Origin of the sequence: Paenibacillus sp. CF384 (genome assembly GCF_900106745.1) — a bacterium.
Classification (GTDB): Bacteria; Bacillota; Bacilli; order Paenibacillales; family Paenibacillaceae; genus Paenibacillus_Z.
This window is the reverse complement of record NZ_FNNV01000003.1, coordinates 1-57,671: the sequence shown is the minus strand read 5'-3', so window position 1 is coordinate 57,671 and position 57,671 is coordinate 1. Positions and strand designations below refer to the sequence as shown.

General features: G+C 49.2%; 56 protein-coding genes (1 of these 56 running past the window's edge). 8 read left to right on the top strand and 48 right to left on the bottom strand.

The window, feature by feature from the left end; all coding sequences use genetic code 11:
* From BLW29_RS07740 to BLW29_RS07690, 11 genes are all read right to left on the bottom strand, one after another.
* Positions 1-3,959, bottom strand: the 5' portion of a protein-coding gene (locus tag BLW29_RS07740) for a prolipoprotein diacylglyceryl transferase (RefSeq protein WP_090977945.1). The gene continues 304 nt to the left of window position 1, outside the view; the window shows 3,959 of its 4,263 coding nt (coding positions 1-3,959); its start codon is at positions 3,957-3,959; its stop codon lies off the left edge, out of view.
* Positions 3,960-4,008: 49 nt separating this feature from the next.
* Positions 4,009-4,458 carry a phage tail protein gene (locus tag BLW29_RS07735; RefSeq protein ID WP_090977943.1) on the bottom strand — a complete coding sequence of 150 codons (450 nt, stop codon included), beginning with the start codon at positions 4,456-4,458 and terminating at the stop codon, positions 4,009-4,011.
* 9 nt (positions 4,459-4,467) lie between these two features.
* Positions 4,468-4,641 (bottom strand): DUF6760 family protein, encoded by a 174-nt coding sequence (locus BLW29_RS32085; protein ID WP_256256138.1) that lies wholly within the window; start codon positions 4,639-4,641, stop codon positions 4,468-4,470.
* A gap of 20 nt (positions 4,642-4,661) precedes the next feature.
* On the bottom strand, positions 4,662-5,039 hold the full coding sequence (locus tag BLW29_RS07725) for a hypothetical protein (protein ID WP_090977939.1): 378 nt from the start codon (positions 5,037-5,039) through the stop codon (positions 4,662-4,664).
* Positions 5,040-5,191: 152 nt separating this feature from the next.
* Positions 5,192-5,626 carry a phage tail protein gene (locus tag BLW29_RS07720; RefSeq protein WP_090977937.1) on the bottom strand — a complete coding sequence of 145 codons (435 nt, stop codon included), beginning with the start codon at positions 5,624-5,626 and terminating at the stop codon, positions 5,192-5,194.
* 71 nt (positions 5,627-5,697) lie between these two features.
* A complete protein-coding gene (locus BLW29_RS07715; RefSeq protein WP_090977935.1) occupies positions 5,698-7,440 on the bottom strand; it encodes a phage tail sheath family protein in 1,743 nt (580 codons plus the stop codon).
* A 101-nt stretch (positions 7,441-7,541) separates the two neighbouring features.
* Positions 7,542-8,336 (bottom strand): hypothetical protein, encoded by a 795-nt coding sequence (locus tag BLW29_RS07710; protein WP_090977933.1) that lies wholly within the window; start codon positions 8,334-8,336, stop codon positions 7,542-7,544.
* 16 nt (positions 8,337-8,352) lie between these two features.
* Entirely contained in the window at positions 8,353-8,886 is a 534-nt protein-coding gene (locus BLW29_RS07705; RefSeq protein WP_256208467.1) for a Pvc16 family protein, read from the bottom strand.
* A 185-nt stretch (positions 8,887-9,071) separates the two neighbouring features.
* Positions 9,072-11,288, bottom strand: a complete 2,217-nt coding sequence (locus BLW29_RS07700) for an ATP-binding protein (RefSeq protein ID WP_090977929.1) — start codon at positions 11,286-11,288, stop codon at positions 9,072-9,074.
* A 115-nt stretch (positions 11,289-11,403) separates the two neighbouring features.
* A complete protein-coding gene (locus BLW29_RS07695) occupies positions 11,404-13,095 on the bottom strand; it encodes a methyl-accepting chemotaxis protein (protein WP_090977927.1) in 1,692 nt (563 codons plus the stop codon).
* A 13-nt stretch (positions 13,096-13,108) separates the two neighbouring features.
* Positions 13,109-16,312 carry a PAS domain-containing hybrid sensor histidine kinase/response regulator gene (locus BLW29_RS07690; RefSeq protein ID WP_090977924.1) on the bottom strand — a complete coding sequence of 1,068 codons (3,204 nt, stop codon included), beginning with the start codon at positions 16,310-16,312 and terminating at the stop codon, positions 13,109-13,111.
* Between the two features lie 134 nt (positions 16,313-16,446).
* Between BLW29_RS07690 and BLW29_RS07685 the strand changes: the two genes are divergently transcribed.
* The gene (locus tag BLW29_RS07685) at positions 16,447-17,139 is read left to right on the top strand and encodes a response regulator transcription factor (protein WP_090977922.1); all 693 of its coding nucleotides are present in this window, start codon (positions 16,447-16,449) and stop codon (positions 17,137-17,139) included.
* 92 nt (positions 17,140-17,231) lie between these two features.
* Here BLW29_RS07685 and BLW29_RS07680 read toward each other — a convergent pair whose 3' ends face one another.
* The 19 genes from BLW29_RS07680 to BLW29_RS07590 form a co-directional block, all read right to left on the bottom strand.
* The gene (locus BLW29_RS07680) at positions 17,232-19,403 is read right to left on the bottom strand and encodes an EAL domain-containing protein (RefSeq protein WP_090977920.1); all 2,172 of its coding nucleotides are present in this window, start codon (positions 19,401-19,403) and stop codon (positions 17,232-17,234) included.
* Complete coding sequence (locus BLW29_RS07675) at positions 19,396-21,972, bottom strand: chemotaxis protein CheW (RefSeq protein ID WP_090977918.1); 2,577 nt, start codon at positions 21,970-21,972, stop codon at positions 19,396-19,398. The genes BLW29_RS07680 and BLW29_RS07675 overlap by 8 nt, the downstream gene beginning before the upstream one ends.
* A complete protein-coding gene (locus BLW29_RS07670; protein ID WP_090977916.1) occupies positions 21,969-22,397 on the bottom strand; it encodes a chemotaxis protein CheW in 429 nt (142 codons plus the stop codon). Before BLW29_RS07670 ends, BLW29_RS07675 begins: the two co-directional genes overlap by 4 nt.
* Before the next feature lie 33 nt (positions 22,398-22,430).
* Positions 22,431-22,865 carry a hypothetical protein gene (locus BLW29_RS07665; RefSeq protein WP_090977914.1) on the bottom strand — a complete coding sequence of 145 codons (435 nt, stop codon included), beginning with the start codon at positions 22,863-22,865 and terminating at the stop codon, positions 22,431-22,433.
* A 237-nt stretch (positions 22,866-23,102) separates the two neighbouring features.
* Positions 23,103-23,504, bottom strand: coding sequence for a DUF2500 domain-containing protein (locus BLW29_RS07660; RefSeq protein WP_090977912.1), 402 nt, complete (start codon positions 23,502-23,504; stop codon positions 23,103-23,105).
* Between the two features lie 38 nt (positions 23,505-23,542).
* Positions 23,543-24,304 (bottom strand): phosphoribosylformimino-5-aminoimidazole carboxamide ribotide isomerase, encoded by a 762-nt coding sequence (gene hisA / locus BLW29_RS07655; RefSeq protein ID WP_090977910.1) that lies wholly within the window; start codon positions 24,302-24,304, stop codon positions 23,543-23,545.
* Positions 24,305-24,388: 84 nt separating this feature from the next.
* Positions 24,389-24,832 carry a VanZ family protein gene (locus BLW29_RS07650; RefSeq protein WP_090977908.1) on the bottom strand — a complete coding sequence of 148 codons (444 nt, stop codon included), beginning with the start codon at positions 24,830-24,832 and terminating at the stop codon, positions 24,389-24,391.
* Positions 24,822-25,397 carry a hypothetical protein gene (locus BLW29_RS07645; protein WP_090977906.1) on the bottom strand — a complete coding sequence of 192 codons (576 nt, stop codon included), beginning with the start codon at positions 25,395-25,397 and terminating at the stop codon, positions 24,822-24,824. The genes BLW29_RS07650 and BLW29_RS07645 overlap by 11 nt, the downstream gene beginning before the upstream one ends.
* A 39-nt stretch (positions 25,398-25,436) precedes the next feature.
* On the bottom strand, positions 25,437-25,934 hold the full coding sequence (locus BLW29_RS07640; protein WP_177186530.1) for a GNAT family N-acetyltransferase: 498 nt from the start codon (positions 25,932-25,934) through the stop codon (positions 25,437-25,439).
* Between the two features lie 98 nt (positions 25,935-26,032).
* Positions 26,033-26,512 (bottom strand): TcaA NTF2-like domain-containing protein, encoded by a 480-nt coding sequence (locus BLW29_RS07635; RefSeq protein WP_090977899.1) that lies wholly within the window; start codon positions 26,510-26,512, stop codon positions 26,033-26,035.
* 42 nt (positions 26,513-26,554) lie between these two features.
* Positions 26,555-27,016, bottom strand: coding sequence for a GNAT family N-acetyltransferase (locus BLW29_RS07630; RefSeq protein ID WP_177186529.1), 462 nt, complete (start codon positions 27,014-27,016; stop codon positions 26,555-26,557).
* Between the two features lie 119 nt (positions 27,017-27,135).
* A complete protein-coding gene (locus BLW29_RS07625; RefSeq protein ID WP_090977895.1) occupies positions 27,136-27,708 on the bottom strand; it encodes a GNAT family N-acetyltransferase in 573 nt (190 codons plus the stop codon).
* A gap of 54 nt (positions 27,709-27,762) precedes the next feature.
* Positions 27,763-28,374 carry a LysE family translocator gene (locus BLW29_RS07620; protein ID WP_090977892.1) on the bottom strand — a complete coding sequence of 204 codons (612 nt, stop codon included), beginning with the start codon at positions 28,372-28,374 and terminating at the stop codon, positions 27,763-27,765.
* A 99-nt stretch (positions 28,375-28,473) separates the two neighbouring features.
* A complete protein-coding gene (locus BLW29_RS07615) occupies positions 28,474-29,091 on the bottom strand; it encodes a nucleotidyltransferase family protein (RefSeq protein WP_090977890.1) in 618 nt (205 codons plus the stop codon).
* Positions 29,081-29,644 carry a pyridoxamine 5'-phosphate oxidase family protein gene (locus BLW29_RS07610; RefSeq protein ID WP_090977888.1) on the bottom strand — a complete coding sequence of 188 codons (564 nt, stop codon included), beginning with the start codon at positions 29,642-29,644 and terminating at the stop codon, positions 29,081-29,083. The genes BLW29_RS07615 and BLW29_RS07610 overlap by 11 nt, the downstream gene beginning before the upstream one ends.
* 200 nt (positions 29,645-29,844) lie before the next feature.
* Positions 29,845-30,261 carry a GNAT family N-acetyltransferase gene (locus BLW29_RS07605; RefSeq protein WP_090977886.1) on the bottom strand — a complete coding sequence of 139 codons (417 nt, stop codon included), beginning with the start codon at positions 30,259-30,261 and terminating at the stop codon, positions 29,845-29,847.
* Between the two features lie 6 nt (positions 30,262-30,267).
* Positions 30,268-31,002, bottom strand: a complete 735-nt coding sequence (locus tag BLW29_RS07600) for an alpha/beta fold hydrolase (protein WP_177186528.1) — start codon at positions 31,000-31,002, stop codon at positions 30,268-30,270.
* 5 nt (positions 31,003-31,007) lie between these two features.
* Positions 31,008-31,469 (bottom strand): SRPBCC family protein, encoded by a 462-nt coding sequence (locus tag BLW29_RS07595; protein ID WP_090977883.1) that lies wholly within the window; start codon positions 31,467-31,469, stop codon positions 31,008-31,010.
* A gap of 36 nt (positions 31,470-31,505) precedes the next feature.
* On the bottom strand, positions 31,506-32,030 hold the full coding sequence (locus tag BLW29_RS07590; RefSeq protein WP_256208437.1) for a GNAT family N-acetyltransferase: 525 nt from the start codon (positions 32,028-32,030) through the stop codon (positions 31,506-31,508).
* A gap of 313 nt (positions 32,031-32,343) precedes the next feature.
* On the opposite strand from BLW29_RS07590, the gene BLW29_RS07585 reads away from it, so the two are divergent.
* A complete protein-coding gene (locus BLW29_RS07585; RefSeq protein ID WP_090977881.1) occupies positions 32,344-32,436 on the top strand; it encodes a sporulation protein YjcZ in 93 nt (30 codons plus the stop codon).
* A 75-nt stretch (positions 32,437-32,511) separates the two neighbouring features.
* Here the strand turns inward: BLW29_RS07585 and BLW29_RS07580 are convergent, their stop codons facing one another.
* The 8 genes from BLW29_RS07580 to BLW29_RS07545 form a co-directional block, all read right to left on the bottom strand.
* Positions 32,512-33,312, bottom strand: coding sequence for a Cof-type HAD-IIB family hydrolase (locus BLW29_RS07580; protein WP_177186527.1), 801 nt, complete (start codon positions 33,310-33,312; stop codon positions 32,512-32,514).
* A gap of 27 nt (positions 33,313-33,339) precedes the next feature.
* Positions 33,340-34,104, bottom strand: a complete 765-nt coding sequence (locus BLW29_RS07575) for a pseudouridine synthase (protein WP_090977879.1) — start codon at positions 34,102-34,104, stop codon at positions 33,340-33,342.
* 138 nt (positions 34,105-34,242) lie between these two features.
* Positions 34,243-35,031, bottom strand: a complete 789-nt coding sequence (locus tag BLW29_RS07570; protein WP_090977877.1) for an ABC transporter permease — start codon at positions 35,029-35,031, stop codon at positions 34,243-34,245.
* Between the two features lie 7 nt (positions 35,032-35,038).
* Positions 35,039-35,857, bottom strand: a complete 819-nt coding sequence (locus BLW29_RS07565) for an ABC transporter permease (RefSeq protein WP_090977875.1) — start codon at positions 35,855-35,857, stop codon at positions 35,039-35,041.
* Positions 35,854-36,888 carry an ABC transporter ATP-binding protein gene (locus BLW29_RS07560; protein ID WP_090977874.1) on the bottom strand — a complete coding sequence of 345 codons (1,035 nt, stop codon included), beginning with the start codon at positions 36,886-36,888 and terminating at the stop codon, positions 35,854-35,856. Before BLW29_RS07560 ends, BLW29_RS07565 begins: the two co-directional genes overlap by 4 nt.
* 3 nt (positions 36,889-36,891) lie before the next feature.
* Positions 36,892-37,350 carry a DUF309 domain-containing protein gene (locus BLW29_RS07555; RefSeq protein WP_256208436.1) on the bottom strand — a complete coding sequence of 153 codons (459 nt, stop codon included), beginning with the start codon at positions 37,348-37,350 and terminating at the stop codon, positions 36,892-36,894.
* Positions 37,351-38,154: a GTP diphosphokinase gene (locus BLW29_RS07550; protein WP_090977872.1), complete on the bottom strand. Its 804-nt coding sequence runs from the start codon at positions 38,152-38,154 to the stop codon at positions 37,351-37,353.
* Positions 38,155-38,169: 15 nt separating this feature from the next.
* On the bottom strand, positions 38,170-39,270 hold the full coding sequence (locus tag BLW29_RS07545; protein ID WP_090977870.1) for a quinone-dependent dihydroorotate dehydrogenase: 1,101 nt from the start codon (positions 39,268-39,270) through the stop codon (positions 38,170-38,172).
* Between BLW29_RS07545 and BLW29_RS07540 the strand changes: the two genes are divergently transcribed.
* Positions 39,248-39,607 (top strand): hypothetical protein, encoded by a 360-nt coding sequence (locus tag BLW29_RS07540; RefSeq protein WP_143044364.1) that lies wholly within the window; start codon positions 39,248-39,250, stop codon positions 39,605-39,607. The two genes, BLW29_RS07545 and BLW29_RS07540, sit on opposite strands and share 23 nt — an antisense overlap.
* Here the strand turns inward: BLW29_RS07540 and BLW29_RS07535 are convergent.
* From BLW29_RS07535 to BLW29_RS07510, 6 genes are all read right to left on the bottom strand, one after another.
* Complete coding sequence (locus BLW29_RS07535) at positions 39,604-41,016, bottom strand: L,D-transpeptidase (protein WP_090977866.1); 1,413 nt, start codon at positions 41,014-41,016, stop codon at positions 39,604-39,606. The two genes, BLW29_RS07540 and BLW29_RS07535, sit on opposite strands and share 4 nt — an antisense overlap.
* 106 nt (positions 41,017-41,122) lie before the next feature.
* Positions 41,123-42,718 (bottom strand): stalk domain-containing protein, encoded by a 1,596-nt coding sequence (locus BLW29_RS07530; RefSeq protein WP_090977864.1) that lies wholly within the window; start codon positions 42,716-42,718, stop codon positions 41,123-41,125.
* 20 nt (positions 42,719-42,738) lie between these two features.
* A complete protein-coding gene (locus tag BLW29_RS07525) occupies positions 42,739-44,625 on the bottom strand; it encodes a FecR family protein (protein WP_090977862.1) in 1,887 nt (628 codons plus the stop codon).
* Positions 44,622-46,547: an adenylate/guanylate cyclase domain-containing protein gene (locus tag BLW29_RS07520; protein ID WP_090977860.1), complete on the bottom strand. Its 1,926-nt coding sequence runs from the start codon at positions 46,545-46,547 to the stop codon at positions 44,622-44,624. The genes BLW29_RS07525 and BLW29_RS07520 overlap by 4 nt, the downstream gene beginning before the upstream one ends.
* Positions 46,548-46,716: 169 nt before the next feature.
* Positions 46,717-46,953: a ferredoxin gene (locus BLW29_RS07515; protein WP_090977858.1), complete on the bottom strand. Its 237-nt coding sequence runs from the start codon at positions 46,951-46,953 to the stop codon at positions 46,717-46,719.
* A gap of 66 nt (positions 46,954-47,019) precedes the next feature.
* Entirely contained in the window at positions 47,020-48,306 is a 1,287-nt protein-coding gene (locus BLW29_RS07510; protein WP_090977856.1) for a DNA polymerase IV, read from the bottom strand.
* Between the two features lie 181 nt (positions 48,307-48,487).
* Between BLW29_RS07510 and cimA the strand changes: the two genes are divergently transcribed.
* Positions 48,488-50,104, top strand: coding sequence for a citramalate synthase (cimA, locus tag BLW29_RS07505; RefSeq protein ID WP_090978430.1), 1,617 nt, complete (start codon positions 48,488-48,490; stop codon positions 50,102-50,104).
* Positions 50,105-50,172: 68 nt separating this feature from the next.
* Here the strand turns inward: cimA and BLW29_RS07500 are convergent, their stop codons facing one another.
* Entirely contained in the window at positions 50,173-50,733 is a 561-nt protein-coding gene (locus BLW29_RS07500; RefSeq protein ID WP_090977854.1) for a TlpA family protein disulfide reductase, read from the bottom strand.
* Positions 50,734-50,869: 136 nt separating this feature from the next.
* On the opposite strand from BLW29_RS07500, the gene BLW29_RS07495 reads away from it, so the two are divergent.
* Entirely contained in the window at positions 50,870-52,177 is a 1,308-nt protein-coding gene (locus tag BLW29_RS07495; protein ID WP_090977852.1) for an MFS transporter, read from the top strand.
* Positions 52,178-52,222: 45 nt separating this feature from the next.
* Positions 52,223-52,669: a M67 family metallopeptidase gene (locus tag BLW29_RS07490; RefSeq protein WP_177186526.1), complete on the top strand. Its 447-nt coding sequence runs from the start codon at positions 52,223-52,225 to the stop codon at positions 52,667-52,669.
* Here the strand turns inward: BLW29_RS07490 and BLW29_RS07485 are convergent.
* From BLW29_RS07485 to BLW29_RS07475, 3 genes are read right to left on the bottom strand one after another with little or no spacing between them, the layout of a single operon-like run.
* Positions 52,643-53,377 carry an exonuclease domain-containing protein gene (locus BLW29_RS07485; RefSeq protein ID WP_090977848.1) on the bottom strand — a complete coding sequence of 245 codons (735 nt, stop codon included), beginning with the start codon at positions 53,375-53,377 and terminating at the stop codon, positions 52,643-52,645. The two genes, BLW29_RS07490 and BLW29_RS07485, sit on opposite strands and share 27 nt — an antisense overlap.
* Positions 53,378-53,395: 18 nt before the next feature.
* Positions 53,396-54,466 carry a DUF294 nucleotidyltransferase-like domain-containing protein gene (locus BLW29_RS07480; RefSeq protein WP_090977846.1) on the bottom strand — a complete coding sequence of 357 codons (1,071 nt, stop codon included), beginning with the start codon at positions 54,464-54,466 and terminating at the stop codon, positions 53,396-53,398.
* A 57-nt stretch (positions 54,467-54,523) separates the two neighbouring features.
* Positions 54,524-55,894: an ammonium transporter gene (locus tag BLW29_RS07475; RefSeq protein ID WP_371264687.1), complete on the bottom strand. Its 1,371-nt coding sequence runs from the start codon at positions 55,892-55,894 to the stop codon at positions 54,524-54,526.
* Between the two features lie 403 nt (positions 55,895-56,297).
* Here BLW29_RS07475 and BLW29_RS07470 point away from each other — a divergent pair, with 403 nt between their 5' ends.
* Together BLW29_RS07470 and BLW29_RS07465 are read left to right on the top strand one after the other, a co-directional pair.
* Positions 56,298-56,738 carry a MerR family transcriptional regulator gene (locus tag BLW29_RS07470; protein WP_090977845.1) on the top strand — a complete coding sequence of 147 codons (441 nt, stop codon included), beginning with the start codon at positions 56,298-56,300 and terminating at the stop codon, positions 56,736-56,738.
* Between the two features lie 28 nt (positions 56,739-56,766).
* Positions 56,767-57,447, top strand: a complete 681-nt coding sequence (locus BLW29_RS07465) for a zinc metallopeptidase (RefSeq protein ID WP_090977843.1) — start codon at positions 56,767-56,769, stop codon at positions 57,445-57,447.
* Positions 57,448-57,671 lie beyond the last annotated feature (224 nt).

Genomic DNA, 57,671 nt, shown 5'->3' with positions numbered 1-57,671 from the left:
TGAGCCGGCAGATTCGCAGTCTTCGATTGTGAGTCCATTTGTCGCTGGACTAACGGAGCTTGCGTTGAGGTCATCATTTGCTTCGGCACGGATTGATGATTCACTAGTAAGCTAGCAGGTTTGAACGGTGTCATAGCTGTCTCCGCTCGTGCAGCCGTTTGGCGCTGAATCAGTGCTCCAGCTTGTCTGGCAGCTGTTGCTGCTGTTGCTGCTGCTGCTGGGACTGCCGGCGTCGCGGCAGCCGCTGGCGGGTTCGTTGAAGCTGCGTTCCGCTCTGAAGCTGGAATCCGTGACGGCGCGGAAGACCTCGTTCCGATCACGCCTGGTGCTTGCGCAATCATGCGATGCTGGAGCATTCTCCCCGTTGTTGGTAAGATCGATCGCTGCAACGGTGCAGAAGAGGCCCGTTGGTTCGGCATGGTTTGCTGCGCGGCCTGACCGGCACTGGTTGGTGATGCAGTTCGGTCGCGAATTATTGCAGCGCTATCTCCTTCAGATTGCGTAGTCGCGCGCCGTTGTACCAACTGATCGCCGCTTGTCCGCGAAACGTCTCTTCGCGTCGTACCTGTCCTCGATTGATAGACAACCTGCGATGCTATGCTCGCTGCAGCCGCTTTATGGGCACGTCGTTGAACGAGCGGCACGGCTGGGTTCGAAATCGATAGATTCGAATCCACAGTGGGCATTGCTGTATCATTCGTTCGCCCGTCGATTCTTTGCCGATCCTGCGCTTGATACCCCGAAAGAGATGCTTGTGTAGTGCCTGTCGGTTGAACAATACGACTGTGTTGATCTGAACCACCATCAGAATGCCGTTGCTTCGCCACAATAACAGCTGTGTTCGTACCTGTTTGAGTGATCATACGACGCTGTACGAGTACCAATCCTTTGTTTCCGGCGTTGCGAGCGCGCTCAACCAGTGATCCCCTTGCAGATGCTGCTTTTATCTCTCTTCCATCATTGAATTGCTTATTGTTTATAGTAGTTCTACTAGTCGTTGATGGTCGCTTCAATTCCGTCTTGTCTGCACTGCTGCCAGTTTGGATTCTCGCTTCCAGCTGCCTAAGATCACTTGAAGTCGGTGAAGCTAGGATGCTGGATCTCTGTGCTTGAACTTGCTCATTAGACGTTTCGGCAGCATTTCTCCGTTGAACCAGGATCAATCCCTGATCACCGGCTTTGCTTACTCTTTCGGCCAGTGTGCCGCGGGCTCGATTCAGCACGTTATCCCATTCTGAGAGATCATTTTGAGCTTCAACTTCCGGTCGATTCGGCACCTTTCTACTTTCCTTATTGCCTGTAAATTCTATGGAAGGCGCATCCACAACCTGCTGTTTGTCTCTACGATCGAACATCTTTGTTTTGTTCTGCTTCTTCTCTAAATCTGAGAGAGCCGAATCTATATGTGATGATTTCGGTTTCGTAGTGTTCGCTGATCGACGATTGACAATCCGTTCCGTACGAACGCCCCCCGGCGTTGTTGGAGTTGTCACGGTCAATAAGCGAAGGCGATTGACAAACAGGATCGTGCCCCATTTTGCCCCATCCGTTAATGCGCCTTTCGCCGAAGGCCCTATGTATGTTTCATTGGAAGGTGTCTCATCGGCAGTAAGAGCGCTGGATATTTGTCGTTTGTTGTTGTTCGGCAGATGCAATCTGACTGAATCAGTTGCTCGGCTTGATTTAGCTTTAATCATTTGGCTAGAAGGTTTAGCTTCAGTACCGTTTGTCGAAATACTACTCGTCGTCTGTTCAAGCGGTTCGGCTTTCGCAGCCGGTAACACTGCATGATCTCGATTTACCGGGAAGGAAGCGCTAGGCCGTTCACGATGAAGAATATGCGCTGGAGCAATTCTTCTCATTTGTGAAACGATAAGTTTTCCATGAACCGTCTGAAGCTCTCGAAGAACAGCGTCTGGAATTTCTGAATTCGTTCTTATTGCATTTGTTCTTATTGCATTTGTCTTTATTGGTTCCGCTCTTAGTGAATCCGCTCTTAGTGAATCCGCTCTGGCCGCTGCAGTTTGTTTAACAAAAATTTTCTTCCCGGACAGAGGCAGCGATACAGGGCTATCGAAACCGGTTGCTATTCTTCGCTGTAGCACTGCAGACGCAGGATGAACCCTTCTATCAACTGATGGACTGCTTATTGATAGTTGATCGGGAGTACCATGTAACTGCCTCACAGACCTGCGAACCTTAGACAGCCTCTCTACCATCAAGGTTGTGTCGGTAGAAAGAGTTTCCCCCAGCCTTCTGCGGAGTGTCATCGTTACCGGATTGCGATTGAAACGCTGCTCGCGCTTCGCAGCAGCGGAATCTATCGGTCGCCGCTGAAGTGTTTCGGAAGGGACTATTCCGTCATTCGTCAGCGTCCTGTTGGTATCCGTAGATACTTGTCTCGTACCAGCTGGTAGACTGGCAAACGTGTTCTCTACTTGAGGCAATTCCGAAAATTGTTGCGCATCTTGATGTCGTATAGCCGATGAACGCGTAGTTCTAGAAGCAGCTTCCCTACGATCTTGCACGATAGGTTGTGCTTGCTTGACTTTCTCATCACGTGCAGCCAGCGCAGCAGCCAAAGGCAATCCTGCGTCTCCGATGCGACCAAGCAAGACGCGAACTGCGCCTTCCATCCAATTGGGCTGTTGATGGTGATCGCGGGTAGAGGTCATCCGCCAGACCATGCCGCTGGCATCACGCTGCCATAACGGCTTCTGCGTCTGCCAATTCAACTTCCCTCGAACTTTACCGGTCTCCAGCTCGAATTGATCTTCGGATTTCACTGTAGGTCTCGAGTTTCCGATGACGTGGTTGATAGGCACAATTGACTTTCGTGTTCCTGCATATCGGTTAAGCAGTGATCCAATTTGAAGCAATAGAACAGCTGCCTTCCCCTCGTCCTCCTGTGCCAAACGCTGACCGATTACAGGTGAAGCAACTAATGCTCGGAGTCTGCCTGCCATTCGCTTCGTTTCCGTCCAGTCCAGCACATCACCGAACAAATCAGCTACGCGATGGTCCTGATCCAGCGAAGCCTGCTCAGCCAACGCAAGGCCGCGAACGTCACCTCTTGCTCGATCTGAATCTGGAAGCTCAGCCTTCGCTGACCCAGCACGCGCTGAAGGGGTCGTTTCTAGTCGCGATTGCTCCGTCCGTCCCGCTTCCCCATGCGTCTGCTCCGAACCCGCTTTATCCAGCTTCACCAGTCCAGACCGTACCGCATCCGCGCGGGACGGCTCCGTTCGGGATACCTCCACTTGCGCTTGGTCCTTTCGAGCTAAACCCGGCTGCGCTTGGTCCTTTCGAGCTACATTCTCCTGCGCTTGCTCCGTTCTTGCCTCATCCGCTCGTATCGATTTAACTCGCGCCTCTTCCGGCCTCGCTTGCGCCTTCCGTGCCGCGTCCTCCCTCGACCAATCGCCCTGTTGCTTCGCTCCCTTAGCGCTATCCGCAACCGTCCGCTCTGTTCCGGCTTGTTCTACTTTCGCAGCAGCAGCACCATCGGGACTGGCTTCCTTCCGCGCTCGCTCAGAGCTTCGATCCAGAGTTCGAACATCTATTCTTGTCCCGTTCGAACCTATAATCAGCCGTTCGTTCGCTTCATGATTGGCGATCGCCTTTCGCTCTGACTCCTGCCTAACTTGCATAGCAGCCTGGCGGATAATCTTCTGCGCCAGCGTCAGCCATTCGCGCTCTTTCGCTTCCCATTGCACGTTAAGCGGCATGAGCAGCTGTAGTTTTATAGCAATTTGCTGTAGAATCGTCGGTGGCAATTGAGGAAGGACCTCTCCTCCGGAATCAGGCTCTCGCAGCGTTAACGGTAATCGTCCCCACTGGTCACGGCGCACGAAACGATACTTATCACGGATGGAAGCTCCGAAAGCCTGATGCGCCTCTGCCCCATCCTGTCGCAATTGCAGCGGCTTCCCTATTTCCCCGTGTTGTCCTCGTCTCATTCGCTCGCCCCCTTCCGACCTGTATGCACGGACTCTCTTTCATTACGAATTACTTCTTATAGATGGTTTTCAACCCGTTATGAACCAGCTCCAACGTTTCAATCGCGACATCGCTCTGCGATGCATTCAATGTAGGTCCGCTCCATTTCACCGGATAGGCATCGAAGAAATTCCATCTGCAAAGCTCTTCACCCGACAAATGCTGCAATATAATGGAGCCGCTCTTGCGAACCACTTTGCCCGCCATGACGCCCGCATACCAATCCCATAAACTGCTGGAGCTTGTAATGCCTCGTCGCAGCATAATAGGCGAGAATCGGGTCGATTTAGGCAGCTTATGAACAAACCCGTTCTGACCGCCTTCACGGAACTCTTCAATTTCAACCTCAGCTTCCAAACCGCTGACTTCGGTGAAACCGCCTGCAAGAATTCCATCCAGCTCTACCCAGAAACGAAACACGCCTCCGACGACATTAACTCCATGCGCTGCAGCACTCAACCGCTATCGTCACCTCTTCTTAAACACATCAAATACGTTCGGTTTCTCGGAATCGTCATTCAGCTTCCGGTTAATCCGCGAAATTTCCTCACACCATCGCCGCCGCTCCCGATGCTCCATATTCATGATGTCATCATGCGGCCAGTGAAAGTAATACGCGATAAAACCGGATTCCTCATACAACTTCTCGATCGGATAGCCCGTTAGAGGCTTTCCGTTACGGACAAAAAATCCACGTCCACCTCAAAATCATGCTCGCATTTCGGGCAAGCGGTATGCACCTTCGGTGCTTCCATGTCATTGATTTGACGGTATACATGCTGTAAGTAAGCGAGATCAGCCGTGAACAGCCGCTCGATAATTTTCGTATCAATATGCTTCAAATCACCTAATCGCGTGATGACGCGAGCAAGTAAAATGACAGTCAAATAACCCGGGTTTTGTTGAACGCGCGGATCGCGCATCGGTAAAATTTCATCTGCTGCAGTAGCAAGCCGAATGACGCCGCGCTTGTGCAGCGTGCCATTATCGTCTACGTAGCCCCGAGGGAGCTCAAATTCATATTCCGTTTGAAACGCCATACTTGGTTCCCTCCGTTATCTTTCATCAAATTGCAAATTACCAAGATACACCATGAACGAGGCAGAAGCGGAAAACAAGAGATGAGCGGAGCTTGTATACGCCCGCATCCATCCCTTGTTCTCGTCAAAAAGCTTCTGTATGATCGTTGCTGTTACGCTGTGCGTGTCATGCCTTCATGCGCCAATTCCACGAATTCAATCGCTACTTCAGCGCCGGTACCGTTAAAGCTTGGAGCGGAATATTTCACCGGCCATGCTTCAATAACCTGCCAAGTAGCAACGTCGCCGCCTTCTTCATCGATGGCGATAATCGTTACGGTTTTGCGCTCAATCGTTCCTTCGATGCACTCCTGCATCCAATCGTACAGATCCATGGAATCTGTCGAGCCCCATTTAAGAGAAATATTGCCGTACTTCGCAAGGCCCGGAAGTTTGCGCGGAGTGATGACTTCATTGCCTTCACGGTATTCGATAACGTCAAGAGACGCTTCAAATCCGGATACTTCGCTGAAGCCGGCTTGTTGAATGCCTTCGATTTCAATTCGGAATCTAAAATTGCGGTATGGATCATTACGTTCGCCTGGCATGGTTATCCCCTTCCATCAAAATGATCTGAACTGCTCTCACTCAAAGTGATGCCGTGGTGCTATAACTGACTCTATTCGGAGCCTGTCTTCTGAGTGATGCGGAAAATAACGAACTCTGCCGGTTTCACAGGTGCGACACCGATTACGCAAACAAGTCGGCCGTTGTCGATATCATCCTGCGTCATCGTTTCGCGGCCAATGTTAATGTAGAACGCTTCCGATGCACTGTTCCCAAGCAAAGCGCCATCACGCCAAACGCGTGTCAAGAAGGCGTCAATCGTCCGTTGTACACGTGCCCACAGCTGATCATTGTTCGGTTCAAAGACGACCCAGTTCGTGCCGTTCTTGATGGATTCCTCCAAGAAAATAAACAAGCGGCGTACGTTGACATATTTCCATAAGCCATTGGACGAACAGGTGCGTGCACCCCATACGCGCGTGCCTTGACCTGTGAAATGACGGATCAAGTTAACGCCAGCCGGGTTCAGAATGTCCTGTTCCCCTTTGTTGTATTGCACTTCCAAGCCCACTACGCCGCGAAGCACTTCGTTGGCCGGAGCTTTCTGGACGCCGCGCGTCTGATCGGAACGGGAGTAAATCCCTGCAACCGTACCGGATGGCGGAATGAAGATATTGCGCTTATCCAGCGGATCAAACACTTGCAGCCAAGGATTGTACATCGCACAATAGCTGGAATCGAAGATATTCCGGTGCGTCATAACGTCCGCTACTTTGGTTTTCTCGCGCGGGATATCAAGAATGGCAAAGCGGCTGCCAAGATTCTCGCAATGGGCTACGAGTGCCAATTGTACGTTAGGATCTGTTACACCGGGTACAGCCATGATGCTGACAACGTCGTTATCGATGAATGCCTGAATACCCGTTCTCTTACCAGGACCGCGGTCTTCACCCATAAAGTCGCCTGCACTAAGATTTGCAAGGGAGCCGTCGCTGCCACCGCCGAAGATGACATCGTATTTGCCCGCTTCTTCAGGCAATCCGCTGATGACAGTAAAAGGCGCAATTGCTTCTCCTGCAGTACCTTGGCTCAAATCTTGCGCCGTTACGAGACCGGAACGGGCCAGAATTTTGTCTACATGGTTAGCTGCGGAAACGTTCAGCGACAGCTTCTCGAAAGTCTCGATTTCGTCGCCGGAGAAAATATGAATCGTAAACTCGCTTGTCGTTAGCACTTTAGTCGGAAGCAGTTGGTTGTCTACTACGTCTGCTTCGCCGGAAAGCGGTGACTCAAGCTCGATTAGGTTGTCTTGTGAGGAGAGGATCCGATTGTATTGCTTGCCTTTGCCGTCATCGAATGCAACAACATCGCCGGGGTTAAAGCCAGCATTGTTCTTGACGCGGTAACGCTTCGACTCGCCCGGCGTACCGAGCACTTCAAAAATTTGTGTCTTTGCTTTGCTTGACGGAACGATTCCGACGCGAATCTGATTGCCCCACGCACCCGGGTTCTTAGCCGTAAGCGCAAGAACTGCCGATTCCGGTGTAGAGTTTCTGGCTGGCTTAGCATCCGAAGGTGCTACGCGCATGACATAACAACGTGAGCCCCCGTTCGTAAAGAACTGATCCACTGCGTAAGCTAGAAAACGATACGATCCGAAAGCATTCTCGGACAAGTAAGAGCCGAACACACGCTGGAATTCAGCGATACTTGTTACGAGCTGCGGCAAGCCTTCCACGGCACCGCGTTGCGCAAGACCAATAAACCCGGCCGTGCTTGTGCTTGCCCCTTCAAGCGGCTGAGCACCACTCTCAAACTCTTCGACATACACTCCAGGCGACAAATATTCTGCCATATGCCCCTCCCGCTTACTTTACTTTATTTAAGATAAACTGATGCCCCGCACCTAAGGTACTGGACGGCATCAATGAACCTACACACAGGTCAGATGTTGCTCTATGTAAGAATGATTGGATCTTGAATTGAATTACGTCCTGCTTGTAGGATGTGTACGCTCTCATGCTTGACCTGCCCGCTGTTTACGCTAACCTCAACCTTAAGCGTTGAACTAGCTAGTGGAGGACGAAACACGATTCGGAACTCACCTGAAGCATCACAGATTGCGGTTATGATCGGCAGCAGCAAGCTTCCTCTTGGGACGGCGGATTGAATAGGATTGGATACCTTAACTTTACGTCGATCGGTACCAAAGCCTGCAATTTCACATTCCTCTAGTACTTGCCCATCTCTGCTGCGAATCTCATAACGATCGCCTTCGGAAATTCTTCCGAGTATCGGTGCCGTTTCAAATTCGGTTGAACCGGGTAATGCATCAGTAGTAAGTCTGGCCTTCGCGCCGCGCTCGTCACAGAGAGCGGCCCGCACCGCGATGCCCTCAAGGGACTTCCCTGCCGCACTTTGCAATCGCCCTGTCAATACAGTGGCATCAGGAGGCAGTGGGTATGAACGTCCGGGAAGCAATGCGACCGTAACGAGCGGATCAAGCGGATTAAGCTCTGCCAGATTAATGGTGAGTACCTGCTTGCTATAGATTGGCGAGTTGATCGTGATAATTGCCGGATCCCGGGCCAAATCGGTAAATACCCAAAGCCCATCTCCCGTCTTCACAATCGGTTTGGTCACGTGAGCGCCTTCCACTTGAAGAGAAACAGAAGAAGGAGCAGGCTTCAAACCTGTGTAAGCATCCCGCAGCAGAAGCACTACAGAGCAGCGCGTCTTGTGTATTCCCAAAGAAACGCCCTCCTTACTATTTCTCTTCGAGCTTGATATGACGTTCCACGACACGTGTAGTCGATTTCAATCTGGTGGAGTCCACGTTCACCGGTCCTACCCGAATCGGCAGTGACATCTTATAAGGCATATCGCCGAAGTTCCAAAGCCCTGTCAGAATATCGACGGGAAGCGATTCCACGACAACCCTTAATTCTTCATTGCTTTCTGCCAGCGACCCTTGCAAGTAGCCCCCGCGAACGATCGAGTTATCATGCAGCACCTGCATGGCACGTCCGATGATAACATGTTCGTCAAGCGTCCTAGACTGCAAATCCGCGCTGGAATAGGGAGTCAGGATATAGTGCAAATCTACTGCCATAGGCGGGAATTGCAGCATACCGCTTCCCCGAGCTTGCATTTCGTTACGCCTAGCCTCGCTGTTCTCCGTAATTCGATAGAGATAGAGCGATAGAACAAGATCGCCTTTATCTGCAGGCGATGCCATTCCGATCAGTTCGGATTGCGCGACAGGTTCCGGTGTCATATTCTCTCGCAGCAGCTTAAGCAGTGACGCGCCGGCATCTGCGATCGCGGAATAAGTCCCGATAACAATCCCTCCGTAGCCGCCCTATTAGGCCATATGTAATTCGTCATGATTCAACAAAGTTCATCAAAATATACCAAACTATTTTCCTATTATATCGCTTAAAATGTCGGATGACCACGGAAATTTACTAGAATGCTGGGCAATAATTAAAAAAAACTGTCCCATTCGCTGTTCACAAGAATTTTTCCTGTTTTTTTCAGTTCCTGGCGTGCAGATGCAACCAATTCTCGCATGCCGACAGGGCGTCCCGCCGCTGCCGCCATGAATGCTGCCGTAAGCACAATATTCTTGATATTTCCGCCTGCGACCTCGATTCTGGCAGCTAAGGCAGCGAAATCAACATCGCTCGCAAGCGGCGTCGCTGCTGGGAACATCGTACGCCATAGCTTCTCACGATGCTCGGCGTCCGGAAACGGAAACTTAACGACGATGTTGATTCTTCTCAGGAAAGCATCATCTATGTTTTGCTGAAAATTAGTTGCCAGTATGGAGACTCCCTCGTATTCTTCCATCTTCTGAAGCAGGTAGGCGGTTTCCACGTTGGCGTATTTGTCATGTGCGTCTTTTACCTCAGATCGTTTGCCAAACAGGGCGTCGGACTCATCGAAGAATAGGATAGCATTCGTTCTCTGGGCCTCCTTGAAAATTTCATGCAGGTTCTTCTCGGTCTCCCCGATATATTTGCTAATCACTTGAGAGAGGTCGATTTTGTATGCCTCAAGTCGCAGTTCGTTGGCCGCTACCTCGGCAGCCATCGTTTTACCTGTTCCGGGCGGTCCCGCGAACATCATGCTGAGTCCTTTGCCATAGGACAGCTTCCGGTCAAATCCCCAAGTTCCATACACGTCACGCCTGTACTTCATCATATTGCAAGCCTGACGCAACAAATCGAGATGCTCGTGCGGGAGGATCAGATCCTCGAACGTATAACGCGGATTCAGCTTCTTCGCTTTCTTCTCGAGTTCATGGTTCAACTGCACAGCAGCCCCCCGCTCGAAATGCATCTCTTCCGTATAATCCGCACCTTCATGCTCGGCAAGCCGCTTCGCCTCATGAACAGCACGATTAATTTGCCCCGGAGAGAGTCTGAATTTATCAGCCATCGCTTCCGCTGATTCGGATGCAGCAGCGCTTTCCTCTCCCCAGATCCGCCACAGCATTCGCTGCTCTTCAATCGTTGGCGGCGTCAGCTCTACTTGGTAGATAACGGACTGTCTCGGCACCGGCAATTCGCTGTAATGAGCACGTTCCCGCGAAAGCCACAACAACAGTCCACCGCTTCGGCGGATCCATTGCTCGATTACAGTACGATACATCGCCAGCTTGCCATCCGGAGCCATGAAGTGATCGCCTCCGGCAATGCCGACAATGGCATCTGTCAGCTTCGCCTCACGAAACAACTGATGCAGTACTATGGACGGCTTGAGGCGCTCGGCTTCCAAGTTATCCCCATGCAGCAACAGCAACGGACGATTCAATGCTGCGGCCAAATGCTTGGCATGCAATTGCTTCCCTGATCCGCCGGCACCATACAGATGCAGTACGGCCGGTTTGCCTGCCTCAAGATGCAGCTCCGCAAAGCGGCGCATCTCACCTTGCTTGGATGCACCGATAAGAAGCGGTTGAAGCTCTTCGGCTTCACCATCACCATCCCTTTCGCGGGCAGCATCACCATCAAAACGATTGACCCACCCCTCGAGCCGTCCGTCACATGACTCAGCCTCAAGCAAGAATGAAACCACTCGTCCATCCAGCCGCAGCGGCCGCGCAAGCGTTGATGTTCCATCGCCCTCATCGGCCGTAAGCAGCCAGCGCAGCAGCGGCTGATCCGCTTGGAAAGATGACCTTGCGGAATAACGCTCCGTTTCACTGTCACATAACAGCCGGAGTGCCAAATCAACCGTCGGCAGCTTATTTGTCACATCATCCTGCAAATAACCGTACAGCTTCTCATATTTGCGGCTATACTCCGGCGCAAGGGCCATCACGACAACTGCTTGCTCGAATCGATTGAGGTTAAACCGCCTCACAAGCAGCACCAAAGCAGGCAGCCAGCCATCAGCCGATTCTTCGGCTAAGCGCAGCCGTTCAGCTATGATCTCGCTAAGCTCAGTAATTTCGTCTTGCATCCCTGCAAGTGACGACGGCAGCTCCCCCGTAACCTCTGCTTCACCATTGCCATTCGTCCGGAGCAAACGCTGCACTTCATCATCCGTAATGAGCAGCCCTCGCATCGGATCCAGCGGATTCTCATCGCCCTCCAGCTCTATCTTGCATTGCAGCTTGAATGCAATCATGAGATCGAGCTTACGAAGCTCGTCGCTCCAATGCTCCAAGCCGCTTGTATAAGGTTGTAGCTTCATCGCTCTTTATCGACTCCATTCGTGCGGTTTCGTCAACATTCTGCTTCTATCTTACACTGAAAGAGAGCTCTCTACGAGAGCTCTCTTTCATTCGTTTATTCCATTGTGCCGGGCATTAGCTAAGCTTAAATCCGTTTAGAACGGCATGCAGATCGTCAGCCAGCTTCGTCAGTTCCAAGGAAGCCGATGAAATCTCCTCCATCGTAGCCAGCTGCTCCTCAGTTGCTGCCGAATTGTTCTGACAGGACGCTGCTACTTCATTGCTGGCTGCAGCAACGGTCTCCGCCATTCGAACAATGCTGCGGCTCGATTCCGCCAGTTCACTGGTTGTCTCAGACGTATTCTGAACACGCGCAGACACTGCTTCTATGCTGATCTCGATCGATTGGAACAACCGGTCAACCTGTGTTGTTTTGACAAGCCCGCTGCTTGCTTTCTTCGATACGTTGTTCATGCTCACGACAGCCTGATTCACACGGCTTAATATCTCTTGGATCAGTTCAGTAATCTGCTGTGCTGACACTTTCGACTGCTCGGCCAACTTTCGGATCTCCAGTGCGACAACTGCAAATCCTCTGCCATGCTCCCCGGCGCGCGACGCCTCAATCGATGCGTTAAGCGCGAGCAGGTTCGTCCGGTTAGCCACTTCAGAGATCATGCTCGTTATCCCGCCAATCTCCTGGGACTGCTTCTCCAGCGACTCGATCACACCGGAAGCATCCTGTACATGCTCATGGATTTCTTTCATTTCATGAAGCACTTCTTTAATAGAATGGGTCCCCTGCGTCGAAGATTCGGAAGCGGCCGCTGCAAGCTTGGCTACTTCCTCATTGACTTCCGATACGCTGCCGATACCCTCGGACATGCGCGTAATGGCATCGATAGCAGATGCCAGCTGCTCCTGTTCCCGCTCTGCGCGAATGGCAATAAACTGCGTCGCCTCTACGATATTCTCCGTCGCTCGAGTGGTCTGTTCCGCGCTCTCACTAAGCTGCTCGGAGGAGAATGACACTTGTTTGGCCGTCCCCATTGCTCGGGTCAGAATGGATCGTAAATTGGCAATCATAAGATTGAAAGACGCTGCCAGTTCCGCTAGCTCTCCTTGCGTGCGAATGTCAAGATCGCGGCTTAAATCGCCACGTCCATCGGCAATTTCACGCAGCTGCTTATTAATGACTTTCAGCGGTCTAGTAATGGAGCGAGTGAGCAGCAACCCCAGAATAATTGCGGCAAGCAGCGCTGCTGCGAATAGGCTCAACATCCATAGATTTTGAGTTTTCTCCTCTTGATCGCGGTCAATGACATCAGCAGCCATTTCAGAATCGATGCTGGCTAGCAGCGCATCATTAATCGTCTCAATGTCTTTGCGAGCTGACCGTTCCTCGCCGAAATGCAGCGCCAGCGCTTCCTTACTCTTGCCTGTATTCATTAATGTCATCGATTGCGTGCTAGATTGATAGAATTTCTCAAACGTCCCTTTTATTTGTTCAATGGCTTCTTTATTCTCTTGATCTAAAGTCGGGTTCGTGAGAATCTTCGCGAACAACGCTTCAACTGCTTTGTACTTATCTGCGATTTGACTTTCAACCTGCTTATCCTTCGACAATAGGAAGGCACGCTCATCGTTAGACATGCCGGTAATCGTATTCTGCAAGGATTTAAGCTGATATCGAATATCCCCATCCTGCAGCATTTCTGTATACGCCGACTTGGTATGCGTCATATGCGTATAAGTAAGTAAACCAAGCGCGACCATCAGAACAATAACAATTGCAAAAGACCCAAGCAGCTTCGTACGAATATTCATACCAAATTACCCCCTATTGTTGACTGACTGTTAAGCATTGTATTTCCTCAGGAATGGAATCTAAAGTCTGGCGTAATATGCGTTGGACCTCCAGCAATTGAGTTTTGCAGTTTGCTGTGTCTTCGATCAACACCTCCTCGAAGTGCAGCGCAGCTTGTGCAAGCTCATCCGCCATTAAATTACGGGCAACTCCGATTAACGTATGTACATCCCTCTTCACTTTCGTCATATTTCCTTCTTCCAGATCAACCAAGGCATGTCCGGTAAAATGTTCATACTCGTTCTTAAATAACTTCAGCACATGATTCATAATGGCTGTGTTGCCATCCAATCGCTCTTGTAATTTATCCAGCGGAATTCCAGCAGGCGCACTCTTCATGGGCAGCCATTTCTGAATCACGGACAGCAGCTGGTTACTATCAAGCGGTTTCAGTATCACTTCGTTCATACCTGATGCCATGTACATGTCATGATCTTCTTTGAGCACATTAGCCGTTAGAGCCACGATCGGAATCGCTTTAAATGCTTCATTACAGCGAATCTGCGTTGTAGTCTCCACGCCATCCATTTCCGGCATGAAAATATCCATCAGAACCAGATCCACCTTAGTCGTCTCCAACAGTTGAAGCGCTTCTTGTCCGGAGCTCGCCACGGTGACTTGAAATCCATGCATAAGCAGTGTTTCACGCGCTACCTGCTGATTAATAAAATTGTCTTCTACGAGCAGCAAATGAATCGACTTGCTCTTTACGATGAATGAATCACTCTGTTCTGAACGATGCTTGAGCGATGGATACAGCAGCGAATTAAAAGCGCGGAACAGCTCCTTGCGGCTAATCGGCTTAATGAGCATGTCATCGGGATAATCATCCTTCATCATGGAAAGCAGCTCTTCTCGCGCATAAGTTGTCGATAATGTAATGATATGTATGCCTCGTTTTCTAGTGATGCGTATTAGTTCTTCCCAAGAATAATGACCGTACATATCGTCAATTTCCATATCCAGCACAATGCAGGATACCGGTCCAAGCACCTCATTCTTCTCTTCCAGCTGCTTGAACATACTGCTCCAATTGTTAGCTTTTGAGACCAGGCAGGAGAAAGACTCCAGCATCTGGCTCAAGCTCTCTTGCGCGACTTCATGGTCCTCGACTACAAGTACATGAAGCGGTCCGCCGATCAGGGTTAGATCCCAGCTGTCCGGGTTACAATTTTGTACGATCGGAAACTCCAGGGAGAACGAAAACTTGCTCCCGACTCCCCACATACTCTCCACTTGAAGCTCACCGCCCATCAAGCTGACAAGCTGATAGGCAATCGACAAGCCAAGTCCGGTTCCGCCTTGCTGATTCACATAATTGCCCTGCCAGAACGGTTCGAACAGCCTGCTAATCTGCTCCTCCGAGAGGCCGATTCCGGTATCTTCAACAAGGAAACGCAGTGACAACGCGCTGTCTGTCTGCTTCTCAAGATCCACTCGAATGCGAACATACCCAAGCTCCGTAAACTTTATGGCATTGCTGCACAAGTTCAGCAGGGTCTGCTTCATTCGAAGCGGATCACCAAGCACAAGGTCCGGAAGCTCCGCAGGGGTGTCCAGTATAATTTCAATTTGCTTCTTGTCCATTAACACGCTGAGCGTATTCGTAATTTCACAAAGCATGTCGTCCATTTTGAACGAGATTTGCTCCAGCATCATCTTGTTCGCTTCGAGCTTGGAAAGATCCAATATATCGTTAATCAATCCGAGCAGCAGATGCGAGGAAGTAATGATTTTGTCCGCGTAATCTTTCTGTACGAACGACAACTCCGTATTGAGCAGCAATCGCGATAGTCCAATAATTCCATTAAGAGGCGTTCGGATTTCATGGCTCACTTTGGCCATGATTTGGCTTTTTGCCTTATTGGCTTGATCGGCTTCTTGTCTTCGCTTTAATGCGGATAGGTCATGCAGTGTTGCCGTTAGCCCGACAACCGCCAGATCAGACCCAATTATCGGTGAGAGCGTGACATAATAATCGATTGTAGATCCTGTTTTCACTGTTATCTTCGCCTCAAACACTTCTACCTGCAAGTTGGAGAGTGCGCTTGCAAACTTTGCGTCCCACCCTGCCCAATCCTCGATGTTGAGCACCTCATGCAGATTGCTGAGCTGCGGCATTTCCTGGCATTCAAATACGCTCAAGCCTTTTGCATTAATGGAAATAATTTCAGCTTGCGGGGTCAAGCTAACGATGCAATCCTGCGAGCTCTCTACAATGACCTTGTAACGTTCCTCGCTCTCCCTGATGCGATCTTGCGCTGCTTTCAGCTCAGTAATATCAGTGACCGAGCCGATTACACTTGTAACAACGCCATTGGTATAGACGGGACACAGTCGCGTCATGAAAATCCTGCCTTCTATGCTCAAATCATAGCTTTGCATCCTTCCCTTCCAGGCATCGATATAACGTTCCTCAAGGAAGCGGATTGTTTCCTGTGAGAGCGCTGTTACTTCTTCGATCGATTTACCAAGAAAATCGGATGACTTTATTGCCATTTGCGGCATCAGCTGTCCCCCCATGACAGAAAATACGAAGCTGTTTTTACCGCGTATTAATTTAAAGGAGAATCCGGGCTGATTGGTCAGCATTTCGGATAAATCGGTTTTGACACCTTGCAGCTCCGCACGATAGGCATCTGAGCTCAGCAGATATTGCAAGAATGCGGCAACAAGCGCACCACCTAACAAGACATAACAAGACCAGAGAATTAAGTCAGATTCAGACGTGATTGCATCAAATAACAAATTATAAAAGAGGATAATTAGTAGAGGGGATATGATCATCAGACACCATCGTGCCCAATAATTTGCGACAAATCGGTGCAGAACGGCACAGATGAAGAGAATGAAGAAACCGATACTCATAAAGTGGTACAAGTAAATGGCATTATGCATGGCTCGGTACACCATGATCGAGATAAGAGTAATCATCGCTCCGAACGGTCCACCAAGCTCAGCAGCTATGAAGATAGCAATTGTCTTGAGATCGACTGTTATCCCATGTCCGATGTCATAGCCGAACTGACCTAAGAGAATCGCAGCCAAGCCGTTAGATATACCCATGACAATTATGAGCCGCAAGTGGGAGCCGGACTTCAGTCTGACATATAAGCGCGTAATGAGGAAAACGCACAGTCCTAATAAGGTAAAATTAAACAATAAAACCTGATACATGAAATTCCCTCCTCTATTCCGACGCGAAAGGAGATAGACTGACACGATTCGACATTATATAATGATACTTACAACGATACTTAACCTGTCCAAAAATTACAAGACTATGTTTAAGCGCAAGGGGATGTTATTGTTTGACGAATTTGTTGATTGTTGAAGACGATATCATTTTCGGCGATATGCTCTCTCTTTATTTAAGAGAAGAAGGCTATAACGTGACGCGGGTGCAGAATGCCTCAAGCGGAATTGCTTCCCTTCAGTCTGAGCCGCCGGATCTCATTGTGCTTGATCTGATTTTGCCAGATACCCAGGATGCGAATCCCTGTATTTTGTTTAGACAATTTACGACCATTCCCATCATCGTCATTTCGAGCGAAACGAAAGTTTCTATGAAGATCCATTCGTTGACCGAAGGGGCCGATGATTTCATATGCAAGCCCTTCAGTTTGCAGGAGTTGAAAGCCCGAATCGAAACGGTGCTGCGCCGTACCTCGCCTAAGCCAGTCGAAGTAGACAATGAACGCATGCAGAGCGATACCTCCATACGTATCAACCTGGATATGGACAGCAGACATATTCTCATTCACGGTGATATGATCGAAACCACGTTCTCCGAATTTGAAATCATGCGTCTGATGTTCCACTCTCCCGGGAAAGTCTTCAGCAGAGAGGCCCTCGTGAATAGTCTTCGCGGATACGATTCTTTCATCAATGAACGGTCTATTGATTTCCATGTGACGAATCTGCGCAAGAAGATTGAAGAGAACCCGAAGCAGCCCGCCATTATTAAGACCGTCTGGGGCGTCGGCTATAAACTGATCATGTAACCGGATGAAGCCGCTATTTCTTACCAAAAAACAAAGAATCCAGTAACATGCCACTACTGGATTCTTGTTTTGTCTTTATACAACCTCCACTGCTAAACAAATCGTTCAGCAGCCAGCAGCTCCGATACAGCTACGGATTCCATCGGATGCCCAAACAAATAGCCTTGCATGGTCATGCAGCCGTATTGGAGCAACAGCCTGCATTCCTCTTCCTCTTCGACCCCTTCAGCTATAACCTGCAGATTTAAATTCTCCGCCATTGTAATGATGGTATTCACGATGGACGCATTTACATTGTGCAAGTTCATTCCTTTAACGAAGGATTGATCAATCTTCAGCTTGTCGATCGGCAATTCACTAAGATAACTAAGGGAGCTGTAACCTGTTCCGAAATCGTCGATCGCAATCGAAACACCCAGCTTCTTCAAATTTCGCAAGAGTGCCAATGCATGATGCTTATTCATCGTCATGCTCTCTGTAATCTCGATTACCAAATACTCCGCTTCCAAACCCGTCTCATTCAATATATTCTCGATTCGCTCGATGATTTTGCCATCGTTAAATTGCCGTGTCGATAAGTTGACCGCAATGGGGATTTTAGGAAAACCATCGTCCTGCCACCGTTTGTTCTGACGGCAAGCTTCGAGCAGCACCCATTCCCCAATGGAATGAATCAGCCCGGTTTCTTCTGCAATCGGGATGAATTCTGCAGGTGACACCCTGCCGAGCTCCGGGCTTTGCCACCGAATCAAACATTCGAGACCTGAAATAACACGATCCCTTCCATTGAGGATAGGCTGATAATGCAGCAGAAACTCCTTGCGTTCAATAGCTTTGCGAAGCCGGCTCTCAATTTCCAGTTTACGATGGATTTGTTCATGGAAACGCGGCTCATAGAATTGAAGTCGGTTGCCGCCATCGCCCTTTGCAATATTCATCGCCATATGGGCATAACGAATGAGCATCTCTTTGTCTCTATGATCTCCGGGGTATTGGCTGATTCCAATGCTTGCCGTCATATGAATCTCTTGACCGTCAAGCATAACAGGCGCATGAATCGTATCCAATAAATTCTGAGCCTTCTGGTATGTTATTTCTGCGGAGGCATCGCCGATAATACAGATGAACTCGTCGGTTCCCGCCCGAATGATCATCGTATTCTCATCTGTAATCCGCTTCAAACGTCTCGAGAACAACTGAAGCAGCGAATTACTTTTCTGATGTCCTATCGAATCATTGATCAGTTTAAAGTGATCGAAATTGAAATACATGACGGCAAAGCGATCATACAGCGTATTGACACGATCCATTTCATCATAAAGCTGATTCCGGTTAGGCAATCCTGTAAGCTGATCGTGATTAAGCAGGAAATGAACCTTCTCTTCCATTCGCTTCTGGTCTGTCACTTCGAAACAAACGCCGATAAGCTCCTTCACAACCCCATTAACACGCAAGGGCCGCAACACGAGCAGGAAACAAGCTTTCTTCCACTCCATCTCAAAGCTAATGCACTGCTCCCCATCCCATGCCCGCTGAAACTGCTCATTCAGTTTCAAGGCATTCTCAGGTTGGAACACGCGATCAATCGGCTGGCCGACAAAGCTTTGACTGGATTTTCCAAATCGGTAAAACAGCTCGCCCTTGAAGTCCATGAACATAAATTGTCCATTCACCTTAATCACTGAAGCATAAATCCCATTCATCAGTCTCATCGTTCGGTTCAATTCTTCATGAATCGTATTCTCTCCGACAAGACAGCCCGTCATAAACTCCAGCAGCAGCTTAAATTCGCGATTCGTCAATTCATCCTGTTCAAGTTTCTTCCAGAACGGTTTCGCCTCGATCGCCGCATGGCAGCGAAGCAGGAACTCTTCTTCTACCTGCTCATTATGAGGAAATTGAAACAGTGCGTCTTTATGAAAAAAATCTGCGGCACCTTTCGAAAGTGCCGCAAGAGCAGGTGAGGATCCTTCATCCGTATAGCTGCTAAGCATGATGACCGGGATCGGATAATGGATCATCAAATGACTCAAAGTTGTCAGCCCATCGAGCACAGGCATTTCGATATCCATCGTCACTAAGTCAGGCTGGAGCTCAACCAATTGGTCGAGCGCCTCTTGTCCGTTTGCCGCTGTGGCCATGACCCATAATTTCGGATCTTTCTCAATTAACATCGTGATCATTCGCCGCATAACGGCAGAATCATCAACGACCAATACACCGTATTTCTCCGGCCGTTCCATTAGACCCAAAAATCTACGCATGGATGAGATCCCAGCCCCTCGACCTCAGCATTCTATCGAGTTCCAAGATGATAACAAGTTGGTCATCGGTTTTACAAATGCCGCCAATATATTGTTCCGAAATCATCGCGAAATCCTTTGGTGCTGATTCTATCTGGTTATGACGTACATGAAGAACTTCCTTCACGCGATCAACCAATATACCGATATCGCGTCCATCCTCGTTCAAGATAATGATGCGAGAATGCTCATCGGGCTCAGTAGGATACATGCCTAGGCAAGTTTTGATGTCGATCACCGGTAACAACTCACCGCGCAAATTCATCAAGCCGAGCACCTCGGAAGGAGCATTAGCCATTCTAAGGATCGATGGCACCTTGATGATCTCTTTCGCCCGGTTAATATCGAGCGCATAATGCTCGTTCTCTAGATCAAAGGTAACTAGTTTTACTTTGCGGCCGGCAGCCTGCTGTTCACTGCTGTCATTCTTCCTGATCGTGGCACCGGAATCCCGAATGACGGCATTTACGTCGAGAATTAATGCGATTCGTCCATCGCCTAGAATCGTCGCACCCGAAACATAAGCCACTTGTCCCAAATACGAACCCAATGATTTCATGACGATTTCTTGATTGGCGATCAGCTTATCCACATAGAGGCAAACCCGCTTCTCAGCCAGACCAATCATGACCGCATATCCTTTGGCATTGCTGTCATTCTCCGTGGTACCTAAACGACGATGCATGCGAACAAGCGGCAAGATTTCGCCGCGAACGACGCAAACTTCTTCACCGTTTACAATCTGCACATCATCCGGTGTTAATCGGAAGGTTTCCACAACGTTCGTTAACGGAATTGCCAGTGTATGCTTGCCCATCTGTACAAGCAAGGAACGCGAGATTGCTAAAGTAAGCGGAAGCTTGATCGTAAAGACGGTGCCTTCACCCGGTGTTGTTTCTATATTGATAATACCGTTCAGTTTCTCGATATGGGTACGAACGATATCCATGCCGACACCGCGACCTGACAGCTCTGTCACTTGTTCCGCTGTTGACATGCCTGAGTGGAAAATAAGACTGATCGTTTCTTTATCCGACAGCCGTGCTGCTTCATCTTCGGAAATGAACCCTTTCTGAATCGCTTTCTGCTTGATGCGATTCAGGTCAATCCCGCGACCGTCATCCGCGAGCGTGATGACGATGGCATTCTCTTGATGACCGGCACGAAGCATGAGATTCCCTTTGCGGTTCTTGCCGAGCTTCTCTCGTATTTCCGGCGTTTCCAAGCCATGGTCGATCGCATTGCGAATAATATGAATGAGCGGATCGCCGATCTCTTCAATTAATGTACGATCCAGCTCGGTTTCTTTTCCTTCTAGGACAAACGATACTTCTTTGCCGGATTGATCCGCTACGTCACGCACCAAACGAGGGAATCGATTAAACAATTGCTCAATCGGCATCATCCTTGTCTTCATCGTACCTTCTTGCAGCTCAGCGATCACTCGGCCCAGATGATCCGTAATTTCGCCTAATAACAAAGTCTCCGGCTCCTGTTTAAACCGTTCCTCGAACCGTCTGCGCACTTCCCTGATTCGTGTGTTGTCGATAATGAGCTCACCAACCAGATTGAGCAGATGTTCCAAACGGTTGACATCTACACGTACGGTATGTTGAATCTGCACCTTGGCATCTGACTGTACAGCTCCGGCCGCTGACTGATCACCAGTAGGTACTACGCCGGACGCCGCAGTTTGCTCTACACTCAGAATCGGCTGATTCACGATCTTCGTCGGAATTGCAGCCTGTGCACCTTCTACCATCAACGACTTCACACTGAACTCCGAGATTTGAGATGCCTCTTCGACTTTACGAATAATATCCGATTCCGAGGACAGCGTCGCAAGCAAGAAATAAATCGGTTCCGTGCGCAGCAAATCCTCTTGTTCCCACATGCCGATTGGCGGGGTAGTTCCCAGCACGTCGCCAAGTTCCCCGAGATTTCGCAGAATAACCATCGCTTTCACAGTTGGCATGTCCACATGCTCGGCCAATGTGATATTTACTTCGTACGAAGGAATACCTTCATTTAGTTTCTCGTTACGAAGTGCGATTTCAGATTCGCTCCACCCTTGGAAGAGCTGCGACTTCACTTCATTTCCTGTGTTCGTATTGCCGAAAGCCCCCTGAACCGTTTCCGGCTGGTCGTTCATGATGCCGTCCAGCAGCTCCACCAGCGTTTCGATCGGTTCATCATTGAAATCTCCTTTGCGCAGCGTTTCTTTCTTCGCTTTCAAATAATCGATGCATTGGAATAACACGTTGATTAACCGCTTGCTGACCATAAGGCGATTCTGGCGCAGCAATTCGAACACACTTTCAACCTTATGCGTCACTTCTTTCATGGAGTGGAAACCCATTGCGGCGGATGAACCTTTCAAGGTATGCGCTGCACGGAAGATCGTTTGAATCGTTTCAGGTGAATTGCCGTCATTCTCAAGCTCAAGAATCGACTCATCGAGCACCTGCAGCTGTTCTTCCAGTTCATCCAAGAAGACGCCTAAATAGGTCAGTGCAAAAGATTCATTCATCCGAGTCCACCTCCTGTATTAAGGATGGCCGGCAAGTGGAGGATGCTGACCAATTGATCGTGAATTTTCCCAATTCCGGACAAATAGCCGGCGTTAGCCCCGCCGATCCCGTCAGGCGTTGGCAGTATTTCCGAGAAGAAAGCGACTTGTTCGACACAATCAACATAGAGTCCAACCGGTTCCCCATCCGGTGTTTGCACGATTACGATTCTCGAAGCAGCCGAAGGAGCACTCTCTATCATACGGAATTTGGATCGAAGCCCAATAACCGGCACTATCGTCCCTCGCAGGTTAATGACCCCTCTGACATGCGCCATCGCAGCCGGAATCTCAGTAACTGGCATATCCTTAATGATTTCTTGAATAGCTGTAATCGGAAGTGCAAACTTCTCCTCATTCAACCCTACTACGATATAATTCGACACCGTCTGGACCTCCTGCTCGTTATTATTGGTTGCTCAAGGAATGTATCTCTCGGATTCTTTCATGTGAGCCACGTCAACAGTCAATATGGCACAATCAAATATATTCATAATTTCGCTTCTGGCACGATGTACAAAGCCCAATACGGAATGCTCCATCTTACTTGTACATAACGAGGCATTCACCCAAACTTTCCGGTTCATGATGACGATCGACATCTCATTGTGCGTCGGATAACGGTACACCTCATCAAACACATTCGTTTCGGCGTACATGTCGGGCAAAGCAACCGAGAACATGACGATCGGCGGTTCATCACCCATATCCGTAATGCGAAACTGCTCTTGAATCGGGTAATTTTCTTTGGTCCATTTGAACCCATGTGTATAATCTTCGTCGACTTCCCAAACAGGTTCAAATCGACTCGTAGCTTCATCAAACAGGTCCCTGTAGAAATCCAGCAGCTTCATAACCGTTCACCTATACGCATGCTCTGTTGTGTCAAGATTGCGTACCTCCTTCGCATGACCACTATCCTGATTATAGAACCTAAATATTTGGTAAGTTCTTAATCGTCGTTTGAATTGTGTGATATTGCTGTCATTTTATTTGGAAAGTGTTAGTACAGCGCCGTGAATGACAAAAAGCCCGAACCTCTTAGAAGAGGTTCGGGCCATTCGGATGAGAATAGGTTACATTTGCCTAGCCTATCGTTGAAAACCTAGGTACCGAGTACCTTGGAAAGTCAGCCTGCCGTTGTCGCCTTCAGCCAGCAAGCCGGATTCTTGACCGCTTACTTCAAACTCGATTCGATCGCCGCTCTCCACTTGGAACGTGATGTAGTAGTCCGTGCTCGTACTGGATGAATGATTCATGAAGCCATCGTTGTTATGCTGATGATTGGAACGGCTTCTCACTTCCGTCCGCTTATTGACGATATTCGCCTGAACAGTCAACACCGGCTGCTTGTTGTTTCGCTGGGACTGGCGAATAGAAGCAATGATACCGTAGATGATCAAACCAAACACAAGCAGAAATATCAACGGGAAAACAATACTCATGAAGCTGAAAATACGGTCGCCTGCAGTAAAAGGATCCATCGAACCCATTTGATCACCTCTCCCTCATTTGTAACAATATACCTCTATTACGAGTGATTCCCGCAGAAGGTTACAACTTCATCGTAGGACAAGTTGCCGCCAAAAATATCAAGCGCACTGCCGATCGTGATATCAAGCTTGCCAGAAGTAAGCGAACGGAACAGCTCCAAATCCTCAAAGGACCGGGCTCCGCCGGCATACGTCGTAGGAATCGTCACCCAGTTGCCAAGCTGCTGCGCCAAGTCTGCCAAGATACCTGTACGTTTACCTTCAACGTCCACCGCATGGACTAGGTATTCGTCGCAATACTGGGCAAGCTCGCGAAGATGCGATTCATTGACGCGGAATTCGCTGAACGTCTTCCACTGATTGGTTACGACAAACCATTCGTCATCCCGCTTCTTGCAGCTTAAATCGATCACCAGCCGCTCTTTGCCTACTTCGGAGACGATGCGCTGTAAATTGTTCATATCGAGCTCCCCGTCTCGGAATATATACGAGGTCACGATGACGTGAGTAGCTCCTGCTTCTAAGTATTGAGCTGCATTCTCAGCATGAATGCCTCCACCGATCTGTAATCCCCCTGGATAAGCGCGCAATGCGGATAAAGCCGCTTCCTCGTTACCGCCGCCAAGCATAATGACATGACCGCCGGTCAGCTTATCACGTTTAAACATCGCTGCATAATAGTCCGATTCATGCTCGGATACAAAGTTCTCGACAACCTGCTTATTGCTCGCTCCCAGTGTTTCTCCGACGATTTGTTTTACTTTTCCATGATGCAAATCAATACAAGGTCTGAATTTCATGACTGTCCTCTTCCTCTCTCTCTACTACTCGATTGGCACTGCTAATAGCACACTCAGCTCAGCTAAGGAATGCTTTATACACCGCTAACTCACCCGCCTGCGAATTATGCTGTAGATTCCCGCCCCGACAAGCACCCCTATCGTATTTAATAGAATATCGTCAATGTCGTAGCTTCCTCGATGAAGAAGCAGCTGAAGCAGCTCGAGGACGAACAGTACTCCGATGCTAAGCAGCGTTAACCGTAACATTTGAACACGAAACAGATACGGAATCGAAAGGCCGAATGGTACGAATACCGCCACATTGCCTACGATATTAACGAGCCAGTGCGTAGGCGTAAAGCTGTCTGCATGATCGAAATACAGTCTTATTGTACGCATCGGAACAAGATTGTAGCGATAGCCGGTCCACTGCGTTCCCGAGCGGCCAAAGCCGATAAACATCCAATACAAGAGCAGCAATAAATAGAGTATAGTTATAAGGCCGATTAGCTTCTTCACCGTCAAATCCGTCCTATTAATCGACATCGACTATTTTCCAACCGGCATTATTCACATTCGAAAGAGAATAGGCATCCACTTCATCATTCGCTTTAAATGCATTGATGCCCAATATGCGATTCGATATGCCCGGTTTTGTATAAGTCGTTTCTCCCTGATAAGTAAACTTAGCATACGAGAGCTCCGGTCTTGAAAGGATGGCATCGATAAACCACCCGGTTCTCTCACTATCAACAAAATAGTCCCTCCATACTTTGGCAGAAGCGTCTGGCTTTAATTGAACCGTATGTAAGTAACGAAACAGAAACGCAACGACATCAGCGGGAATTTCCTGATCAATACGGGCATAATGCTTACCCTCTTCGGCAAGCTGCTCCTTCTCCGTCGTTAACGCGGCCGCTTTTTCTTGCGAATCCTTCAGCTCGGCGACGAGCTTGTTGTTTGATTCCTGCAATTCCGTTAGCTGCATCTGCTGTGAAACCAACTGCTGCTCCAGTTGTTCCGACTTGTCGTTGCAGCCGGCGACGGCTAGAATACTGACGGCCGTGATCACTGTTATGCCTGCGATGCTCATTCGATTGCCAAGTAGCATACAACATCCCGCCTAAATCTATCATTTTCAAGACACGAGTTATCTCAATATCTTCTGAAAAGACGCCAAGTCGAGCCAGCGTTCGAATTTGTATGCAATTTCTTTATAACACGCGACTTGCTCGTAGCCTAGCTTCTTAAACAACGCGATACTGCTGTCATTCTCGGTACAGATCAACGCCACCAAGGAATGGAATTTCAATTCCCTCGCTACACCTTCGATAAACACCATGGCTTCTCGACCAATCCCTTTACCGGTAAACGCCGGATCAAGATAGATGGTTACATCCGCCGTTACATGAAAAGCAGGTCGTTTCTTATGCTGCGTTAACAGTGCGTAACCCGCATATTGACCATCCAGCTTTATGATATAGGAACGGTAAATGTCAGCCGTCGGCTCAATCAACTGTTTCATCTGCTCCGAAGAGTAGGGATGCATATCGAACGAGACCGTTGTATGCTCTACAAAATAATTGTACGTCAGGCGCACTTGTTCCAAATATTGGTCTGTATACTTCTCAAACGCTAGTTCTCTCATGATAGTTGCACCTCGTAGGTTCATTCGTATTTAGTTGCAAGGAAGGCAGGCATACCGCTCGGTTGGAGCCGTCGCCTGCCCGCCTAATGAATGGCACTCTATTCCCATCGTTCAATACTGTATACCTTGTACGACTTATTGCTCGTGTTCTCGGTGACCGTGTAGATCCAATTGTACTCATTTACTGAGGAGCGGCCATCCGCATAATAAATGCCTATTTTCTCGATAATATAAAACTTGTATTCACCGTTGATTTTCTGGATATTCCTAATTTGATAGCGAATGAGCTTTTCTTTAATATTCTTATCGCTTAGTCGTCTTACCAGGCTTTCTTGCTGCTTATAGAGGGGGCCCGTCGGGTCCAGCAACCCTTCCACCAAAGAAAACCGTTTCTTATTGATCGCTTCGACCATCGATTCCTCATAGGCGTTCATGACGCGATTGGCGCCGGTCTCTTGATAGTCGATTGGTTCTCCGGTTACCGGGCCTTGATCATTATCAGGTTCGTCTTTGGCTGTACAGGCACTAAGCAGCAGAAGAAAGCTTAGCAGCAAGCAAAGCGTCGCCGTTCTGTACATGTCATGTGTGCTCCCGTCTTCTAATTTTCTTGGTTATCCATCTCAATCGACGGTTCGTTCATAAATCATGATGTCTTTGCCATCAGGCAGCACTGCAGGCTTGACTGGTATGCAGCCATTACGCTGCCAGAAAGCATGCGCCGCCGCATTCGAAGCCAATACACCCAGCCTGTGGGAAGTCACGCCGCGTTCACGCATAATGGTATCGAATAGTGCCAGTGCTGCATTCCCATAACCGCGGCCATGGTATGCCCCATGAATAACTAGCAGGCCGATCCACGTACAGGAATCATTAGGGTTGTGCATGAGAAACTCGAGAATGCCAATATCGTTACCTTGCTCGCGTATAATATATCGCTCAGCACCGGCATGTTCGGCATCTTTCAACTCAGCAGCAATGTCTTGGGCCGTCAGCTGTTCTTTATCTTTGGAAATGACATTAAAATACGGATTCGAGTTCAGAATCGCAAGCTCACTTGCTATATGTTCATGCATTGATTTCATCAGTGAGAGCATTTCTACGATACCTTCGCTTTCTATATATCGGGCTAAGACATGCAATCTATTTTACCATGAAATCCGCTGCAACAGGAATGCCTATAAGATGCATGCTCGCACAACCGTTATTGCTCCTCCCAGTAAGGATTAAGCAGCACCATGTGGATATGGTCCTCCCATTCCCCGTTTATACGGAGGTAATCCTTCGCCAGCCCTTCATGCTTGAAACCAAGCTGTTCAACTACTTTGAGAGAAGCGGCATTGCGCGGCATAATATTCGCCTCGATGCGGTGCAAATTCAGCTCTTCCCATGCATACGAAATCGTATGGGCCAGCGCTTCTTTCATATAGCCCTTGCTGCGTTCCGCAATGTCCGTCCGATACCCCAGGTGACAGGATTGGAATGCCCCTCTGACGATATTGTTCAGCGTGACGGTCCCGATGAGATCCCCTTGCGGCTGATCATTTTTGCATATCCAGAACTTTACGCTTTGCCCGCTGTGAATGCTCTGGATGTCGCTTTGCACAAGTTGCTGCTGATAGTCCATTGTATAGTATTCGTCGCTTCTGACTGGTTCCCAAGGGATAAGCGCTTCTTTATTCCGCAGGACAAAATCATAGACCTTCGTTATGTCGGAATCGTCAATCATCCGCAGCGTAAGGTGTTTCGTACGCAATGTTACATTTCGTTTGTCCATTGACCCATCTTCCTTCAAGTTTCTTGTTTCGCTTACATGGGGTGTGTCGTGATCTTACGACGAGAACACCTGATAAAGGGAATATACCCCGAATGCCAGTAGAATGAATGCAGAGATTCGATTAATCATACGCATCGCGCGAGCATTCAATGTTTGTCTGATCGCGCCGATAACCACACTTAAGAACAACCACCAAAGCATGGAGCCCGCAAACACCCCGAGTACAAGTGTTACGGAATCCGCTGTTGAAGACTGCATGATGTTAAGCCCTGCAAAAATACCAAGGAACGACAATATCGTCATTGGATTCGTAATCGTCAGCAAGAAGGTCGTGATGTAAGCAGCTGCAGCATTACGACTCATTCGCGGTTCCATGTTGGCATCCGCCGCACTTGCGCGGAAGGATTGATACCCCAAATAACAGAGAAATAACCCGCCGATTAATCGAATCCACATCTGCTGCGCGACTAATCCGCTAGTAATTGCATCGAATCCGAAAGCAGCAATCAATCCATAAATGCCATCGGCTGTCGCCGCTCCCAGACCTGCAACCGCACCATACAGGCGTCCTTGATTAATCGTTCTCTTCATGCATAAGATGCCGATGGGTCCGACCGGTGCCGCAATCGATAATCCAATCATCATTCCTTTTACAACCATACTCATTTGATTAGACCCCTGTATCGATTCGGATGTATATTTATTTAAAGTTATTCTTATTGTAACCGAAAATCATATCTTCTGAGCATCGGATTCCCATTTATCTCAATCGAAGACGATTATCTTCGGCCATAGCGTGCGCCAAGCTTTCCGCTCAATGCGCTCCAAATAATAGGCATGATCTTCAAAATAGGGACTTCGCCTCACCTGCATCATGAATAAATCGGATAACCCATTCGGGCAGCAAAGCTCCAATTGACCGTGCTTATTCAACCGCGCCCCAACAGAAGTGACCGTTTCCGGCCAGCGCAAGAGCGCATCTTCTGTAGAGAGATAGGGAACACTGTCATTGCGAATATGCATTCTGGCTTGGTTCTTGACCGACCATTTCGCGTTACCGGTGCTGCTTACTAATTGGCGCTCAATTTCGCGATCCTTCTCTTCACCCAGATCCGCTGGATCAAAGTAGACGACATCAATATCGTCATGTGTCGCCCGATACGGATATTCATGCAGATGATCCCAAACCAAATTACGTATATAACCTGCGGCAATGTAACTTTGGGGAAGCTCTAAGCTCGAAACGAGCCGAAGATCGCGCATCAAAGATTCGTTCCCGCGCAAAATCAGCTTCAATTGTTCCGCGAATGCAGCCTCATCAAGCAGCCTGAATTCTTCTTTTTGCTGACTTTCGCTTGGAGTATTCCTGTTATCACTCGTCATCTGCGGATAATTCCACCCCTATCGGTGTCATATAGCCGTCCATGCTGGTACTGTTCTTGTTGGCGCGATATTGCACCAACTTCTCCTCACCTTGATTAACCGCCCATTTGAGAAGCAAATCACGTTCACCTTCATAGGAGTAATATGGAATGCTGAAGCCGCATGATGTTTTCACAATGTCGATGTCGGCCACGATAATTTGCCTATAGCCCGGATAGAGCTGGAACGGCGCTGCAGTCTCCTCCCACTCCGGCGAGCTTGGCAGAACAACACGTCCCGTGCCGTATAACCTAAGAATAAGCGGCTTCCCTTCAAAAGCGACGAACATAAAGGTAATTCGGCCGGTAGCCGTCAGATGCGCACTTGTCTCGTTCCCGCTTCCGGTTAAATCCAAATAGGCTACTTGATTAGGCGACAGAATGCGAAAGGCATCGTGACCTTTGGGCGATAGATTCACATGCCCCTCAGTTGCGGCTGTACCGACAAAGAACATTTTCTGATTCGCGATAAACTCGGCATGCTCGGAAAGAATGGATGAATAAGCTGTACCCATAGAATCACCTCTATTAATTATGGTCCTCTTGCTCTTGCTTTCTCCTTGCTCGCAGATCCCGTTTCAAGGCTTCTATTCCCGGGTCACGTTTTGGACGTCTCGGCAATTTGTTGTTGATTTCAATTAACAAGATCACAATGAATAGGAGTAAAATCACTATAATAACGTTCATATTACCGCCTCCATAACCCTCACCGTCGTTAGAGCTCCTTCACAAAGAAGAGCTCGCCCACGCCGCCATCATTGATGCCGCTCAGAATGCCGCATTCCGTAAAACCCATTTTGCGATGCCACATCTGCGGTGCGGGTTCATCGGCTTGCGAAGAGCTGTAAAGTTTGGCCGCTCCCTGCTGCTTGAGATGGGCTTGCGCGAATTGGAGCATTTGCATGCCGATTCCATTGCCGCGCAGCTCCTCTTTGACTCTAATTAAACCGATATAGGGAAACTGTGACCATAGATGCTCCAGCTTCATGTAGCCTACACATCCATCCAGCTGATCTGCCATAATAATATCCTTGTGATCGAGCTTCCATGACAGGATATGCTCTGGCGTATGGCGATCCCAGCCCACGGCAGCCTCTAAGTCACCACGGTTACCGAATCTTATCGTAAGCATCCTATTTTACCCCTTTACTGCATCTTGTGCATCCACAAAAACACGAATCGCCTCGAAACAACCATTCCTCTCGGTCCCCATAAGATCATGGCCGGAGCGATGAAATTCCTCGACTGTAAGATGCTGAAACTTGTTATGATAGCGCTGCAAATCTGAATCGTTAATGAGCGATCCTTCTAATTTTCCACGCAGAATGAGTGCCGGCAATGCAGATGAAGAGTCGAGGGAGACATACTTGGATTCCCGCTGAATGCCCCACACAGCATCTGTCCGTATATTCGACGTTCGCTGAAACGGAATCAAATAATCGTTGATGTATTCATCCGCCCAACCGCTTGGCATTTGTCGATGCTCCGGCGGGTAATCGCCTAATAGCAGGGAGAGAATTTGGCGTTCATTGTGAGCTTCAGCGAAGCCAAGCGCATAAGAGACACCTCTTGAATGTCCAAATAGATGGAATTGCTTTAGTTGAATCGTTCGAATCACTGCTTCGATATCACTCACATGCTCATCTAAATCATAGCCGCCTTCAGACGTGTCGCTATTCCCCCTCCCTCTGAACGAGAGGACAACGCATCGTCTGGGCAGCAGAAATTCGAGTACATCTACATATTCTTCTGCCGTTTCCGATAAACCCGGGCAAATGAGAAGGGGCACAGAATCCGGGTCTGCTTGGTTAATGGAATCAAAGTAATGAATGCGCACACCGTCGCTATCAGCAAATCCCGACGTGAATCTCATTCTGTTCACCCCTTGCGTTCTTCTGCAATGCATTTCACCTGAACATTCCGATCCTCCAGGAATCGCTGCATGTATCGTTTCAATACGAGTCGTTCCACGGCCCAGCCAAGCAGGCCAAGTGGAGCGGCAAAGGTTAATCGATCCACCATGCGTGTCTTTCCTTCTACAGTTTCAAACACATGCTCATGGCGCAAATACTTGAACGCGCCGCGCTGGGTCTCGTCCACGAAGAAATAGGGTGCTCGAAATTCCGTAATCTTCGATGTCAGCCGCTGTCTTACGAAGAAGTGGGTAGCTTCGAAGGTAACTGTCTCATTCAGCGAGATCGGACCGCTTGTCACGCCGGCTACTGCTTTCTCCTTCGTGTGCTTCCATACGGTACGGGTATGCACATCTATATCTCTGGCTAAGTCAAAACACACCTCAATAGGTGCGTCGATCAATACTTCCGTCTCTACTGTTACCACTGCGAAGTCACCTCGTTCATGATTAACGGACTGCTGCTAATTATCGAAGAAAGCAGCAGGGTATCTCAGTTCGCCACCTTGTAAAGCATGCAGTGCTCCATCGGTCAATTCTACTGCCATAAACACATCATCGGGCACTTCGATTTGCTTGAGTACAAGTCCGAAAGTACTTGCCGGCCGAAACCCGAAGCGCGGATAATATTCCGGATGTCCAATTAGAAGCACGCCTGGGAATCCAAGCTGACGGCTGCGCGTTAAGCCCTCTTCGATCAGTTTCTTACCAACACCTTGCTTCTGAAACGCAGGCAGCACCGCGATTGGCGCGAGCACGATGACTTCATGGTTCGTATCCCCGACAACAATGCTGGCTTTACTGAATAATGCATGGCCTATAATCCCCTGCGCAGATTCGGCAACTAGCGACAAGGAATCAATAAACGAATCCGACTGTCGAATTCCTTCCACAAGCTTCGCTTCATATTCCCTCTTGTCGAAGGCTTCTACATTCACCTGACGTACCACTTCATGATCGGCTGTCGTTTCTGTACGAATCGTTTTCAAATCGTTGGTTCACTCCCCATGATTAGTAACTAAATCTCGTCTTCCCATTCCCACTAATTACCTGATTTTCCTAGCATACTTGACCATTCCGCAAACGTCTATAGGCATTGTAACGCCTTCATCTGTCTCCGGTACGGCTGTCTTAAACCAAAGACATTCAACCTAAGGCTAATGCCCAATTGTGAGAGAACGCGGGCATCTGTCCAATCGCTGTGCCTTAGATTTCATACAATACTGTATACCGAGTGCCAAGAAAACCAACCACAAGTTGCAACATTTGGCAACGGAAATCACCTTTAAGGGAGGAAATTGCATGTCCGGTATGCACGGAGGCTTTACTTCTGCTGGCGTAATCCTGGTACTTTTCATACTGCTGGTCATCGTATCCCGCGGGTTTATGTACTAATCCTGTAGGAATATAGCCACAATTTGTTATGCAAAAACCGTCGAAGGGCTTAAAACCCCTCGACGGTTTTTCATGTTATACGAACGCATACGTTTGTAGTGCTGCGGCAACGCCATCTTCTTCGTTTGATAAAGTAACGACATCCGCCGCATCCTTCACACCATCGGGTGAATTGGCAACTGCAACGCCGAGACCCGCAAACTGCAGCATGCCCACATCGTTGTAATAGTTCCCGATCGCCATAACACGGCTTGGATCGACACCACGAACCTCGGCCAGCTTCCGCAGCGCCGTTCCTTTGCTCGCTTCTTTGTGCTGAACATCAATGAAATAGTCACCGCTGCGGATATGCTGCAGTCCATGCTCCCAGCCATTCCATTCCGCCTCAATGAGATCGAGATCTTCAATGCTGCCGAACAAGGTGAATTTAACAAGTCCATCCGGCAACGGTTCTTTCGGATCGCGCATGACGGGCTTCGCCTCATACTTTCGGTACATCTCCGCCGCCTCCGGGCTTATCCCTTCGACCAACATATCAAACGCCGTATTAATGTCAAAATGATGGCCGCCTTGCAAGCTATACTCGCGGAACCGAGCGACTTCAGACGCATCGATGCTATATTGATGCAGCACTTTGCGCTGGGCCGCGTCAATGGTTGCTGCACCGTTATGAGTAATCATCGTACCCGATAACCCAAGTGCATCCAATACAGGCAGCGCATTAGCCGGCCCCCTGCCTGTGCATAAGACGATTTCTGCGCCTCGCGCGTGAGCTTCTCTAACAGCCTCTCTCACGGCAGGTGTCAGTACATGATTGTCCGTTAACAGCGTTCCATCAACATCCAGTGCGATTATATCGTAGTTGATCTTTCCCATCCTGTTGTCAGCCTCTCTTTGTCTCTGTTATTCTTCTGATGCATCTGCCTTCTTATGAACGGATTGCAGCTGCAATAATTCTTCTTCTGTAAGCAGTCGATAGGAGCCAAGAGGCAATTCCGGATCGAGCTGCAGCGGTCCCATCGCATTGCGCCGAAGATAGACGACTTTCTTGCCGACGGCTTCGAACATCCGCTTGACCTGATGAAATTTCCCCTCATGAATCGTGAGCGTAATCCGGCTGTATACACCGTCTTCCTTCGTTTCCTTCTCGCCGATGACAAGCTCAGCCGGCATGGTCTCATAACCATCGTCAAGCGTCACGCCGGCAGCGAACGCCGCTTGATCACGCGCATCCACGTCCCCGTGTACTAGAGCTTCATATAGCTTCGGTACATGCTTCTTAGGCGATAACAGATCATGTGCCAGCTTCCCATCGTTTGTCAGCAGAAGCAATCCCTCTGTATCCTTATCAAGCCGTCCTACCGGAAAAGGCTGCAAAACCCGATCCTCGGGATCCAGCAAATCGATAACGGTACGGTCACGCGAATCCTCCGTCGCTGATACGACACCTTGCGGTTTATGCAGCATGACATAAATCGTCTCGCGATAGATGACTTCTTCATCGTCGAAACGAACTACCGCTTCCTCCGGGTCAACCTGCAAGCCAAAATCTTTCACCACCGCACCATCGACGGTCACTCTGCCAAGCTTCACAGCCCGTCTAATTTCACTGCGCGTTCCAAATCCCATATTAGCCAGCAGCTTATCCAGCCGCATCCGTTTCGCCATTCCATTACGCCTCCAACATGCTTTATCTTCACCCATTGTATAATAAAGCCGCTAGCTTGACCAATACCTGCCACATGGCTTCCGAATTATACAAATAAAGCCCCCGCCGGCAATCTGCCGCAAACGGGGACTTTACTTCTAGCTGCTGGCGCTCGTATAAGCCCGTAATGCCCGCTTCCATAACAAGCGAGCTGCCAGTAGAAACACCATGGATAGCAGCAGCGCGCCAATTGCGTGTGAGGCATCGAAACGACCGATCAACGCCTCAGCCGGAACCGTCGTCACGAGTCCGATTGGCATGACATACAAGAGTGCCAATCGAAGCGCGCCTTTATAAACGCTGACTGGGTAACGTGATGTTTCGAATAGAGAACCGAACAAGAACGCCAAATTATCGACCTTAACCGCCCAGAAGGACATCACCATCATGCCTGTCCAGAGTGCATAGATAATGACAAGAGACGCTATGAACAACACGCCAAACATCAGTACGCCGCCAATGCTGGGAAGACCCATCAACCGCCACACGGCGTAGCCGGTCAATCCAAGGCCTAAACCGATATCGGCGAAACGCCACAGCACGAGATGCCGGAAACTGACGAAGAATTGGCTGTCTACCGGCTTCAGCAAGACGAAGTCGAGCGTTCCTTGGCGAATATGTGCGACCAGCCGCGACATATTCGGCTGTAGAAACAGCTCCACGAAGCCATGCAGCGCATTGAATACGCCAAGCAGGGCAAGCACCTCGTCAAAGGACCAGCCGCCTAGCGAAGGCGAACGGTAGAAGAATAAAATGACCGTCAGAATCGACATCGCGAGCGAAAACAAGGTAGAGCCTAGGTTAGCCGCGAAATTTGCCCGATACTCAAATTCTTCAGCCAGGCACGCATGGAAGAACGTCCGAAACAATCGATAAGCTCGCCTCATGTCCCCATCATCCTCCCGACGCGCCGTATCGTTTAAGTCCTTGCCGCCACATGACACGGAACAAGAGCAGCAATGCGAGGAGCCAGCCTAGCTGCTGTGCAAATCCAACGATGATTTGCTGCGGCTCACCCTGTAATCGACCTGTAAGCAAATCGACCGGGAACGCTACCGTTACATAGAAAGGCAAGTATTTGGCCGCATAAGCAACCCAATCCGGAAACATCGACAGCGGTGCGATTCGGCCGGATAGAAACAGATGAACGCCTTCATATAAGGCGTAAACCGCCGTTGCTCGATTGCTCCAGAACGCGAGCAAGCCGAACATATAGCCGATCAGAAACCGTAATGCCGACGAAAGCGCAACGGCTAGCAGTACCAGACCGAACGTCCCAAGTCCAACTGTCGTGCGCATCGAAGGAACGAACAGGGAAAGAACAAGCCATGACGGGATCATGAGTGCTGCGAAAAATACTTTGTACACGAGATTCCCATTAATACTCCAATGAATCGGATGAAAAGGCCGAAGCAGCTTGCCTGAGAAGGTGCCTTGCCGGATATCATTATCCAGCTCGTAGACATCCCATGATCGCGTGAGACGGTCTACGACCAGCACCGCACAGAAATAGAGCACATAATCGGAGGCCCGGTACCCGGCAATGGAGCCGCTGCCGCTGAGCGATGTCCATACCGCCAGGCTAACCAGCGGCTGTACGAACGCACCGAACATCCAGATCAAACTCTCACTGCGATAGGCCATCATAATCGCCCAATCCGCCTTGAAGACGACCGCATACTTACGCCAGAACGCGCCCGCCGCAAGCATCATACGCCGATCTCCCTTGGCAGATCAGCCTGCTCCTGCTGCTGCGGGTCTTCTGTTTTGGCATAGGCCATCCCGATGACCGATTCCAGCGAAGGATCCTCGATCGTCAAGTCGACAACCGGCAGCGAGGTGAGCAGCTTAGCGGACAAGCCCGTAACATCCTCGCGAGGCGCTTCCACTTCGAGCTGCGGGTACGCATACGATACCAGTCTTCCACCTCCACTATGTACCGCCGCTTCGACGGTTTCTGCCGCAACCGGATCGCCTAATACAAGAGCGATCCGCTTAGAAGGCGAGAACCGATCGATGAGTTTGCTAATGGCGCCATCATAAAGCAGCTTGCCGTGGTTGATGACCAGCACCCGCTCGCATAGCGCAGAGACGTCCGCCATATAGTGGCTAGTCAGTAGAATCGTTGCTTTATATTCACGGTTGTACGAAGCGATGAACCTGCGCATCGCTTCCTGCATATTCACATCGAGACCGATCGTCGGCTCGTCGAGAAACACCAGATCAGGTCTGTGCAGCAGGGCAGCTACCAACTCGCATTTCATTCTCTCCCCGAGTGACAACTGCCTTACAGGTTTATCAATCACCGCAGATAGATCGAGCATTTCGGTAAAATAATCAATCCGCCGGCGGTAATCTGCAGGTGCAATGTCGTAGACTTCCTTGTGAATCAGAAAGGTCTCAGAAGCCGGAATGTCCCAGATCAGCTGACTTTTCTGTCCCATCACGAGGCTCACCCGTTTCTTGAACGCATTCTGCTGCTGAAACGGAATAAAGCCGCCTACTTTGATCTGACCCGATGTCGGATGCAGAAGACCTGTTAGCAGCTTCATTGTCGTTGTTTTGCCCGCCCCGTTCGGCCCAAGAAAACCAACGATTTGTCCCTCCGGGATATGAAAATCGATTCCGTCAACCGCACGCACCTCACGATATTCCCTATGCCACAAGCTTCGAAGTGATGCGGCTAAGCCGGGCTGCCTGACGTGAACGCGGTACACCTTCGTTAACCCCTGAACATCAATCATTCGTTAATCCTCTCCATGAAGGCGATTTTCGATCGGAATTTCCGCAAGCGCTTTCGTAAGTTCACGCAGTTGATCATCGAGCACAACAAGGCGGAAAGGAGCAAAAGCAGGCGGTGCCTCGCCTGAAGACGCGGCCCCTCGCTCCTGCCACGTACGAAGCGGTGCCAAGCAGTGTTCGATATCAGCCCGAAGTTGTTTCAAGTCTAGTCCCATCAGCTCGTCCGGATAATGGACAAGCTTGTTCTCCGCCTGCGTGAACAGTTTTATCGCCCCGGAGAAATTGTCATTGCGGAAGTGATGAAGACCAACTGCTGCCTGCAGAAGTCCTTGATAGAGGACATTGCGGCCCTCCTCGAGCCACAGTTCCTCCATCACTTCATGACATTCAAAATAATCCTCGTCTACATTAAACAACACGACAAAGTGTACGAACCGCTCATCATACGTTGGTTCCAATCCCACTTAGTTCGCGCCGCCTTTCTTCGCCCGATTGATCGCTGTACGAATTTCATCAGACAGCATCCGGATACCATAGGCGTCTTCCTGCTCCCATAGCTCGTTAAACCGCAGCTGGAACTGAACGGCTTCACGAACACGATGGAAGAAATAGAGCTCCTGTATGTCGCTAAGCACGCTTGATACCATATTCGATTTCTCTTCAAACTCCCGCTGGGCGTTAAGAATTTCTTTGTGAATGCTCGACATTTCCGTATCCAGCACGGATGCCGCTTCAGCAGCTTTCTTCAGACGATCGCGCACTTCATCCGGCAAGCTCTCTTTATATTTATAATTGAGCGAGTGTTCAATCGTCGCCCAGAAATTCATAGCCAGCGTCCGTATTTGAATCTCAGCGAGTACATGCTTGAGCCCGATCGCCGTTTGAACCGGGTACTCCACAATCATATGGTAGCTTCGATAACCGCTGTCTTTGAAATTCGTAACATAATCCTTCTCATAGACAAGCTTCAAATCTTTGCGCAACCGAATAAATGACGCTACACGATGAATATCATCGACGAATTGGCACATAATGCGGATGCCCGCTATATCTTCAATACCCGTATCGATATTCTCCATTGGCACCGACAACCGCTTCGCTTTCTCCAATATACTGGAGATTCGTTTAACCCGACCGGTTACAAACTCAATCGGCGAATAAGCTTCCCTGTTCTTCAGTTCGGTGCGAAGCGTCTTCAGCTTCACCTTTAATTCTTCTACCGCTTGCTCGTAAGGCTGCAAAAAAAGTCCCCAGTCTCTACCGTCCATCCGGCCGCCTCCTGTCTAAGACCGATGATCTGCTCCAACCGCTTCATGAATTGATTTAAATCCATCTCTGCGCAAGGCATCCTTTAGCCCGTCCGCAAGTTCACGCAGCAATTCCGGCCCTCGATAAATCAGTGCCGTATAGATTTCAACAAGACTTGCACCTGCGCGAATTTTATCGTATGCATCTGCAGCAGTAAAGATGCCGCCTGAACCAATAATAGGCAGTTTGCCGCCGGTTTGTCGATATACCTCGCGAATAACCTCCGTTGATCGGTCCTTCAACGGCTTTCCGCTTAGGCCGCCGGTTTCCTTAGCATTCAAATGCTGCAGGCCATCGCGGCTAATTGTCGTATTTGTTGCGATAATGCCGTTCACGCCGCTCGCTTTAATCGTATCGACTGTATAGCCGAGCTGCTCGTCCGTCATATCCGGTGCGATTTTGACCAGAACCGCCTTGCGAGTACCGCCGTTCTTCTTCGCTTGAACAGCCATTTCTTCCATTACGGTCGATAATAGAAGCCGCAATTCATCACCATGCTGCAGCGCCCGTAAATCCGGCGTGTTCGGTGAACTGATGTTGACGACAAAGAAGTCGCCATATGTATATAAGGCTTGCAAGCAAGCACGGTAATCCTCGTGAGCCAGTTCATTCGGTGTTGTTTTGTTTTTGCCTATGTTAACGGCTATCGGTATCCGTCTGTTCGTATCCTGTGCCAATCTTGCCGCCATCGCAGCTGCACCTTCATTATTGAAGCCCATTCGGTTAATCAACGCTTCATCGGAAGGAAGCCGGAACAAACGCGGGAGATCATTGCCGATCTGCCCTTTAGGAGTAACTGTACCTACCTCTGCAAATCCGAAGCCGATATTGGCAAACATATCGACAGCCTTTGCATTCTTATCCAGTCCTGCCGCAAGTCCAATCGGATGGGCAAAATGAAGGCCAAACAGATCGACTTCAAGCTCCTTAGCTTCCGGTACACCGTACATCCCACGCATCAGTGCCGGTATTCCCGGTACACGACTTGCGGTATGAAGACCATCTATGACCATATGATGGGCCTTCTCGGGGTCCATTCGAAAGAAATAAGGCTTGGCCAATTTTGAATACAACAACGCAACTCACTCCGTTCTTCGTGTTAGCTCTACCGAACAGTTTAACGTGTTAGAAGGGAAAAAGAAAGAGCCTGCCGCGGCTTTCCTGCGTGCAAGCCTCTTATTTACAAGCGGTGGAGTAGTTGAATCCAAACAAGAAAACGATTACAATATAGGTACAAACCCACTTAAAGTAAAAGAAAGGTTGATCCATGTGAGCCAAGCCAAGAAAAGACCCCCCATTATGAAGAGCAAGCCTAAGGAACAAATCAATAAGAAGGCGCTCGTGTGGATTGGTTCAATTTTCAGTGTTGTCGTCATCGTGATGGCCGTGCTGCTAATTCTTGATAATAATTAGGTTAACCAGCGATAAACAACAGCGGTGTTCGTCTCGTCCTGCACCGGCTTCAAGCGGAAACGCTCAGCAGCCGGAGTCGCAGCGCCGGGAAGAACATCGCTTTTTATTTCTACTTTTGTTCCGAGCGGCACCAGATCATACAGCTCCTCCAGATCCTTCTTGTTCATCCGCACGCAGCCATGCGATTCGTCCTTCCCGATACTATCCGGTTCATCCGTACCATGAATCGCATAAAGCGTATTGGAGAGCGTCATGCCCCGACTGCCAAATTCGCTGTCATCACGACCATTCGGATTTTTCACTTTCTCGCTGATGAAGAACGCTCCTAATGGTGTCTTCTTCCCACCAAGACCTACTGTATAGCTGCGTACAATAACATCGCCGGAAACAACGGCAAGCTGATGACTGTCCTTATCTACAATAATGGATAATGGTTCATCGGATAATCGCGTCTCAGAGGAACTTGAAGACGTGGATTGCAAGGCCGAAGTGGAATTAGAATTGGAGTCTCCGCTTCCTGCTTTCCCTTCCCCTGAATTCGCACCTATGCCTGCGGGTTTATCCGCTGTCCGTCCCTTCGCTGCCTGCAGCAGTTGAGGGAATAGCTTCTTCATCTGCGGAGAAGTTCCTGACAGAACATTGTTCGGATAGGAGCGCGTCAGATCATCCATACCGGCAGGCCAAGACTTCGTTCTTTCGTGATAGTGCGTAATCGCACTCGCCAGCGTCCAGCGCATTTCTTGCTCTTGGCTCCACTCTCCGTAAGCTTTGTAAGCTGCCGATGCATTTCCAGGCTGACAATCGCAGGTTTGACTGTCCAGGAGTCGGACTGCTGCAGCATCGGCTTTCCCATCCCGCTTCGCTTCAGCCAATATCCGCGTCTTCCCGGTCCATTTGCGCCATTTCCCGTCCTGCTGCAGCATAACCGCTAATCCTGCTTGCGAAGTATTCCCTTTGCCTGATAACAGTGTTCCCAGTGCATTCCCTAATGTTTCCTGCCCTGCGGGTTTAATGAAGAAAACGCCAAGCCCCTTCTCAGCAGTTGCCGCCGGATTTACAAGCTCCTTACCTTGATCTTGTTCTGCCTCATCCTTTGCCATGCCGAAGGGAGCCGCCAATATTAGCCCAAGGAATAGGACAGAAGCTACGGAGATGCGGGTCAAGAGCCGCCTATTCCTTCGTTTCTTGTTCCACTGCTCCAGAATTACGCTCGGATCAAGGGCCAGCTCATGCTGCTTGCGTTCATAGGCTTCATACACACTGCCCGACTGCAGGAAACAATAATTAGCCTTCTTGTCCTTGCCCTCTTCCATATATTGTTTGCCTAGTAGATACCACGCCATTCGGTTAGTTGGATGGTTCTGCACATAGCGCTTTAAATAGGATTTATCATTCTGATCCTCAAACATGAAGCTGAACCTCCGGTTATTCAAAATGTTGTAGCCACTATATCGGCAAAAAAAGCTGTACGGTTTGCACCGCACAGCTTTTTTGTGAAAATTTTAATGTACGATCTTAGAACTTCTTCTCACGCAGCAATACGGCCTGAGCATCGGATAACCATTGTACATCAAGCCCTAGCTCCTCCGCGAAGAAGCGGACAGGCAAGAATAATCGGCTGCCGGACGTGAATGTTGCTGAGCGAAGGGTTAATGTTTCAGCTGCTCCGCTTGAACGCTTCTTTACGATTTGAGCTGAACCGCTCTTCACCGTATAGCTGACGCCATTAAGCTCCAGAACAGCCGATCCACCTGCATATTTCACTTTGAAACCAAGCTTCTCCGTTAGCACCCGAAGCGGTACGAACGTTGTTCCGGCCTTTATGATCGGCGCTGCATCGGCGTCCAGCACGTTCTGATGATAGAGCAAATGGATGCTTCCATCTGCCTTCACTTGCTCCGGAACCGCATAGGGAACGACAACTCTTACCGTGTTGCTTCCTGCATCGGCAATGGCGAATGCGCCTTGCCCCATCCAAACCACATCAGTCGGCCGATTAAGCATCGCACTTCCCGCAAGTCCGCTGGTTCTGCCCTCTTCGCCAGGCGTACCCGCAACCGTAGTGACCACACCATGATTCAAATAACGGATAACATGATTAATCGAGTCCGCAATAAGCACGCCGCCCTCGGGCGTAACGGTCAGACCACGCGGTGTCTGGAACTTCGCACTCGCTGCCTTTCCATCCGCATACCCGCCTACGGAATAGGGGGCATTAACTTCGTATTTGGCAGCAGAACCCGTTACGCCACCTGCAACCGTTGTAACTGTCTGCGTTTTGAAATCGATATAACGAATGCGATTATTGCCTGTATCACTTACGTATAAATTACCTTTCGCATCTAACGCAAGGCCACTGGGTTCATTGAACTTCGCCTGACTGAGCGGACCGTCCGCATAATCCCCGACTCCTTCAACGACACCGGGAAAATACTCGACGATGCGAGTTGAAGCCGCGTTCAACGTCGTCACTTTACCATCTTTTATTTGACGAATAACATGATTTAGCGTGTCCGCCACATAAATAACACCTGCATTCGTAACGGCTACATCCAATGGATGATAGAAACGGGCTGCTTCACCAGTGCCATCGGCGGAACCCATTACGCCATTACCGGCAATCGTTATCACTTTACCCTCATTCGTGATTTTGCGAACTGCATTGTTCTCCGCATCCGCAACATAAACGGCTCCGCTCGCATCCTCAGCCAAACCTGACGGACGATTAAATGCGGCTTCTGCCGCGGAACCATCTAGCAAGCTTCCCATCGGCGAATGAAGCTCATCGTCTCCGATGTATATCCCGGCTGCCGTTGCTGTCTGCGAAGATGTTACAACGCGCAAATTCTGATTACGGGAATCTGCAACCAGAAAGGCATCCGCACCGGAATCGTATAACAGTGAGGTCGGTTCACGAAATGCAGCAGCGGCGGATTTGCCATTTGTCAATTCATAAGCACCTGTACCGGCTGCCGTATACACCTCATAAAGCGGTTTATTGCTAATCACGGTATCCGCCGTGGACGAAGCAGCATTTGCGCTGCCGCTGTATGAACCAAGCAGTACTGCCGCGGCAAGTGTCAGCGCAGCGGTTTTCTGTTTATTGATCATGAGATGCTTTTCCCCTTACGTTAATTATTGGCGGGTTTAACTTGGAGCGTTAACTCCGGTCCCTTAACCGTTGCCACCGGAACACCGGCCGCATCTACGGCGGTAATGGACTTGATCCGGAAATGAACCGGCGCGGCCATCGTATCTGGGCCAATCTCTTCATTAGAAGGCAGAATCGCTCTGACCAGGAACGGCAGCTTCAACACCGATGTGGCATTACTGATTTGAACCGAATCGCCTGAGAATTTCGCCACCGTATAAACTAACGTATTGCTCGTTTCGCCTTCCACGATCCGGAAGTCGTCTACACTATTTGCGCCTGATACTTGCTGACCTTCAGGCTCAACTACGAAGCCGCCTCCACCGGAACGGTAGCTCAGCGAAGTGGATACACCATCAAAGCTGCTCGTATTGAAAGCTGCGGTCAAGGAATCATATTCGATCTCAATCTGATACCCTTTGATTTTGCGAGAATCGCTGAAACCGCTAAATTCAAGTTCAAGATCTACGGCTCCGTTAGAACCCGATACGATGAGCGGCGAGGTCGCATATGCAGCTTGATTGAATTTCAACTTGGCCAGCGCATTCGTTGTGGTTGGACTACCGCTGTTATTGCTGCCTGTGTTATTTTCTTTAATCGGCGGTTTCTCGATCTCTCCGCGGCTTGTATTAAACTTATCCTGTTCAGCCTTAGTCAGCTTCTCGAAGTAGAGCAGCTCCAGCTTCTTGGTAAGCTCGTCCAACGCCTTCCGGTTCTCTTCGGCTAACTTCGCCTGCTGCTCTTTGGCCTTCTTTACGGCCGCTGCTAGTTTTTCCTTCTGTTCCTGAAGCTGCTTCTCTTTGGCTTCGCCCAGCTTCTTCTGTTTCTCTTCAAGTTCTTCAGCTGTTTTCTGCTTCAGCTTATCCGCATCGGATAACATCAGCTTTGCAGTTGTGTCCAGGTCTAGCAGCTTCTCTTTAGCGTCCTGGTTGATTTGATCAATTACGGTCTTATCGATCTTCTTCTGATCCACTGCTTCTGCAGCCAAAATCGACAGTAGGTTCGTTATATTGTTAGTCGCTGTCTGCAGATCCTCTGCCGATTTAATTGTGCCGCCGAAGTTATCTTTACTCGCTGGATCACCTATGCTGTCTTTCGCTTTCTTCAGCATTTCATCTTGCTCCTTGCGAATGTTAGCTGCGTCCTCAAGGATGGCTTTGATAATGTCCGGGGAAGCGTTATTAATGAATTTTGTAATATCCATAATGGAAACGGATGTCATCAGCCCTTCTCCGTCCGCAGTGTTTGCTTCATCTAGCTGCTCAGTCGGATACAAAGTGACGGTATCATCTTGCTCCGTCTCTCCATCTGCCTCAAGTCGAATTCCGCCTGTGATCGCCTCGATAACACCTGCTGCCAAGAACACGCTCGTCAAACCCGTTCTCGGATTGACGCCGACAAAGAACTGCGTTCCGCGCACGCCCATGATCGAGGTTGGCGTTTCCACTTCAAATTGATCATTCGCATTGGATACGGATTTCACTTTCACCCACAACGAGCCCGCCCACACGCTCATTTTGGTTTTGGTACCACTGGATTCCTTTAGTTTCGTAAATGTAACTTGTGAGCTTGGACCGATCGTAACGCTATCCTTATCTGCGTCATCGCTCGCCAGCTGGAGGACCACGTTTCCATCATTGCTTGTGGCAATTTGGTCGCCTTCATTTAAGCTCATGTTTTTGAACGCCGCGAATGGCTTGGCTCCGCCTGATTTAAGAACCGTAACGGTACCTTTCATTGAATTTACGATGGCTACGCGCATCACTTGAGCTGAAGCCTTACCGGCACCTGCAAAAAGCGATGCAGGCCCGAGCGCGAGCAGCAAGCATAGCATCGTGAGCAGCCTGCGGTGGTTGGTGCTGATCATGTTCCTACTCTCCCTTTCAGCTGATCATTCATGATCGCTTCATTATTCGTCGTATTCAATTCGGAATGTTCATCAGCCTCGCCTAACACTTCCGTAACTAGGACAGGCCGCTCTTTCCCCTTCACTTTCACTTCGCCTATGGATTGCGTAATGAACTTCCCATTCACCCGGGCGAGTGTTTCTTCACTGATCAGAATTTGCCCCGGCTTCGCGTTGGCTTCCAGTCGCGCCGCCAGATTGACGGTGTCCCCTATGGCCGTATAGTCAAGTCGCAGCATCTGAGAGCCGATATTGCCGACGACAGCGGGGCCGCTGTTTACGCCGACGCCGAAACGTACGGGAACACCGATCTCTCGCAGACATCGTTCTTCGAGCTCGGCCGATTGGCGCTTCATCTCTAATGCCGCTCGTACAGCGAGCTCAGGATGGTTCGGTTGCGAAATCGGTGCGCCAAAGATGGCCATGACACCGTCTCCGATAAACTTATCTAATGTACCGTTCCAATTGAACACGGCCTTCGTGCATATATCCAAGTATTCATTGAGCACTTGAATGACCTGCTCCGGCTCCAGCTTCTCGGACATTGGAGTAAATCCGCGAATGTCGACGAATATGACGCTGATGTCGCGGCGTTGACCGCCTACGGTCACTTCCTCACCCGAAGCGAGCATTTCATCCACGACCGTTCGCGGTACGAATCGGCCGAATATATTCGTGACTCGGCTGCGTTCTCTTCGTTCCGCAACATAATGGCTGACGACGGACCAGATAAAGACCGTTGTTAAGGCCAAGAACGGGTATGTAAACGTAATAAATAAGGATTTCAGCTGATAGAGCTCGATCCATGCCAATATAAGCACAACTGCAAGCACTCCATATACTGCAAACGCCTTGCGACCGGTAAACCGTTCAAACAATAGTGTGGATAAGAGTGTCAGCAGAATGATTAATACATAGTTCACAACGGGACTTGCTTTTGTTGAGAATTTACCGGCAACCAACGATTGAATCATATTCGCGTGAATCTCAACCCCGTACATCTTCAGCGTCGTGCTGAGCGGAGTTAAGTATTCGTCCTGCAAGCCGGCTGCGAATGGTCCGATCAGAACAACATCACCTTGATAGTAATCAGCCGGGATATTGCCTGACAGCACATCGAAGAAGGATTGCGAATCATATCCTGTTGCAAGGCTCATCTCTTCACGAGGCTCCGTGTAGAATTCCGTGGCGATCTGATTGCGACTGTCCGCCGGAATCCGCTGCTCCCCGCGATACCATTCTTTCTTTTCTTCATTCCATACGATCTGATGCTGTTGATCCAGTAAATAATTAGCCAACTTTACACTGAACGCCGGAACCACATGACCTTGATCATCCTTCAATCCGATCGTAAGCTTACGAACTGTACTGTCTTTATCCTGCAGGACGTTGATATGTCCTAGTTGTTCAGGCGCAGCTCCAATCGTCTCGGCAGGATAGGAAATCGATTCCGTCTCAAGCTCGCCGGCCTCATCTTGTCTAGCCTTGAAGTTAAATACGACAGGTAAAATGACATTGGGGTACTTCTTCATCGTCTCCGCCATCAGCTTATCGCTCTCCGGATCATTACCCGGCTCGGCCAGCACGACGTCCAGCGCGATTGCTTTGGCACCCGCTTCAGCTAGCATCGAGATTAGCTGTGCATAGAGTCCGCGATCCCATGGAAATTGTCCCAAATTGTCGAGTGAGGCTTGGTCGATTTTGATAAGCTTGATGTTCACATTCGGCGCACGATCCGCATCTGCTTTCTGCATGATCTTATCCTGCAAAACGGACTCTACCTGTCCCAGTGTGCCGCCTGTTCCCAAACTGCTTAGAAACGACCAGAACAAACAGATCAACAGCCCTACGGCTGTTGTCATCAACCACTTTCGCCTAAGCATATTTTCCCCCTAGTTCCGCAAAAATCAGTAAATTTTTCCTAGTAATCTTCCTTCTATTCTAGTTCACTTCCAGAAGATATGGCAATATAAACATGTCGAAACAACAAGAAAAATCCCAACTCTTGTCGAAACAAGAAATGGGATTATTCTTCATTCATATTTAGCAGAATTAGTTGTTAAATGCTGAGTCTGCGATTTTGATGGAATCTGTCGGGCAGCCGTCTGCCGCGTCTTGCAAATCATCATATAAATCCGATGGGATTTCTGTATTGCCGTGGTTACCGTCGTTGCCAAAAATAACCTCTGCTAGACCTTCATCGTCGTAGTCGTAAATGTCCGGTGCCGTTGCCCCGCATGCTCCGCAAGCAATGCACGTATCTTTCTCAACCCAAGTAAACTTCGACATCGTATTCCCTCCTATTAATTGTAAGCCAAGAAACTTACGATTGTGTGGTTTTTTAGCGAACAACCCTCACTCATCACTATATAACATATGCTCGTCAGTTTGCAAGGATGTCCCTCTAATTCGTTTGTTACGAATTAACGCCGAAGGATCGTCTCCAAGCATGCCCGCCGTAAGCACGGCGTCCTCTCCGAACTTATCGCGAAGCATATCCATAGCCTTTGTTAACGCAGCCTTGCGAGGCTGTTCTTTAAATTCGAACAAGTCTAGCTGAACGGCTGTTTCATCCTGCAAAGATAGATTCTGCAGCGTAATTCCCAGTAGTCTGACAGGCTCGCCGAGCGGCCAATGTTTATCGAATAGTTTACAAGCTTCTTTATGAATATCTGCAGCGGAATCTGTCGGTACCGGAAGCGTAATTGATCTGTTCACAGTAGTCATATCCGGTCTGCGGATGACGATTTGAATGGTGGAGGCCATCATCTTCTGATGCCGCATTCTTCGCCCGGTTTGGTCCGCCAAATTCAGCAGGATACGATGCACTTCCGAGCGGTCCTTCACATCCTTGGGCAGTGTTGTCGTATGGCCGACGGATTTGTTCCGTTCTCTGGCAGCATTAACCGGTGCATGATCATACCCGTGCGATGCGGACTTCATCCATGAACCGAGTACGCCAAAATGCTTCGTCAGCATGACTTCATCGGCTTCCGCCAGTTGTCCGATCGTGCGTATATTCAGTTTCAATAGTTTGTCTGCCGTCTTCCTGCCGATACCGAACAGCGAGTCACAGGGTTTATCCCACAACAGCTTCGGAACGTCGCGAATACGCAGCACGGTGAACCCGTTAGGCTTCTGCATATCGGAGGCCATCTTAGCCAGCAGTTTATTCGGCGCTACGCCTACTGAGCATGGCAGGTTCCATTCATTACGGATACGATCCTGAATGGCATGGGCGATATCCAGCGGTTCTCCGAATGCGGAGGAGCCTGTAATATCCATATAACACTCATCGATGGACATCGCTTCAACCAAAGGCGTGTATTGCCTGGCGATCGACATAAACCCGCGCGAATAAGTGCGGTACAGATCGAAATCAGGGCGAATGAGAATCAAATCCGGGCAGCGGCGCATGCCTTCGCGAACCGTCATCCCCGTCTTCACGCCTTGCTTGCGGGCCGCATAGGAAGAAGTGACAATAATACCTTTGCGCAGCTCCACACTGCCGGCAACTGCCGTAGGCTTTCCTTTATATAGATGCGGTTCTTCCGCTTCATGTACAGAGCAATAGAATGCATTCATATCTAGGTGCAGGATAATACGGTTCTTGGCAGCTGCTTTCTGATGATCCGTGGACATTACTGACCTCCTCCTATTCCGCAACATATGCTTCTAACCCAGCATACATTTGCCGATAGAGCCAGTCAACTTGCGGCTTCACAGCAGCCGCAACCCAACATTTACGCACTGGACAAGTAATGCTATAATAAAAAATTATGACTACGCATAGGATTAGTAGTGAAGGGGGCTTCTGAAAATGATGGCAAACACAATCTCCATTTTCGACACTACGCTGAGAGACGGCACGCAAGGCGAAGGAATCAGCCTCTCCGCAGACGACAAAATAAAAATTGCCCAGAAGCTTGATTTACTTGGCGTTCATTATATTGAAGGCGGAAATCCAGGCAGCAACAGCAAGGATATCGAGTTCTTTCAACGTGTCAAGCATTTGAAGCTGGGGGCTAAGATCACCGCCTTCGGCAGCACAAGGCGCAAGAATTCATTGGCAGAGCAAGATAGCAGCCTGCTGCGCATTGTCGAGTCCGGTGTTCCTGCTGCTACGCTGGTCGGCAAGTCATGGGATTTCCATGTACATACCGCTCTGCAGACGACGCTTGAAGAGAACCTGGCCATGATTTACGATTCCTTTGCTTTCCTTAAACGCAATGACGTTGAAGCGATCTTCGATGCGGAGCATTTCTTTGACGGGTACAAGCATAACCCTGAATATGCACTCTCCGTCCTGCGCAAAGCGCAAGATGCAGGCGCGGATTGGATCGTGCTTTGCGACACGAACGGCGGCACATTGCCTTCCGAAGTGCATGATATCGTGACACGCATCCGAATGGAGCTTAACGCCCCGATCGGTATTCATACGCACAACGACTGCGAGCTTGCCGTAGCTAACACTTTAGCTGCTGTACAAGCAGGTGCCCGTCAGGTGCAAGGAACCATTAACGGTTACGGCGAACGCTGCGGTAACGCGAATCTGTGCTCAATCATCCCGAATCTTCAAATCAAAATGAATTATCGCTGCGTAAGTGACGATCAGCTTCAGTCCCTTACGAAAACAGCCCGCTACATTAGCGAGATCGCGAATGTTCACATGCCTGTTGCACAGCCTTACGTCGGTAACGCTGCTTTCGCACATAAAGGCGGCATTCACGTTTCCGCGATCATGAAAGACTCTAAGACGTACGAGCATATTCGCCCTGAGCTGGTTGGCAACAAGCAGCGCGTACTCGTCTCTGAGCTTGCCGGTCAAAGCAATATCATCTCCAAGGCGCAGGAGCTCGGACTTGATATTAACGCCAACAACGACAAAACCAAACAAATCATGGAACGAATCAAGGACCTTGAGCATCAAGGCTATCAATTCGAAGGTGCTGATGCATCGCTCGAGCTGCTGCTGCGTGATGCCTTCGGCGAAATGAAAGAAATTTTCAAGCTGGAATCTCTTAAAATGATCGTGGAGAAAACAAACGGCAGCGGAATGAATGCCGAAGCGATCGTCAAAGTGAACGTTGACGGCCAAACCGTCTATATGGCGGCTGAAGGCAATGGTCCGGTTAATGCACTTAACAATGCGCTTCGCAAATCACTGGAGCAGTTCTACCCGAGCATAAACGACTTCCACCTCTCCGACTATAAAGTTCGGGTCATCGATGAGAAGGACGCAACGGCTGCTAAAGTCCGTGTCTTAATGGAATCCACCGACTTCAAGAACACTTGGAACACGGTCGGCGTCTCGAACAACGTCATTGAAGCGAGCTGGGAAGCACTGGTCGACAGCATCCGTTACGCACTGCTCAATATGTCCAAGATCGATAATGCCATGGATGAGCCTCGCGAACAGTTCGGCTTGGTTAATCACTAAACGGCAAGAACGCCGTATCCGCCATAATTGGCGGATACGGCGTTCTTTATTTTACGCTGCGGTTGTAGTTATGTGCCTGTATGCTGCTCTTCTTGAACATCGATCCATTTGTCGATAATCGCTTCCCACTTGCTCTTGGAGATAACCCCGCCTACCCGCTCTCTCACAATCCCGTTGCTGTCAATCAAGAGGGTCGTAGGGAACGTGTTCACTTTGTACAAGTCAGTAGCTTTGCCGTCCCGATCCATCAGAATGGGGAATTTAAGCTTCTGCTCTGTCACAAACTCTCTTGCCTGACGCTCTTTATCCAAGCTAGTTGCATTAATGCCGTAGAGCTCCAGCTTATCGCCGTACTTCTCCGACAGCGCCTGCATATCAGGCGCCTCCATCTCGCAAGGCCAGCACCATGAAGCCCAGAAATTCACCATAAGCAGTTTCTCGCGTTTACCGCCGATTGGTGTTACCTGATCCGTTAAGTCAGGAAGCTCAAGTGTAGGGGCCGTGTAGCCCGGCTTGGGCAGCATGTCACTGGAAGCGGCAAGCGCTTCGTTATGTTTGCCTCTATTTTGGTAGACTGCGGCACCGGCCAATACCAGCACGATGACGATCAGCACGATCGAACGTTTCATCCTTGCGCCTTCTTTCTTCTATGCAATATCTGTTTCGGACAACCTCCCTACATGTTACCACGCTTGGGAATGGATGCTCAAGTTCGTGGGAACATTACCGTCGAGATGACACAATTTCGCCATGGGAGCTGTTCTTATGAAGCAAGCAACAAAATCCGGATGGGCTGCAGGAAACCCCGGCAAGCTGCGCACAAGCGGTTCGAGCGGCGGCAGCAAGAATAAGGCTGGTCAAGGTGAACAGGGCAAGGGCAAATGGCTGCAATACTGCGCGCTCGCAACCGTCCCGCTCGTCCTTGTATTAGGCAACTCCATGCTCGTCCCGATCTTGCCGGATATGGAGAAGGAGCTTGGCATTTCAGGATTTCAAGCAAGTCTTGTCATTACGTTGTTTTCGGTGGCAGCCGGTCTCATCATCCCGATCTCCGGATACTTATCGGATCGTTTCACGCGTAAAGCCGTCATTTTGCCTTCTCTTGCACTCTATGGAATAGCAGGGATAGTTGCAGGCATCGGAGCCGTCATGCATGCCTATTGGCTGCTTATTGCTGCACGTGCGCTTCAAGGAATAGGCGCTGCCGGCACTTCCCCAATCGCAATGGCACTTGTAGGCGACATGTACAAGGACGGCAGTGAAAGCGAAGCTTTAGGACTCATTGAGGCTTCGAACGGCGCAGGTAAAGTCGTAAGCCCGATCATTGGATCGCTGCTCGCCTTAATGGCTTGGTACGCCCCTTTGTTCGCTTTTCCGTTATTCTGTGCAGGATCATTCTTCGCCATGATGTTCTTAATTAAAGAACCGTCCAAAACAAAAAAAGAAAAAACACCGGTTAAGCAGTATATTGCGGGTATCGCAAAGGTTTTCAAAGAAAAGGGGCGCTGGCTCATCTCTGCGTTCATATCCGGTTCATTGGGTCTCTTTATTCTGTTCGGAGTCCTGTTCCGGTTGTCCGATGTCCTTGAAGAAGCTCCGTACAATATAGACGGTGTAGCCAAGGGCGGCGTTCTGGCGATCCCGCTCCTGTTCCTAGTGATTACAGCTTACTTGACCGGACGCAAAATCAAAAACAACGGCGCTCTCATGCGCCGGCTCATGATCATCGGCTTAGCCGTGATGGGCTCGGCATTGGCCGCGGCCGCTTTCATCCACAACAGTGTGTATGCGTTAATCGGCTTCGCAGCGCTCAGCAGCGCCGGCACCGGACTATTGCTTCCCTGTTTGAATACGCTCATTACCGGCTCCGTAGATCGCGAACATCGGGGGATGGTCACCTCCCTCTACAGCAGCTTGCGTTTCTTCGGTGTCGCCTTCGGACCTCCTTTATTCGGCTGGCTGGCCAAACGTTCCGATACGCTGCTCTACAGCGTTGTCGCGGTTCTCTCTTTAGGTGCCCTGCTCATTATAATTTTCTTCGTTCATCCACCGAAGACAGCTGGTGATGCGTAGTATAATGGGACAATGACCTTCGAAACGAAAAGAGGCATTGTCAATATGAACGAAGTGACAATTACATCCCATGCTTATCAATCCCTTATAGAAATCTGCCTCAGAGCATTACCAGAGGAGGCATGCGGGATACTGACCGGCACCGGTACAATACGGCGAGCACAGCCGCCTAATGTCACCGTAACAGGTATCCAAGCCATTCGTAATCGATCGCAACAGCCGCACAATCGGTTCGCTTTCGATCCCAAGGAGTGGATTCAAGCCTATTACAGCATGCAAAAAAACCGACAATCGCTTGTCGGCTACTTTCACTCTCACCCATCGACCATGCCGATTCCAAGCACTGCGGATTGGAATGGTCTCCACGCGGCGGCACACGGCATCAACTATTGGATTGTTTCGCTCCAACAGGCGGACAAGCCGCTCATTCAGCCCTATTGGGCCGAGAACGGCCGCTTCACCCCATTAATGCTGACTAAGATAAGCATATAAGTCCTCAAGCGTAATTACATTTCGATCATGCATCTGCTGCAGATAATGGATCCACAGCTTAGCTGTCATAAGGGAATCCTCCAGCGCATGATGCCGCTGCGTGATTTCAATTCCGCTTAATGTCAGCATGTCGTCCAAGTTATACGTGAGCCGATTGGGCTGCAGCCATTTCGCGACCAGCATGGTATCAAGCACGCGATGAGTCAGATTGACTTTCGAAGTGCGCCATAGCGCCGCATTCAGAAACTGCTTGTCATGGCCGCTGGCATGCGCGATTAGCAATCTTTTGCCGACGAATTCCATGAAATCATGAAGCACCTGCATCAAATCCGGCGCATCCTGGGCCATTTCATTCGTAATTCCGGTTAACTCCGTGATATGCTTGGGCACTTTTCGTTTAGGATTAACCAAGCTGTAGAATGTTCCGCCTTCTACAAGCTGATCTCCTTTCACGAGCACAGCGCCAACCGATAGGATCTCATCCCCGTTCGTCGGATAGAATCCGGTCGTCTCCAGATCAAAGACAACGACCTCCATCTCTTGCAGCGGCTGGTCCATAATCGATTCCTTGCGCTGCTCCTTTGACATCGAACGGATAAAGGCCATTTGCTGTGCGTTTTGAGCGCCCATCATCGAAGCAATCGCCGGTGTAATTCCGCCCATTTTGTATAAATGCCACATCCTGCCTACACTTTTTTGCTCCTTCATGGTTCTCCCTCCGCTGCCCTAGAGCCTACCCGTCGTCTGCTTATGAACGAAGCGTTGCAGCTTCTTTACTCCCTTGAGTCCGGATTTCAGCTCATCGATTAATGCCTTTGTCAGCTTCACTTGCGGCAGCTTGCCATTGTTCGTATAAAGCCCATCTTCCCGTTTCTCTGTACTCATTAGCCGAAGACGCATGAACAAACGAAAAATCCCGGAATACAGGACGCACTCTTCTTCGGTTAAGACGGCTAACTGACGCAACCGGTTTATCCGCGCAAGTGTCGACGTTTCTCTCACGCCTGCTTGAATGCTTAACAATCGCATCGCATTCACCATTGGAATATAAGCACCGTATTTCAGATCCAAACTGCCGGCGTCTGTGCCGTATTGTTCTTTAAGCAGCTGACCGAATACGCCTATCAACACCTTATGACGCATCGTATTATTAAGCATGTGATGCACGATAACACGGTGATTTAACATATCGGAATAATAATGATCCTTCATCGCTTGAAGCAGCCGGTTCTGACCATAGATGATTCGGCTGTCAGCTATTATGAGAAGATACCTGACATTCTCCCAATCCGGATCCTCGAACCAACCGTCCAACTTCGCTTTCCACTGCGAGAGTGATTGGCACCAGTTCGGATTAGAGCTGATTACCTCTCCTTCGCATGGCGGATAACCGAGCTTCTGAAGCATATCAACAATCGTTTCGGCGAAGATATGAAAATAAGCCGTTACTCGCTCACGCTTCGATTCTTCCTCCGGATCGTCGTAAATCATGCCGCTGTCTTGGTCGCTAGACAGCGTTTGTTCCGCCCTGCCTCCGCTGCCGAACAATAAATACGCGTATGGCACGGGTGGGGAACCGTGCCCCAGCCGTGCCATTTGCGCTTCTGATAATGAGATCGCCCGACGGATTAACGCATCATGTACCTCATTCAGATCCGTATTAAATTGTTCAATCGGCTGCTTCATATGCAGAGCTTCCATTCGCTCGTGGATTTGATCCCGCAAGCCGCGCAGCGTCACCACATCATCGGAAGTCCCGATGCGTGTAAGCAGCTTCGCACGAACCGGATCGCTCATGCTGTGCTCACCCCTATGTCAGTATATCGAACAACTTATTTAGGCTGTTTTTGCTGCTTACATGTTTTGTTGTGCTTTTTTCATTTGCTCCGGGTAACCGAAAGTACCATGCTCGGAAAGGTCAAGACCGATAATTTCTTGCTCTTCCGTGACACGAAGGCCCATTACGACTTTCATGATTCCAAGCAATACGAAGGAAACGAGGAGGACGTAGCCGCCGCACACGAGTACGGATTCAAGCTGTACCCACATTTGATGCCAGTTGCCTGTGTCGATAATACCGCCTTTACCAACGTTAAGCTTCGTTGCCAGTTCATCCGTTGCAAAGATACCATTCGCCAGCGTACCCCAAACCCCTGCTGCACCGTGAACAGAAAGTGCATAGATTGGATCGTCGACTTTGATTTTCTCGAAGAACTTAGCGCTGAAGAATACGAGTACGCCTGCAAGCAAACCGATTACTACAGCTGCCCAAGGATCTACGAACGCACAGCTTGCAGTGATGGCAACAAGACCGGCAAGAGCACCGTTCAATGTTGTAGGAATATCCGCTTTGCCGTTTACAAGCCAGGAGATCAGAAGTGCCGCTACTGCGCCGCCCGCTGCGCCGAGCTGCGTGTTGAATGCAACGTAACCGAAGAAGCCGTCGCCTACACCAAGTGCACTACCTGCGTTAAAGCCAAACCAGCCAACCCATAGTATAAGTACGGACAAAGCTCCAAATACTTGGTTATGACCAAGAATTTCATTTGCCGAGCCGTCTTTATTGAAGCGACCGATACGCGGCTTCAGAAGTACGGTTGCGGCAAAGGCTGCAAGCGCACCGGTTAAATGAACGACTGTGGAGCCGGCATAGTCTTGCGCGCCTTCAGCGAACAACCAGCCAGATGGGCTCCAAATCCAGTGAGCAACGACCGGATAGATAAGTGCGGTGAACAATACGGTAAAGACGAGGTATGCGGATAGCTTAGCGCGTTCTGCGAAACCGCCCCATGCGATAGAAAGCGATACTGCTGCGAAAGCTAATTGGAATACGAAGAAGATTGTAGAAGGAAGTGCTTCGCCTTCTGCTGCCGATACTGCAGGAGCGAATAAATAGCTGCCCCATCCAATAAACTTGCTGATTGAATTCTCAGCGTTATCTGCACCGAAAGCAAAAGCATAACCTACAGCCCAGTAAACCAAGGTACAAAGTCCCAATGTGAAGATTGTTTTACCGGCAATATGCCCGGCATTCTTCATGCGTGTCGAACCGGATTCAAGAAGAATAAATCCACCTTGCATCAAGATTACCAACACTGCTGCGACCATAACCCAAATCGAGTTCAACCCCATGTTCAGTGTTCCTGCAGACGGGTCGTCTGCGAAAGCCATTGCTGGAAATAACAACATAAGAGCACCTAAAGACAAAATCAACTTTTTGACCACTACGACCACTCCCTAATGTAATGTTTCTTGACATGCTAGGAAAGACTTAATGTCATTATAGTCAGAAGTACCACTTTTGACAATACAGTTTTTTCATTTTCTCGAAAAAAATCTAACATTCGCTTCTTCGAATGAATCGAATGTTAAGTTTTTTCACAATTTTAACACCGAAACGGCCTTTTTACCGCTTCATTCTTCGCGTTTTGAACGTTTTTCTCTCCTATTCTATGTCGGACTCTTCCTTTAAATTACGAAAAACCTATCTAGTAGCTAAGTCTCATGTTAGGTTTCATACTAACAAAATTCGTCAAAGCATTACGTTTGACTGTATGGTTATAGATTCTGTATCATAGGTACTAGAAGAATAAACGCTTATACCCGTTTAAAGAGAGAGGTGATTCCATTGTCCGAACATGCGCTGCACCGGATCGGTGAATTATCGAAGTTAGCCGGCGTAAGTCCACGTACAATCGATTTCTACACATCAATGGGTCTGATTGAACCCGAACGGCGCTCAGCCAAAAATTATCGTCTCTATAGTGATGAAACCTTGAATCGGCTCAAACGTATAGTACAGTTGAAGAAAGACAAATATACGCTCGATGAAATCAAGGCTAATTTGGCAGTTTGGCGCAAAGTTTCTACTGAGGATCAAGTATCTGGCAGGCTGATGGATCTCCAGCTTCATCTAGAACAGCTGCAACGTGAAGTCCAGGAGATTGAACCCGTCCTGAACCAATTGAAGCCCCAGCAGGCCAAGCAGGTGTTTAAACGGCTCGCGCCCCAAACAGCTGCATGCGTTGAAGCCTTAATGCTTCTCATTAACAAAGGCGGCTTAATGTAGGATTTCAACACTAATGGAGGGAACTATTATGTTTTTTCACCCAATGGATTTTCTAATCATCATCGCCTTCATTTTATCGTTATGGGCACAATTCAGAGTTCGCGGCACATTTAATCGCTGGTCAGAGGTTCCGATCAACAGCGGTCTTACCGGTTATCAGGCCGCTAGGATGATGCTCGATCGCAATGGACTGCATGATGTACCGGTTGAACCGGTTCCAGGAACGCTTTCTGACCACTACGACCCGATTCATCGCACTGTAAGGCTGTCAGAGCCGGTTTACTACGAGAATTCAATCTCAGCGGTTTCTGTGGCCTGTCACGAGGTCGGCCATGCAATTCAGCATAGCGTGCATTACCCGATGCTGACACTGCGACACAAAATTTTCCCAGTCGTTAACATCGCTTCAGGCATAGCACCTTTCTTGTTAATCGCCGGTTTTCTGTTTCAAGCCACAGGATTGATCGGACTTGGCATCTTGTTCTTCTCTTGTGCGGTTGCCTTCCAGCTCGTCACACTGCCTGTAGAGTTTAATGCAAGTAGTCGTGCTCGTGAAATCATGATCTCGGAAGGTTTCATTACGAACGAAGAAGAACGCGGGGTAGCGAAAGTCCTCAATGCCGCAGCATTGACGTATGTCGCAGCAGCATTGATTTCATTGCTTGAGTTGGTCAAGTACATTATGATCTTCACGCAAAGCCGAGATTGAAATAACAGGTTGAAATCGTAAAGAGGCGGGGATGCAATCCCCGCCTCTTTCAGGCTGTCGAGAAAGTCTCGACAGCCTTTGTTATATCCTCATAATTTAACACGACACCGCGTTAATATAGTATAATACAAGTAACAAATAACAAACGGATGGTGTTGTAAAATGCTACGTTCAAATCGGGATAAACAACAGAATTACGAGTTCGTTTCCATAGAAGATCTAGT

Excerpts from the sequence above, each read along its gene's own strand:
- BLW29_RS07585 (WP_090977881.1), top strand. The coding sequence starts at position 32,344 with ATGTCCGGTATGCACGGAGGCTTTACTTCTGCTGGCGTAATCCTGGTA.
- BLW29_RS07530 (WP_090977864.1), bottom strand. The coding sequence starts at position 42,718 with ATGATCAATAAACAGAAAACCGCTGCGCTGACACTTGCCGCGGCAGTA.
- BLW29_RS07695 (WP_090977927.1), bottom strand. The coding sequence starts at position 13,095 with ATGAATATTCGTACGAAGCTGCTTGGGTCTTTTGCAATTGTTATTGTT.
- BLW29_RS07485 (WP_090977848.1), bottom strand. The coding sequence starts at position 53,377 with ATGAAGGAGCAAAAAAGTGTAGGCAGGATGTGGCATTTATACAAAATG.
- BLW29_RS07600 (WP_177186528.1), bottom strand. The coding sequence starts at position 31,002 with ATGAGATTCACGTCGGGATTTGCTGATAGCGACGGTGTGCGCATTCAT.
- BLW29_RS07720 (WP_090977937.1), bottom strand. The coding sequence starts at position 5,626 with ATGCCAGGCGAACGTAATGATCCATACCGCAATTTTAGATTCCGAATT.
- BLW29_RS07640 (WP_177186530.1), bottom strand. The coding sequence starts at position 25,934 with ATGAGAGAACTAGCGTTTGAGAAGTATACAGACCAATATTTGGAACAA.
- BLW29_RS07490 (WP_177186526.1), top strand. The coding sequence starts at position 52,223 with ATGAACGAAGTGACAATTACATCCCATGCTTATCAATCCCTTATAGAA.
- BLW29_RS07550 (WP_090977872.1), bottom strand. The coding sequence starts at position 38,154 with ATGGACGGTAGAGACTGGGGACTTTTTTTGCAGCCTTACGAGCAAGCG.
- BLW29_RS07500 (WP_090977854.1), bottom strand. The coding sequence starts at position 50,733 with ATGAAACGTTCGATCGTGCTGATCGTCATCGTGCTGGTATTGGCCGGT.
- BLW29_RS07675 (WP_090977918.1), bottom strand. The coding sequence starts at position 21,972 with ATGAATGAATCTTTTGCACTGACCTATTTAGGCGTCTTCTTGGATGAA.
- BLW29_RS07665 (WP_090977914.1), bottom strand. The coding sequence starts at position 22,865 with ATGAAGCTGCTGGATTTCTACAGGGACCTGTTTGATGAAGCTACGAGT.
- BLW29_RS07495 (WP_090977852.1), top strand. The coding sequence starts at position 50,870 with ATGAAGCAAGCAACAAAATCCGGATGGGCTGCAGGAAACCCCGGCAAG.
- BLW29_RS07650 (WP_090977908.1), bottom strand. The coding sequence starts at position 24,832 with ATGTCGATTAATAGGACGGATTTGACGGTGAAGAAGCTAATCGGCCTT.
- BLW29_RS07560 (WP_090977874.1), bottom strand. The coding sequence starts at position 36,888 with ATGATTGATGTTCAGGGGTTAACGAAGGTGTACCGCGTTCACGTCAGG.
- BLW29_RS07510 (WP_090977856.1), bottom strand. The coding sequence starts at position 48,306 with ATGTCCACGGATCATCAGAAAGCAGCTGCCAAGAACCGTATTATCCTG.
- BLW29_RS07725 (WP_090977939.1), bottom strand. The coding sequence starts at position 5,039 with ATGGCGTTTCAAACGGAATATGAATTTGAGCTCCCTCGGGGCTACGTA.
- BLW29_RS07615 (WP_090977890.1), bottom strand. The coding sequence starts at position 29,091 with ATGACGAGTGATAACAGGAATACTCCAAGCGAAAGTCAGCAAAAAGAA.
- BLW29_RS07575 (WP_090977879.1), bottom strand. The coding sequence starts at position 34,104 with ATGGCGAAACGGATGCGGCTGGATAAGCTGCTGGCTAATATGGGATTT.
- BLW29_RS07620 (WP_090977892.1), bottom strand. The coding sequence starts at position 28,374 with ATGAGTATGGTTGTAAAAGGAATGATGATTGGATTATCGATTGCGGCA.
- hisA (WP_090977910.1), bottom strand. The coding sequence starts at position 24,304 with ATGAAATTCAGACCTTGTATTGATTTGCATCATGGAAAAGTAAAACAA.
- BLW29_RS07625 (WP_090977895.1), bottom strand. The coding sequence starts at position 27,708 with ATGGACAAACGAAATGTAACATTGCGTACGAAACACCTTACGCTGCGG.
- BLW29_RS07680 (WP_090977920.1), bottom strand. The coding sequence starts at position 19,403 with ATGCGTAGATTTTTGGGTCTAATGGAACGGCCGGAGAAATACGGTGTA.
- BLW29_RS07535 (WP_090977866.1), bottom strand. The coding sequence starts at position 41,016 with ATGTTTGAGGATCAGAATGATAAATCCTATTTAAAGCGCTATGTGCAG.
- BLW29_RS07520 (WP_090977860.1), bottom strand. The coding sequence starts at position 46,547 with ATGCTTAGGCGAAAGTGGTTGATGACAACAGCCGTAGGGCTGTTGATC.
- BLW29_RS07515 (WP_090977858.1), bottom strand. The coding sequence starts at position 46,953 with ATGTCGAAGTTTACTTGGGTTGAGAAAGATACGTGCATTGCTTGCGGA.
- BLW29_RS07565 (WP_090977875.1), bottom strand. The coding sequence starts at position 35,857 with ATGATGCTTGCGGCGGGCGCGTTCTGGCGTAAGTATGCGGTCGTCTTC.
- BLW29_RS07715 (WP_090977935.1), bottom strand. The coding sequence starts at position 7,440 with ATGGCAGAATATTTGTCGCCTGGAGTGTATGTCGAAGAGTTTGAGAGT.
- BLW29_RS07690 (WP_090977924.1), bottom strand. The coding sequence starts at position 16,312 with ATGTATCAGGTTTTATTGTTTAATTTTACCTTATTAGGACTGTGCGTT.
- BLW29_RS07635 (WP_090977899.1), bottom strand. The coding sequence starts at position 26,512 with ATGTACAGAACGGCGACGCTTTGCTTGCTGCTAAGCTTTCTTCTGCTG.
- BLW29_RS07660 (WP_090977912.1), bottom strand. The coding sequence starts at position 23,504 with ATGGGTTCGATGGATCCTTTTACTGCAGGCGACCGTATTTTCAGCTTC.
- BLW29_RS07610 (WP_090977888.1), bottom strand. The coding sequence starts at position 29,644 with ATGGGTACAGCTTATTCATCCATTCTTTCCGAGCATGCCGAGTTTATC.
- BLW29_RS07480 (WP_090977846.1), bottom strand. The coding sequence starts at position 54,466 with ATGAGCGATCCGGTTCGTGCGAAGCTGCTTACACGCATCGGGACTTCC.
- BLW29_RS07630 (WP_177186529.1), bottom strand. The coding sequence starts at position 27,016 with ATGAAATCAATGCATGAACATATAGCAAGTGAGCTTGCGATTCTGAAC.
- BLW29_RS07700 (WP_090977929.1), bottom strand. The coding sequence starts at position 11,288 with ATGAAGCTACAACCTTATACAAGCGGCTTGGAGCATTGGAGCGACGAG.
- BLW29_RS07580 (WP_177186527.1), bottom strand. The coding sequence starts at position 33,312 with ATGGGAAAGATCAACTACGATATAATCGCACTGGATGTTGATGGAACG.
- BLW29_RS07525 (WP_090977862.1), bottom strand. The coding sequence starts at position 44,625 with ATGATCAGCACCAACCACCGCAGGCTGCTCACGATGCTATGCTTGCTG.
- BLW29_RS07465 (WP_090977843.1), top strand. The coding sequence starts at position 56,767 with ATGTTTTTTCACCCAATGGATTTTCTAATCATCATCGCCTTCATTTTA.
- BLW29_RS07605 (WP_090977886.1), bottom strand. The coding sequence starts at position 30,261 with ATGCTTACGATAAGATTCGGTAACCGTGGTGACTTAGAGGCTGCCGTG.
- cimA (WP_090978430.1), top strand. The coding sequence starts at position 48,488 with ATGGCAAACACAATCTCCATTTTCGACACTACGCTGAGAGACGGCACG.
- BLW29_RS07570 (WP_090977877.1), bottom strand. The coding sequence starts at position 35,031 with ATGAGGCGAGCTTATCGATTGTTTCGGACGTTCTTCCATGCGTGCCTG.
- BLW29_RS07645 (WP_090977906.1), bottom strand. The coding sequence starts at position 25,397 with ATGCTACTTGGCAATCGAATGAGCATCGCAGGCATAACAGTGATCACG.